The 46,615-nt window shown below is 44.0% G+C and carries 37 protein-coding genes and 3 pseudogenes; 33 read left to right on the top strand and 7 right to left on the bottom strand.

Going from position 1 to position 46,615, the window contains the following annotated elements; translation table 11 throughout:
• Positions 1–50: 50 nt before the first annotated feature.
• A complete protein-coding gene (locus HPT30_RS12365; RefSeq protein WP_175371689.1) occupies positions 51–287 on the bottom strand; it encodes a hypothetical protein in 237 nt (78 codons plus the stop codon).
• Positions 288–487: 200 nt separating this feature from the next.
• On the opposite strand from HPT30_RS12365, the gene purM reads away from it, so the two are divergent.
• From purM to ilvA, 6 genes are all read left to right on the top strand, one after another.
• Complete coding sequence (gene purM / locus HPT30_RS12360; protein WP_175371688.1) at positions 488–1,528, top strand: phosphoribosylformylglycinamidine cyclo-ligase; 1,041 nt, start codon at positions 488–490, stop codon at positions 1,526–1,528.
• Positions 1,528–2,145: a phosphoribosylglycinamide formyltransferase gene (gene purN, locus HPT30_RS12355; RefSeq protein ID WP_175371687.1), complete on the top strand. Its 618-nt coding sequence runs from the start codon at positions 1,528–1,530 to the stop codon at positions 2,143–2,145. Before purM ends, purN begins: the two co-directional genes overlap by 1 nt.
• A gap of 600 nt (positions 2,146–2,745) precedes the next feature.
• Positions 2,746–4,293 carry a bifunctional phosphoribosylaminoimidazolecarboxamide formyltransferase/IMP cyclohydrolase gene (purH, locus tag HPT30_RS12350; protein WP_175371686.1) on the top strand — a complete coding sequence of 516 codons (1,548 nt, stop codon included), beginning with the start codon at positions 2,746–2,748 and terminating at the stop codon, positions 4,291–4,293.
• 26 nt (positions 4,294–4,319) lie between these two features.
• Entirely contained in the window at positions 4,320–5,585 is a 1,266-nt protein-coding gene (gene purD, locus HPT30_RS12345; RefSeq protein ID WP_175371685.1) for a phosphoribosylamine--glycine ligase, read from the top strand.
• Positions 5,586–5,907: 322 nt separating this feature from the next.
• Positions 5,908–7,224: an SEC-C metal-binding domain-containing protein gene (locus HPT30_RS12340; protein WP_175371684.1), complete on the top strand. Its 1,317-nt coding sequence runs from the start codon at positions 5,908–5,910 to the stop codon at positions 7,222–7,224.
• A gap of 202 nt (positions 7,225–7,426) precedes the next feature.
• The gene (gene ilvA, locus HPT30_RS12335) at positions 7,427–8,689 is read left to right on the top strand and encodes a threonine ammonia-lyase IlvA (RefSeq protein WP_175371683.1); all 1,263 of its coding nucleotides are present in this window, start codon (positions 7,427–7,429) and stop codon (positions 8,687–8,689) included.
• 206 nt (positions 8,690–8,895) lie between these two features.
• Here ilvA and HPT30_RS12330 read toward each other — a convergent pair whose 3' ends face one another.
• Both HPT30_RS12330 and HPT30_RS12325 read right to left on the bottom strand, forming a co-directional pair.
• On the bottom strand, positions 8,896–9,846 hold the full coding sequence (locus HPT30_RS12330) for a hypothetical protein (protein ID WP_175371682.1): 951 nt from the start codon (positions 9,844–9,846) through the stop codon (positions 8,896–8,898).
• A gap of 48 nt (positions 9,847–9,894) precedes the next feature.
• Positions 9,895–10,557 (bottom strand): DUF1129 family protein, encoded by a 663-nt coding sequence (locus HPT30_RS12325; RefSeq protein ID WP_175371681.1) that lies wholly within the window; start codon positions 10,555–10,557, stop codon positions 9,895–9,897.
• Positions 10,558–10,740: 183 nt separating this feature from the next.
• Here HPT30_RS12325 and HPT30_RS12320 point away from each other — a divergent pair, with 183 nt between their 5' ends.
• From HPT30_RS12320 to HPT30_RS12310, 3 genes are all read left to right on the top strand, one after another.
• Positions 10,741–10,941, top strand: coding sequence for a hypothetical protein (locus HPT30_RS12320; RefSeq protein WP_175371680.1), 201 nt, complete (start codon positions 10,741–10,743; stop codon positions 10,939–10,941).
• Between the two features lie 173 nt (positions 10,942–11,114).
• Positions 11,115–11,945, top strand: a complete 831-nt coding sequence (locus HPT30_RS12315) for an alpha/beta hydrolase family protein (RefSeq protein WP_175371679.1) — start codon at positions 11,115–11,117, stop codon at positions 11,943–11,945.
• 92 nt (positions 11,946–12,037) lie between these two features.
• Positions 12,038–12,814: a DODA-type extradiol aromatic ring-opening family dioxygenase gene (locus HPT30_RS12310; RefSeq protein ID WP_175371678.1), complete on the top strand. Its 777-nt coding sequence runs from the start codon at positions 12,038–12,040 to the stop codon at positions 12,812–12,814.
• A 216-nt stretch (positions 12,815–13,030) separates the two neighbouring features.
• Here HPT30_RS12310 and HPT30_RS12305 read toward each other — a convergent pair whose 3' ends face one another.
• On the bottom strand, positions 13,031–14,419 hold the full coding sequence (locus HPT30_RS12305; RefSeq protein WP_175371677.1) for a helix-turn-helix domain-containing protein: 1,389 nt from the start codon (positions 14,417–14,419) through the stop codon (positions 13,031–13,033).
• A 177-nt stretch (positions 14,420–14,596) separates the two neighbouring features.
• Here HPT30_RS12305 and HPT30_RS12300 point away from each other — a divergent pair, with 177 nt between their 5' ends.
• The 4 genes from HPT30_RS12300 (at position 14,597) to corA (ending at position 18,730) form a co-directional block, all read left to right on the top strand.
• The gene (locus HPT30_RS12300) at positions 14,597–15,691 is read left to right on the top strand and encodes a DUF3048 domain-containing protein (protein ID WP_175371676.1); all 1,095 of its coding nucleotides are present in this window, start codon (positions 14,597–14,599) and stop codon (positions 15,689–15,691) included.
• A 317-nt stretch (positions 15,692–16,008) separates the two neighbouring features.
• Entirely contained in the window at positions 16,009–16,626 is a 618-nt protein-coding gene (locus HPT30_RS12295; protein ID WP_175371699.1) for a DUF47 domain-containing protein, read from the top strand.
• Positions 16,627–16,644: 18 nt separating this feature from the next.
• Positions 16,645–17,634, top strand: coding sequence for an inorganic phosphate transporter (locus HPT30_RS12290; protein WP_175371675.1), 990 nt, complete (start codon positions 16,645–16,647; stop codon positions 17,632–17,634).
• Positions 17,635–17,770: 136 nt separating this feature from the next.
• Positions 17,771–18,730, top strand: coding sequence for a magnesium/cobalt transporter CorA (gene corA / locus HPT30_RS12285; RefSeq protein ID WP_175371674.1), 960 nt, complete (start codon positions 17,771–17,773; stop codon positions 18,728–18,730).
• 318 nt (positions 18,731–19,048) lie between these two features.
• On the opposite strand, the gene HPT30_RS12280 is transcribed toward corA, so the two are convergent.
• Positions 19,049–19,597, bottom strand: a complete 549-nt coding sequence (locus HPT30_RS12280) for a tyrosine protein kinase (RefSeq protein ID WP_175371673.1) — start codon at positions 19,595–19,597, stop codon at positions 19,049–19,051.
• A 362-nt stretch (positions 19,598–19,959) separates the two neighbouring features.
• On the opposite strand from HPT30_RS12280, the gene HPT30_RS12275 reads away from it, so the two are divergent.
• The 6 genes from HPT30_RS12275 (at position 19,960) to HPT30_RS12250 (ending at position 26,139) form a co-directional block, all read left to right on the top strand.
• Positions 19,960–20,250, top strand: coding sequence for a YerC/YecD family TrpR-related protein (locus HPT30_RS12275; protein WP_066379478.1), 291 nt, complete (start codon positions 19,960–19,962; stop codon positions 20,248–20,250).
• A 21-nt stretch (positions 20,251–20,271) separates the two neighbouring features.
• The gene (locus HPT30_RS12270) at positions 20,272–21,030 is read left to right on the top strand and encodes a sirohydrochlorin chelatase (protein WP_175371698.1); all 759 of its coding nucleotides are present in this window, start codon (positions 20,272–20,274) and stop codon (positions 21,028–21,030) included.
• A gap of 359 nt (positions 21,031–21,389) precedes the next feature.
• Positions 21,390–22,280, top strand: coding sequence for a diacylglycerol kinase (locus HPT30_RS12265; protein ID WP_175371672.1), 891 nt, complete (start codon positions 21,390–21,392; stop codon positions 22,278–22,280).
• A 704-nt stretch (positions 22,281–22,984) separates the two neighbouring features.
• Entirely contained in the window at positions 22,985–24,520 is a 1,536-nt protein-coding gene (rlmD, locus tag HPT30_RS12260; protein ID WP_175371671.1) for a 23S rRNA (uracil(1939)-C(5))-methyltransferase RlmD, read from the top strand.
• Positions 24,521–25,070: 550 nt separating this feature from the next.
• On the top strand, positions 25,071–25,781 hold the full coding sequence (locus tag HPT30_RS12255) for a hypothetical protein (protein ID WP_246317047.1): 711 nt from the start codon (positions 25,071–25,073) through the stop codon (positions 25,779–25,781).
• Positions 25,782–25,836: 55 nt separating this feature from the next.
• Positions 25,837–26,139: a hypothetical protein gene (locus HPT30_RS12250; RefSeq protein WP_175371670.1), complete on the top strand. Its 303-nt coding sequence runs from the start codon at positions 25,837–25,839 to the stop codon at positions 26,137–26,139.
• Between the two features lie 859 nt (positions 26,140–26,998).
• Here HPT30_RS12250 and HPT30_RS12245 read toward each other — a convergent pair.
• Positions 26,999–28,116 (bottom strand): annotated as a pseudogene (locus HPT30_RS12245) (IS3 family transposase).
• A gap of 92 nt (positions 28,117–28,208) precedes the next feature.
• Here HPT30_RS12245 and HPT30_RS31340 point away from each other — a divergent pair.
• Complete coding sequence (locus HPT30_RS31340) at positions 28,209–28,409, top strand: hypothetical protein (protein ID WP_512699071.1); 201 nt, start codon at positions 28,209–28,211, stop codon at positions 28,407–28,409.
• A gap of 56 nt (positions 28,410–28,465) precedes the next feature.
• Here the strand turns inward: HPT30_RS31340 and HPT30_RS12240 are convergent, their stop codons facing one another.
• On the bottom strand, positions 28,466–29,149 hold the full coding sequence (locus HPT30_RS12240; protein ID WP_175371669.1) for a GIY-YIG nuclease family protein: 684 nt from the start codon (positions 29,147–29,149) through the stop codon (positions 28,466–28,468).
• Between the two features lie 608 nt (positions 29,150–29,757).
• On the opposite strand from HPT30_RS12240, the gene HPT30_RS12235 reads away from it, so the two are divergent.
• The 13 genes and pseudogenes from HPT30_RS12235 (at position 29,758) to HPT30_RS12175 (ending at position 45,847) form a co-directional block, all read left to right on the top strand.
• Positions 29,758–30,519, top strand: a complete 762-nt coding sequence (locus tag HPT30_RS12235) for a hypothetical protein (RefSeq protein WP_175371668.1) — start codon at positions 29,758–29,760, stop codon at positions 30,517–30,519.
• A 167-nt stretch (positions 30,520–30,686) separates the two neighbouring features.
• Positions 30,687–33,236 (top strand): DEAD/DEAH box helicase, encoded by a 2,550-nt coding sequence (locus HPT30_RS12230; RefSeq protein ID WP_175371667.1) that lies wholly within the window; start codon positions 30,687–30,689, stop codon positions 33,234–33,236.
• Positions 33,237–33,308: 72 nt separating this feature from the next.
• A complete protein-coding gene (locus HPT30_RS12225) occupies positions 33,309–34,028 on the top strand; it encodes a hypothetical protein (RefSeq protein ID WP_175371666.1) in 720 nt (239 codons plus the stop codon).
• A gap of 249 nt (positions 34,029–34,277) precedes the next feature.
• Positions 34,278–34,982: a hypothetical protein gene (locus HPT30_RS12220; RefSeq protein ID WP_175371665.1), complete on the top strand. Its 705-nt coding sequence runs from the start codon at positions 34,278–34,280 to the stop codon at positions 34,980–34,982.
• 15 nt (positions 34,983–34,997) lie between these two features.
• Positions 34,998–36,146 (top strand): helix-turn-helix domain-containing protein, encoded by a 1,149-nt coding sequence (locus HPT30_RS12215; RefSeq protein WP_175371664.1) that lies wholly within the window; start codon positions 34,998–35,000, stop codon positions 36,144–36,146.
• Positions 36,147–36,306: 160 nt separating this feature from the next.
• The gene (locus HPT30_RS12210) at positions 36,307–40,104 is read left to right on the top strand and encodes a hypothetical protein (protein WP_175371663.1); all 3,798 of its coding nucleotides are present in this window, start codon (positions 36,307–36,309) and stop codon (positions 40,102–40,104) included.
• Between the two features lie 709 nt (positions 40,105–40,813).
• Positions 40,814–41,380, top strand: a complete 567-nt coding sequence (locus HPT30_RS12205) for a hypothetical protein (protein WP_175371662.1) — start codon at positions 40,814–40,816, stop codon at positions 41,378–41,380.
• A gap of 4 nt (positions 41,381–41,384) precedes the next feature.
• A complete protein-coding gene (locus tag HPT30_RS12200; protein WP_175371661.1) occupies positions 41,385–41,885 on the top strand; it encodes a hypothetical protein in 501 nt (166 codons plus the stop codon).
• A gap of 39 nt (positions 41,886–41,924) precedes the next feature.
• Positions 41,925–42,515 (top strand): hypothetical protein, encoded by a 591-nt coding sequence (locus HPT30_RS12195; protein ID WP_175371660.1) that lies wholly within the window; start codon positions 41,925–41,927, stop codon positions 42,513–42,515.
• Positions 42,516–42,978: 463 nt separating this feature from the next.
• A pseudogene (locus HPT30_RS30955) lies at positions 42,979–43,077 on the top strand (HNH endonuclease); the annotation flags it as partial.
• A 502-nt stretch (positions 43,078–43,579) separates the two neighbouring features.
• Positions 43,580–43,828 (top strand): annotated as a pseudogene (locus tag HPT30_RS31185) (DUF7878 domain-containing protein); the annotation flags it as partial.
• A gap of 472 nt (positions 43,829–44,300) precedes the next feature.
• Entirely contained in the window at positions 44,301–44,801 is a 501-nt protein-coding gene (locus HPT30_RS12180; protein ID WP_175371659.1) for a DUF2691 family protein, read from the top strand.
• A 404-nt stretch (positions 44,802–45,205) separates the two neighbouring features.
• Positions 45,206–45,847 carry a DUF3885 domain-containing protein gene (locus HPT30_RS12175; RefSeq protein WP_175371658.1) on the top strand — a complete coding sequence of 214 codons (642 nt, stop codon included), beginning with the start codon at positions 45,206–45,208 and terminating at the stop codon, positions 45,845–45,847.
• Positions 45,848–46,615 lie beyond the last annotated feature (768 nt).

Genomic DNA, 46,615 nt, shown 5'->3' with positions numbered 1-46,615 from the left:
CCGTGCTTGGCAGGCGCTTGGCTTCGCATCAAGGGCGTGGGCTCGAAAAGCTAATTCCTGTTTGCTACGCAAATGCGGTGTGTGCTTTTCTCGCCCGTGCTTGGCAGGCGCTTGGCTTCGCTCCAAGCACCGAGGGCTTGAAAAGCTAGTTCCTGTTTGCTGCGCAAAAGCGGTGCGCTTTTCTCGCCTAGTGAGGTGCTCGGCTTCGCCAGAGCACCGAACCCTTGCTGTTGTGCAAGGTGCGAACTGCGGCTTGCGGCAGGGTTATCTGGTGGTTTGGAATTCATGGAGAGGAATTTTGGAGCTGTAGAAGCGTAGCGTTCGCCTTTATGATTGGATTTCTACCGCGAATAGCGGTTTAAATCAGGAAATACAATCATAACAGCGATCGGAAGTCCAACATTCATCGGAATGACGTCTGAAAACCACCTCCTTCCCTGCCGCCCCGTAAACGCACACTAAACTATATAAGATGAGGTGTCCAATAGTGTCGGAAGCTTACAAGAACGCCGGAGTGGATATTGCGGCTGGCAATGAAGCGGTAGAACGCATGAAAAAGCACGTAAAACGCACGTTCCGTCCCGAGGTCATGACTGAGCTGGGCGGATTTGGCGCGCTTTTCGGCCTCAATAAGGATAAGTATGAGGAGCCAGTTCTGGTATCGGGAACAGACGGCGTAGGTACGAAGCTGAAAATCGCGTTCGCGGCGGATCGCCATGACACCATTGGTATTGATGCAGTGGCCATGTGTGTGAACGATATCGTGGTACAAGGCGCGGAGCCACTGTTCTTCCTCGATTATCTGGCCTGCGACAAGGTAGTGCCGGAGAAGATTGAAGCTATCGTGGCAGGTATTGCCGAAGGTTGTCATCAAGCGGGTTGTGCCCTGATTGGCGGCGAAACAGCGGAAATGCCTGGTATGTATTCTGAGGGCGAGTATGACATCGCAGGCTTCACAGTTGGAATCGCCGACAAGGCCAAGCTGGTTACCGGAGCAACGATTGCCCCTGGAGATACAGTTATTGGACTGGCTTCGAGCGGTGTGCACAGCAACGGATTCTCGCTGGTACGTAAGCTTTTGCTGGAAGAAGACGGATATGCGCTGGATGAGACGGTTGATGAACTGGGAGCACCACTTGTAGATGTGCTGCTGGCACCGACCAAGATTTATGTGAAGCCTTTGCTGTCGCTGCTCGAACAGCTTCCGGTGAAGGGAATGGCGCATATTACTGGTGGTGGATTCATTGAGAACATTCCGCGTGTGCTGCCAGAAGGTGTGAATGTAGAGATTAACTACGGCTCGTGGCCGATTCTGCCGATCTTTAACCTGCTGCAAAGCAAAGGGGACGTAACCAACCGTGATATGTTCACCACATTTAACATGGGTGTTGGTTTGGTCTTGGTTGTTGACGCTGCGAATGGTGAGCAGGCGCTTGAGCTGCTCAAAGCAAGCGGCGAAGAAGCTTATATCATCGGTACTGTGACCGAAGGCGAGCGCATCGTTACCTTTACGGGAGCTGAAGTATAATGCAATTGAACCGCATCGCCGTGTTTGCTTCAGGTCAGGGCAGCAACTTTGCTGCGCTGGCTGAAGCGCAAAAGGCAGGCAAGCTTGGTAGCGGGAGCATTGAACTGCTTGTCTCCGACAAGCCGGAATCAGGTGCGGCACAACGGGCAGTGGAGGCGGGTATTCCGACCCTGCTCCTGCGCCCGAAGGATTTTGCCAGCCGGGAGCTGTACGAAGCAGAGATTGTGGCCGAACTTCAGCGCCGGGACATCGGGCTGATTGTGCTGGCCGGATATATGCGGCTTATTACACCTGTTCTGTTGACGCCATACGCAGAGCGGATTATCAATATTCATCCTTCGCTGTTGCCGGCATTTGCCGGAATAGACGCGATTGGTCAGGCACTGAATTATGGTGTGAAGCTGACGGGCGTGACGGTGCACTATGTGGATGGTGGCATGGATACCGGCCCGGTTATTGCCCAGCGAACGGTCGCTGTGGAGGATAACGATACGGCGGAGACACTCGCTGAGCGGATTCATCAGGTAGAGCATGGCTTGTATGCCGATGTGGTCGCTGCTTTTGCCGATGGGCGGATTGAACTGGTGGGCAGAAAGACGATCATTCGCGAAAAGTGAGTAGTTAAGGCGAATCGGTCGACTCCAAATGACATTTGAAGCTACTCTCCAGCGAGAGTGATATTTCTCGGGAAATATTGCACAAACTGCGAGTGATGTCGCATGGCAGGGGATACCGGTCGATGGTTTAACAGGAAATTCTCCCGTTAATGTGCCTCATTTCCGTGCTTTGGACGATTTAAATGGAAAAATTCCAGTTAATCGGCTCGTTTGTACAGCATTCGATGATATCGGACGAAATAACAGGAGATTTTCCCGGTAAGTTGTCAGAAAAGGTATGCATGGCTAAATTAACAGGAAGAAATCCTGTTAATTGGTAGGTGGTCGCGATTGAAGCTGTTATAACGACTGTTGTAGCTACTATTGAAGCTATGGTTATTGCGTGCGGTTAGCTGAGATCGTTCACCGTTGTAGCTACTGCTACTGGCCGCGACTACAATGCTTATGACAACTTAACAGCATTTCATTTTCCAGCAAGGACAGCTATTCTCACGTATTCAGATTCACCCCGTTTAGATTGTGGTCCCTTATTCTTTTCGTTTATCTTGGCTATTACGGCTTTATAAATTGCACGGAACATCCGGAGGAGGACTAATCAAAGTGAGTATCAAAAGAGCGCTGGTCAGCGTATCGGATAAACAGGGTATCGTGGATTTTTGCCGCGAGTTGTCTGCATTGGGCGTAGAAATCATCTCCACAGGCGGAACTAGCACACTTTTGGCTAAAGAAGGCGTGCCGGTCATCGGCATCTCCGATGTGACAGGGTTCCCCGAAATTATGGACGGACGTGTCAAAACACTTCATCCAGCCGTACACAGCGGCCTGTTAGCCGTTCGCGACAATGAAGAGCACACTCGTCAAATGACTGAGCTTGGCTTGGATTACATCGACCTCGTTGTCGTCAATTTGTATCCTTTCGCAGAGACGATTGCCAAGCCGGACGTAACGTATGAAGACGCCATTGAGAACATCGATATCGGCGGGCCGACGATGCTGCGTTCTGCGGCGAAGAACCATGCTTTTGTCAGTGTGGTAGTAGATGCCAGCGACTATGCAGCGGTGCTTGAAGAGGTTCGTGCAGGTGGAGATACGACACTCGAGACCCGCAAACGTCTTGCGGCAAAAGTGTTCCGCCATACGGCGGCTTATGATGCCCTGATTTCCGATTATTTGTCAAATGTAACCGGTGATCCGCTGCCGGAGCGCTATACGGTAACTTACGAGAAGATCCAGGATCTGCGCTATGGCGAGAACCCACACCAGAAGGCTGCTTTCTACCGCAAGCCATTGGCTTCGCTGGATACGCTGACAGCGGCAGAGCAATTGCACGGCAAAGAGCTGTCCTACAATAACATCAACGATGCCAACGCTGCCCTGCAAATCGTTAAGGAATTTGAAGAGCCGGCTGTCGTAGCGGTTAAGCATATGAATCCTTGCGGAGTGGGCGTAGGAGCAAGCGTGTATGAAGCTTACCAAAAAGCTTACAATGCCGATCCGACCTCCATCTTTGGCGGCATTGTGGCTGCTAACCGGATTATTGATGCGGATACAGCTAATCTGCTGAAGGATATTTTCTTGGAGATTATTTTAGCGCCAGGCTTCACGGATGAAGCGCTCGAAATTTTGACCAAGAAGAAGAATATCCGTCTGCTCAAAATCGGCAATCTCAGTGCGGCAGCTGCGCGTAAGAGCAGCTTTGTCGTGACCTCCATCGACGGTGGTATGGTAGTTCAGGAGAGCGATGTGCACTCCATTAACCCGGATGAGCTGCAGGTGGTAACTGACCGTAAGCCTACGGAAGAAGAACTGAAGCAATTGCTGTTCGGCTGGAAAGTTGTTAAGCATGTGAAATCCAACGCCATCGTGCTCGCAGCTGATGATATGACGGTCGGCGTAGGCGCAGGCCAAATGAACCGGGTCGGTGCGGCGAAGATCGCGATTGAGCAAGCCGGAGAGAAGTCCAAAGGAGCCATTCTGGCCTCCGATGCGTTTTTCCCAATGGGCGATACCTTAGAAATGGCTGCAAAAGCAGGAATTACGGCGGTTATTCAACCGGGTGGCTCCATCAAGGACGAAGAGTCCATCAAGGTCGCGAATGAGTATGGCATCGCTATGGTCTTCACTGGCGTCCGTCACTTCAAACACTAGAGCTGTCTTGGGAGGATTTCATTGTTATGGATATTTTAGTGGTTGGCGGCGGCGGCCGGGAGCATGCGATTATATGGAGCCTGTCCAAGAGCCCGCGCGCCGGTAAAATCTACTGCGCCCCCGGCAATGCCGGGATTGCGCAGCTGGCGGAATGCGTGCCGATTGGCGTATTCGAGTTCGACCGGTTGACCGCTTTTGCGAAGGAGCGGGAGGTTGGTCTGGTTGTCATCGGGCCGGATGACCCGCTGGCTGGAGGGATTGTCGATGCTTTTGAAGCAGAAGGTATTCCGGTCTTCGGTCCGCGCCGCAATGCGGCAGAGATCGAAGGCAGCAAGACCTTCATGAAGGATCTGCTGCACAAGTACAATATTCCGACAGCGGCGTATGAGAAATTTGACGATTATGAAGCAGCTGCGGCTTATCTGCAAGAGCAGCCACTGCCGATAGTGATCAAGGCGGACGGGCTGGCAGCAGGCAAAGGCGTGACTGTAGCCTACTCCAGAGAAGAAGCGGACAAGGCGCTGGCAGATATTATGGTCAGCAAAGTATTTGGTGAAGCGGGCGCTCAAGTTGTCATCGAGGAATTCCTGGCCGGGCAAGAGATGTCCATTCTGGCCTTTGTGGACGGGGAGACGGTGCGGCCGATGGCTGCCGCCCAGGATCACAAGCCGGTGTTCGACGGCGACAAGGGGCCTAACACTGGCGGTATGGGGACCTATTCTCCACTGCCGCATATCGACGAAGCCATTATCCGCGAAGCGGTGGAGAGTATCATTGAGCCTACGGCGAAAGCCATGGTAGCGGAAGGACGCCCGTTCAGCGGGGTGCTGTTCGCAGGGCTGATGATTTCGCCGGATGGCAAGCCGAAGACGATCGAGTTCAATGCCCGCTTCGGTGATCCGGAGACCCAGGTGGTTCTGCCAAGGCTCAAGAGTGATCTGCTCGAAATCTTCCTGGCAGTAGTGGAAGGGCGTCTGGCAGACATAGAGATCGAGTGGAGCGAGGAAGCCGCAGTATGCGTAGTGCTGGCTTCTGGCGGCTACCCGGGCTCTTATCCGAAGGGTGAACCGATTTCCGGTCTGGAAGAGGACGGAGAAGGGCTGGTCTTCCATGCGGGAACGGCCCGTGGTGAGGATGGAAGCTGGTTGACTAACGGCGGCCGTGTCCTGGGTGTCGTAGGACTGGGTGCGGATATCCGCGAGGCTCGCGAGGCGGCTTATGCCCGTGCCGAAAGGATCGCTTTTCCCGGAAAACAAAGCCGTAGTGACATCGCGATGAAGGCACTCGTCTAAGGAAAAAGGACTGTATCTAGCATTTTTTTACGCTATAAGTCCTAAAAAAGGACTGACAAGTGATAGAAAAAGTGCTATAATACAACACGTACGGGGGAAAATGTGCGGATATATACAGATAAAGGGGCCTTTCCGATCATGGAAAGGCCTTTTTTAAACATCAGCTTGTGCAAATTATGCTGTGCCGTTTTCTGGAGGTGCTTGAAATGTCATCTTACAGCACATATGATATAAAGGTTCCGTGCCGGAGATAACATACCAGGGCATGCAGCAGTGCGCTTGATGGCGTACATTCAGTCACAGATTTAAGGGGGAATTGGTTTTGAGTAAGGTTGGAAGAAATGACTTGTGCCCGTGCGGCAGCGGGAAGAAATATAAGAAGTGCTGTCTCGGCAAGGAGCAGAATGCAGTCGAATCCATACTGCGGCTCGTAACAACGGAAGAAGCCGCGGCACAGGAGATTTCGGCAGTTGCCCTGCAAACAGAACAACCGGCAGCAGCACAGCCCGCAGAACGCCCGGAGAACAAGCTTACCCTGGCCAAGCTTAGAAAAATGGTATCCCGTGACCTAAAATGGGAGCATCCGTCCCATGAGCAATTGGGGTTGCATCTCATAGAGAGCATGAGAAATAAATTCGACAAGGAGCTTATTCAAGAGGCGCTTGTCCTGTGGAACGGCTATTCTCGTCAAACCAAACCTGCGGTCAAGAAGATGGGTTCCTTCTGTGCAGCAATAGAGTATTTGCTGTCTGAAGAGTACGGCTTCCTGCTCACCCAGGCGGAACTGGCGATTAAATATGAGGTTACTGCGGCAACGATCTCACGTAAAGTGAAGGAAATGCTGAATTATATCGAAGAGTACGGTATGGGCGAAGCGCCTGACACATTGGCTGAACTGAGTAGCCTGGAGAGTCCAAAGGAGAAGGAACAAGCACTACTGGCAAAAGTGATGGAAACCCCATCGGCCAAACGCCGGGTACAGCTTGCACGTACGATTCTGGAAATTTACCCAGACAGTCCGGACGCTTATCTTGTTCTGGCTGAGGAATCTGAGGATGAGGAAGAGGCCCGTGCTTTTCTAAAAGCTGGGATGGACGCCGGAGCACGCGAGCTGGGCGAAGACTTTTTCAAGGAGAATAAAGGTTATTTCTGGGGGCTTGTAGAGACCCGGCCTTATATCCGTATCTGTAAGAGTTATGCTGATTCCTCTTGGTTCGGCGGAAATGCCGAAGAAGCGGTTAAGACGCTGGAGCACGTGCTGGAGCTGAATCCGGACGACAACACAGGTGCCCGTTATTTGTTGGTAGCAGCCTACCTCTACAACAATAAGCTGGGTAAGGCGGAGCAGATTCTTAAGCTATATGGTAAAAATGATGCCGCGGCTTCCTATGCCTATGGCCGTATGCTGCTGGAGTACAAGAAGAACGGGCTGACTGCCCAGCTAAAAATGCTGTACCGGGTTGCCCGTAATGTGAACAAGCATGTGCCTGAATATCTGCTTGGCACCAAGCGGCTGCCGCATAATCTCCCGGACTATGTTGGGCGAGGCGACGCCAATGAGGCGATCGAATATGTCATCGTGAATTCACGCCTTTGGACAAGCGTGCCGGATCTGCTGAAGTGGATGTTGAAGCAATAGTGGAAGAGTAATGTCTGAGGTGCCTATGCAGGCGTTCAGCAACGTATAAGAAGAGGTGTCACCGTAGTCATGGACAGATGACTGCGGGACACCTCTTATTGTGTTTTATACCTAAGAAAAACTGGCCTTGAAAAAAGTCTGAGGGAATAGTATGTTACAAGAAGCAAAACGATTAGACAGAGACAGTGAGGCGAGGAGAGTCATGAGAGAAGACGAAGACCGGATCTTGGGGATGGAAGATATTGTACGAGCACATCACGTGCTGCGCGAGGTCATTGTTCGTACGCCGTTGCAGCGTGATGCGGTACTGTCTGCCAAATATGAATGCGATGTGTACTTGAAGCGGGAGGATCTGCAAATTGTCCGCTCCTTCAAAATACGCGGGGCTTATAATATGATTCGTAGCCTGTCCCCAGAGGACAGAGAGAAAGGCATTGTCTGCGCCAGTGCAGGCAACCACGCCCAAGGCGTAGCTTACTCCTGCAAGGCGCTTGGAATTAAAGGCAAGGTCTATATGCCGAGCACCACACCAAGCCAGAAGGTGAAGCAGGTTCGGCGCTTTGGCGGGGAATTCGTAGAGGTGATTCTGAAGGGGGATACCTTTGATGATGCCTATGACGAAGCTTTGCAGGCCTGCATCGATTTCGGGATGACGCTGATCCATCCGTTCGATGAGCCGAGAATTATTGCCGGTAACGGAACGATTGGCATGGAGGTTATGGAAAGTCTGGACAACCCTGCCGACTTTATTTTCGTGACTATAGGCGGAGGCGGTTTGGCTGCAGGCGTCTCAACCTATGTCAAAACCGTTAGCCCTTCTACGAAGGTCATTGGTGTTGAGCCACTTGGTGCGGCTTCTATGAGTGAGGCCTTTAAGCAAGGAAAAGTAGTTACCTTGGATCACATCAACAAGTTCGTAGACGGTGCGGCTGTTAAGCGTGTGGGTGGATTGACGTACGATATTTGTTCACGTTCTCTGGATGATGTTGTTATGGTGCCTGAAGGTAAGGCTTGTACGACTATCCTGGAGTTATATAATGAAAATGCCATTGTTGTAGAGCCGGCGGGCTCCCTGCCTATCGCGGCCCTTGATCAGTACCGTGATCAAATCCGTGGCAAGACGGTGGTCTGCATCGTTAGCGGTGGCAATAATGATATTGACCGGATGCAGGAGATCAAGGAGCGGTCGCTGATCCATGAAGGTCTCAAGCATTATTTCATGGTGAATTTCCCGCAGCGTGCTGGTGCACTTCGCGAATTCCTGGCAGAGGTGCTGGGTCCGGAAGACGATATCACCCGTTTTGAGTATACGAAGAAGCATGACAAGGAGAACGGCCCTGCACTGGTTGGCATTGAGCTGTCCAGTAAGGAATCATATGCCCCGCTGATCGAACGGATGCAGCAGAAGGGCATGGATTACACGGAAATCAACAAGGATATGAATTTGTTCAATATGTTAATTTAATGGATACGGCTGAGAGAGCTGTATAGATCATAAAAAAGGCCCGTCCCACTTTTGATAGTGGGACGGGCTTTTGCTGTTTGATGCCGCGTTTTATTGTTTTCTGAAGGCTTGCATTGCCTTCTGAAGTTTTGTATTGCTTTCTAAAGGTTTGCATAGCAATCCTGGTTTGTGGAGTCTTCAAGGGTTATCTTCGCAACAGCTATGAGCTAAGTTAGAGGGACTTCCTTGGATCTGTACTGCTCTACCTTGTCGTCGAGCAGATAGCCGTTCTCTTTCAGCAGCTTCATGAAGCCTTCGAGCTTCTGCAAGAAGGGGCTATTATCAGGGTTCTTGGCCGATAACAGTCCGGCATAGGCCTTCTGTGCCTCCAGATCCATTTCGAGATTGTCGTAATGGAATAAGGGGGTATTGTTCAGGCCATAGAATGTGCTGGCGATGTACTTCGCGTACAGCTGCTTCGCGGCCGTGATCCGATTTGACTTCGGATAGCTCCGCGTGAACTGCTCTGCCGCCAGGGCGCGGGCGGCTACCTCGGTCCAGGCGATGACCAGCCCGTTGTCCTTGGCAGAGGGAAGATCAGACTCCGCAGCCATCATCGTTAGATAATCGCTGATGTCGTTCGTGACATATACTTTGTATTTGCGGTAGGCTGCATAATCAATTACAGGAAAGTAAGTACCTTCTGCCGTCTCCAGCTTATAACCGCTCTCTCCAGCCGTCTCCAGCAACGTTCGCAGGGCAGGGTCTTTAACACTTTCAGCCAGCTTGACCATACTAACCTGTGGTTTATATACGATAGCCAACTGGCGCTGCACATCACTTCTGCTGAATTTGTTCTCCCATGCCCCGAGAGCGGCCTTATGTAGGTTCTCAAGCTGCAAAGTCATCATTGTGGCCCGGTAAGAAGTCACGGCATACAAGTTGCTGTTCAAATATTTAATAGCCTGCGGAAGCTTGGACGACGACGAGAGCAGGGGCTGGGCAGCCTTGTATATAGCTTCCGAATGACTGTTGTCTGCGCTTGTTGTGGAAGTCTTGCCGGTGCTTTCCTGAGTGCTTGATCCGCTCCCCGCTGCATAAGTAGATGCGGTGGGGATGGCTTGTACACCGATGGTAATCGCAAGAACGGCTGCTAACAAATAGGGCTTCTTGTTCATATGTGCTTCCTCCTGTCTATTTGAAATGGAGTAAGAGAAGTATGTGACTTATCTTTTCATGAACAGCACTTTCAGGCCGATCGCTCCGACAGCGAAAATAATCAGGCTGATCCAAGGGGAAATCGAGAAGACGGGCAGCAACGTATCCAGGTACGTACCGACAAATATCACTACAGCGGCTATTGCAATATAGATGCTCAGTCCCTTGAGGTCAAAACCCTTTGTCTGCGGTGTGTCGCTGTCAGACAAGGCAGCCATCCACTTCATAAATAATTCAATGACGACAATGGAGCCAATACCTACGGCAATAAGGGTGAAGAGGCTGACCTGACTGAATATCCCCGATGAGCCGGTAGTCCATTGGAACAACAGGCCGAATGCGCCTAATACGCCGAACAGACACGTCAGGGCCGCCCATGGAATCATTAGGTAGTAGCTCAGCTTACTTCTGGCGGGAGCCGGCGGTACACTCTCCACGATCTCTCTGAAATAGTCTTCCGGATGCTCTCCAAAAATTTGTTTGGCGTTCCTGCCTTTGCCTTGTTCTTGAACCAGCAGCTTGGCCGCTTCCAGGAGCAGTTCCTCTGTACGAAGAGCATCAACCCGGCTGGCCCGCATCGCGAGAATCATATCCTCAAAATACGAGCGGTTGAACGGTGTCAGCTGCTCGCGAAGTGCGTTGTTTTCCTTAATCATATCTTTGACTTTCATGGGGCGGATATTACCTCCAATATCATAAATCATGAATACCTTAGCCTAAAGTATACGTTTGACAAGCAGGTCAGTGCAAGGAAATGCGTTTCGGCCTGTGATGCATAATCCTTATCAAAGCGTGAACACTGATAAGGTAATGGATTTGAACAAATACAGTACTTGGAAGGGCAGGGCGAGGTTATGGAACATGGTGATCAGAAGGAGCAGGACAGATTCATGGGCGATGGCTTCGAGCCTGAACCGACCCATGGCATGGTAGATTGGGGTGGCTCCGATGGCTTCAGTCTCTGGGATGCTGCCACGGAAACAACCGATAACTGGATGAAGGATTGGGAAGGCAGACAGGAAACGCATGACATGTTCCACGACAGTTACGACTGACGGGCCCTTTCAGCAACGGTGGCCTCTTTTGTTCCCGGTGAACAAGAGAGGTCTTTTCCTTTTCTATTGACAATAATGTTGGATACCGTATAATAAGAATATAATTCATACTAAATTTATCGGAATTACAAAATATATCAGACAGATATGTATTTTAGAAGGAGGACACGGCAATGGAACGCGCAATTGTAATCCGGCATAACCGGGAGGAACTAACCGCAAGCATTCATTATCCGACAAAAGAAAAAGGGACCACCGGGCGTTGCAAGGACCGGGTTCCTTTGGCGGTGATTTGCCATGGATTCGTAGGTAACCGGATCGGGGTGGACCGGATTTTTGTCAAAGCTGCCCGGGAATTGGCTCAGGACGGTTACATGGTTATTCGCTTTGACTATGCAGGTTGCGGCGAGAGCACCGGGAATTATGGCAGCGAGGATATGGAGTCCATGATCGCCCAGACTCGTGCTGTACTGGATTACGGGATTAGTTCCGCAGATGTGGACCCGCAGCGGGTAACGCTGATCGGACACAGTCTTGGCGGGGCCGTAGCTCTCTTAACAGGGATTCGTGATCGCCGGGTTAAGAACCTGGTTCTGTGGTCAGCGGTTGGTTACCCGTTCAATGACATTGTGAAGATCGTGGGCCGGGATGCGTACGATCAAGCGGTGAAGACTGGTTCGGCAGATCATGCCGGCTATTCCTTTACCCCTGTATACTTTAACTCCTTGGCGGCGTTCCAACCGTTCCAGGAAGCTGGCAAATTCAGCGGTGATGTGCTGGTTGTTCACGGGACTTCGGATGATGTTATTCCGGTAGACTATGCCTTTCTATACCAAAAGCTATTCTGGACCCGGCCGGAGGGCCGCTGCGATAAAGAAATTATTTTTCAGGGGGATCATACCTTCTCCACTGGCCCGGCGCAGGAGCAATTGCTTAAGCGGACTCGGGAATGGATGAACGAGCAGGAGCACCTGCAGGAGGAATGGCAGAACTGGATGATATAGAAAGCCGTTCTCTGTTCTGTACTCGCCAAACAGGGGAAGAAGGGGTAAAATAAAGATGCAGGCCATATACTGGGTTAGGAGGTTGGCATCCTATGAAATTACCCGCATTTTTTATCGCGCATGGTTCCCCGTTGCTTGCCCAGGAGGATAATGAATATACCCGGTTTCTGGAGCGACTCGGCCGTGATTTGGAAAAACCCCGCGCTATCGTTGTATTCACGGCGCATTGGGATAGTCCGGAGCAGCTATTGACCGTGGATGCTCAGCATGAGGCGAAGCACGACTTCTACGGATTTCCTGAGGAGATGTACTCGCTGACCTATCCGGCTCCAGGTGATCCTGAGCTGAGCCGCGAGATCTCGGAGTTGTTCAAGGCACAGAATCTGCCGCATCAGCCAGTGCTTGGCCGTGGACTGGATCATGGCGTATGGGTGATCTTGAAGAAGCTGTTTCCACAGGCTGACGTACCTGTAGTTGCGTTATCAGTAGACTCTTTGCGTTCCCCTAAGGAGCAATACAACATCGGACGCATGCTTGCTCCGCTGCGAGAGCAGGGGGTGCTCATTATCGGCAGTGGCGGATTGGTGCATAACCTGAGACTGCTGAGAGAAGATGATCAGCCTGAAGCATGGGCGCAGGAATTCGACAGCTGGGTGGCTAAAGGACTCGAGTCCTGGAATCTCCCTGAGCTGTTCGCCTATGAGAAGAAAGCCCCTCATGCCAGAGAAGCTGTCCCGACCTATGGAAAAGAGCATTTTGTACCTCTCTTCTATGTGATGGGAACCGCAGATGAGGGCAGACAGGCACAGCTAATGATCCAGGCTTACCAATACGGAACTCTTAGCCTGAATTGCTGGATGTTGGACTAGAATTGAATATAAGATCTTGAGATAAATGAATACAGGGTGCAGCCGGATTTTGCCGGCTGCACCCTTTTTGAGTCGTTTTTATGGATTAACACTGGTGGGGGAAAGAACTGTTAATTTCCAACGCCATGACTATTAATAGTGATAGTCGTTTTTACGGGTTTCTCTGAATCATTGGATGGATTGGGAAGACCAACAACAGCAACAGCGCTAAGAATACTACATGTAGCCAAGAGAAAAGCCAATTTTCTTTTCATTTAACTTTTGCACCTCTCTAATTAGAATAGTATATCTATTTTGAGATTCTGCAGGTGCATGATGCCTGAATTGTTCGTATAATCCCACACATCTCAGTATTGCACTATCACACTTTATTTTAATAGAAGATTCCAAACTTTCCAATACTAGTAATATGCCTTTTTGAAATTTTTTGTTGTTTAAATAATAAAGACCTAGTTCAGCCAGCAATCGCGTATGACGATCCATCGTGATTAAACTGTTCACTTCCCCAAAGAGTCCTTCTTGGTCTTTTAATCGAAGATGTGAATCAAAGCGTTCAAGAACAGGGTCTATATTGAAATGGTACGTATTCGAAGCCGCAACGATTCTGCATAATCCGACGAAAACCTCGTCTTGTCTGGTTGAGAGATAGTCAATGTATTCCGGCAAAACCTCAGCTTGCCCTCGCATTAATTTGTACATATAACGGTTTGCTTCAGACCATTCATGGAACTGATATATGATTTGCGCCTCTTCGTCAGAAGGGGAATCCACCCAATCTGCTGTGCCATATAAATCTGCATATTCCAAGGCCGTCTCATAATCCCCATGTTGACTGTAAACATTACCGAGCGATAAGTGAGCGTATAGGACGTAAAACACAAGGGGCTTGTTCGGTTCATTGTACGGATGACTTTGTCCACGGGATTGCTCGTATTGAATCATAGCTTTGTGTCCCATTTTTTGCGATAACAGCTCAACGGCCTGCCAACGATGGAGAGAGATATTCACATTGATCAATTCATTAAGCGCATCCAACTGGTACATTTCGTCCAGCCGGTCAATGTAGGGCTCAAATTGAATAGCAGCAAGCGTATTTAGATCCTGGTCTTCACATAAGTTAATGATGAACAAACGGTAATGACAAAGGGCCAGTCGTTCGGAATGTTGATACTTCTCAGTTTCGGCCAGACTTTCATAGAGAATCAACGCTGCCGCTCTCTTGCCATTCCTAAAGAATTCTTCAGCAGCCTCAAACAGCAAAGGTGCATAAGAGAGTCTGTCCAGCATCAAATGAACGGTCTGCCGAATATAATCCAATTTATTCAATTCTGCACAGCGATTAAGATACGGTCCTAACCTACGCCAATCTGGTGAAGAATGAAAGAAGCAGTCCTGAATGTACAGATCATAAAAATGTCCTTCTTCGAGCCGCATAGCTGACGTGATCTTGTCTAACTGTTGCATGGAGATTGTTTTTTTGTCGTTAAGAATATTGCTTAGTGTTCCAGTATGTAACCCGGCTGCTTCTGCAAACTGACTGACAGTTATCTTTTTCTCTTTTAAAAAGCTTTCTAATTGTGCGGTTATCGTGGTTGTCGGTTCCATATGAACACCACCCTCACTATAAACCAAAAATAGGAAACTTATGTATTCAATTTATATAATATTACTTATAAATACAGTGGTCAATCATAGAGATCACTAATCCTAGCGAAACCAAGACAAAATGGACAGGCTGTGATTAAATGGAAGAAACGCTTGAAAGAGAGGAACGACCACCTTATGATATTGAACCGTGCTTCTTCCCGTTTGCTGTGCAGTTTTCTTCTTGCCGGGGGGCTGTTGTCCGCTTGTGGAACCGAGGCTGCACTGAATCAGCCGGTAGCAACTACTGAGTCTATCCCCGAGCCGACGGTGTCCAGTGAGCCTTCGCCATCTCCGGTACCTGTCGGAGGGCCAATATCCGGTTTGACGGGACTGCAGGTCCCGGAGGAGACCGCGCTGCCGCGGCCATTATCCATAATGATCAACAATGCACCTGCCGCCCGCCCACAATCGGGGGTAAGCGAGGCGGATATTCTGTATGAGGTGCTGGCTGAGGGTGGGATTACACGTTTGATCGGTGTGTTCCAGAGTCATACCGGTGTTGTGAAAATAGGCCCGATCCGCAGCATCCGGCCATATCTTATTGATATTGGCGAGAGCCACGGCGGAGTGACCGTGCATGCGGGAGGCAGTCCTGACGCTTATGCCATTCTGCAGAGACAGAAGAAGGAAGACCTCGACGAAATCGGAAGGGCCGGGGCCTATTTCTGGCGGGACAAGGATCGTAAAGCCCCACATAATCTGTACAGCAACACAGCAAAGCTTAGGGAAGGGTCGGAAAAGCTAGGATATGCGCAGGATACGCCAGTGCCCGGTTATCTTTTCAACAATCCTGATGCCCAGCCAACCGGAGGACAAGCCGCGCTCGAATTCAACGTGAATTTTCTATTGAAGAGCTATGATGTCGGGTATAAATATAATGTCGAGCGGGCGACTTACCAGAGATGGGTGAACGGCAAGCCGCATCTGGATCTGAATAATGACCACCCCGTGGAAGCTGCGAATGTTGTCGTAATGGGGAGTGACCATAAGGTGCTGGATGATGTCGGCAGGCTCCAGGTCGATGTGGAACTTGGAGGAGAGGCGCTGCTGTTCCAGCGCGGAGAAGTCATTCAAGGCCGCTGGTCGCGTAAGCCTGGTGATATCATTCGTTTTGTGAAGGATGGTAAGGAGGCACTCATGTATCCAGGTGTCACGCATATCCTGATTGTGCCCAATGCACCGTCATTCAACAGTCACATTACTTATCCGGGGGCGGAGAAAACAACTTAGGGAATAAGTTCATTCGTACAGGCGAACAGTAAGGTATGCCCCCAGCCGCTTGGCAGAGAAGGCAAGTTACTTGAAAAAGCGCATAACATAGCCTTTTATTAATCCAGTATGTCCCATTATTTCCGTGAATGTAGAAATATTATTGCTATTCAACGAATTTGTTATCATACTGTAAAAAAGTTGTCGTTTTTTACTTCTATCCCTTCCACTGTTATGTTAAGATAACAGAGTTGTCATTCATTTTCATGCTTTTTCATTTGGATGACTTCGCGTTTAGACCGTTATTTTATGTAATTTATGTAAAGGGGTTTAAAATGATGAAGTTGAGAAAAAAGGACATATTCTTTGAAACGCTGGAAAACATGGCGGATACCATTGTCCAAGCTGCGGATTATTTTGCTCAAAATATTACTAATCTTCAGAATAACGTGGAGAGCTTTGCCGCAGAGATGAAGAAGTACGAATCGCAGTGTGATACTTACACGCACACCGTTATCAAAGAATTGAACAAAACGTTCATTACGCCTCTAGAACGCGACGACATTATGGATCTGATCACGAGCATGGACGATGTCATTGACGGTCTGGAAGCTTCAGCCTCACGTTTCTATATGTATAACTTGCTCGACGCGGATGAATATATTGTGCAATTTGCAGAAATTCTCCGTCAAAGTGCCTATGAAATTCAAAAAGCGGTTCACCTGCTGTCCCAGAAAAAGCTGCTGGCGATCCGTGAATATACCATTCGCCTGAACGATCTCGAGAACCAGGGCGATGAAGTATTGCGTACTTGCACAAAAGTCCTGTTCGAAAAAGTGAAGGACCCGATTGAGCTGATCAAGCGCAAAGAGCTGTACGAACGGTTGGAGACGACGACTGATAAATGCGAGGACGTCGCTAACAAGCTGGAATCGATCATCATGCGTAACTCATAATAAGGGGCCTTCAAATATATGGATACATCATTACTAGTGCTTGGCATCGTTGTATTTCTTGCGCTTGCGTTTGACTTTATCAACGGTTTTCACGATACGGCCAACGCAATTGCTACCTCTGTATCAACGCGGGCACTCCCGCCGCGTACAGCGATCATTTTGGCAGCGACCATGAACTTTGTCGGCGCCCTGATGTTTACCGGTGTCGCTAAGAAGATTGGTGGAAGCATCACAGACCCTACCCTGCTGGATAACGGGATTCAAGTCGTTATTGCAACGCTTGTCGCTGCGATCATCTGGAACCTGGTAACGTGGTGGTTCGGAATTCCTTCTTCCTCTTCACATGCGCTGATCGGTGCTTTGGCCGGTGCAGTATACGTGGGAGCTGGTTCCGATCACATCAAATGGAGCGGTTTTATTGAAATCGTGGAAGGTCTTATCTTCTCGCCACTGATTGCTTTTGTTATTGGTTATATTGTAATGATTATCCTCAAATGGATATTTGCCAAACGCAGTCCGCATACCGTCAACAAAGGCTTCCGGACGATGCAGATTATTACGGCTGCACTGCAATCCTTCACCCATGGTACGAATGATGCGCAGAAGGCAATGGGGATTATTACTTTTGCCCTAGTGACCTCGGGTCGTCTGGACACCATGGAAGTGCCACTCTGGGTTAAAATCGCTGCAGCAACTGCGATGGCGCTCGGAACCTCTGTGGGCGGCTGGAAGATTATCAAGACGATGGGCTCGAAGATTTTCAAAATCGAACCGATCAACGGTTTCGCGGCCGATATTTCGGCGGCTTCCGTTATTTTCTCAGCCACACTGTTGCATTTGCCTGTAAGTACGACTCACGCCATTACTTCGGCTATTCTCGGGGTTGGATCGGCCAAGCGTTTCTCCGCTGTAAAATGGGGTGTAGCTGGACGGATCGTAGTTACGTGGTTCATCACCATTCCTATCAGCGCAGTGCTGGCAGGACTAATCTTCAAAATTTTCTTCTAAAATCATAAGCAAGTGTTCAGATAAGAGCCTGGTCGACATTGGTCGATTAGGCTCTTCTTTTTTGTAGTTGGGAGGAAGGCCATCAATGCGGTACAATGAACAGAGAGGCTAAGGACAGAACGGAGGATTTCATCATATGATACGTACGATGGCGGTAACCCATCAGGGTGAGGTGCTGACAGGGCTGCTGCTTCAAGAAATCCAAATGGCGGATTACGCCTGGATCTGGGTTGATTTTGCAACACCTACAACAGAGGAGACTTCACTTCTGGATTCTTATTTTCACTTTCATCCGCTGGCGATTGAAGATTGCATGCATGTGCTGCAGCGTCCTAAGCTGGACTATTATGAGAATGCGCAGTTCTTCGTGCTGCATGCGTTAAATGAACGCACATTGGAAGCGGAAGAGATTGACCTGTTCCTCAGCAAAAGCTTTCTCGTCTCCTATCATCATCAGGAGAAGACGGAGATGAATGAAGCCTGGGAGCAGGTAAAGCAGGAAATTCATAGCCGCAAAGGCTGGTCAGGCGGACCCATGGCTGCGGCTTATACAGTGATGGACAAGCTGGTGGATAAATATTTTCCAAGTCTATATAGTATCGAGGACGAACTGGCGGATCTGGAGAGTATGGGCAGTAAGGAGTCGGTGGAGGAGTTAATGAGCCAGGTGTTCGATGTCCGTGGACGTCTGTTGAAGCTGCGCCGGACCATTGTGCCCATGCGTGACCTGATGTATCGGATACTCAATTCACAGCATGTGCAGAGCAATGGGGAGGAACGGATTTATTTTGGCGACATCTATGACCACCTGCTGAAGCTGACCGATATGATCGAGGTGGACCGTGAAATGACCGCTGATCTCCGGGATAGCTATATCTCGCTGAACTCCAACCGGATGAACTCTATTATGAAAACACTAACGGTCATCACCACCATCTTCATGCCGCTGACGCTGATCGCCGGGATCTATGGGATGAATTTCAAGATCATGCCCGAGCTGGAATGGAATTTCGGCTATTTCGCCGTCCTGTTGCTTATGGTAGTCCTCACTGTGGGGATGATCGCCTGGTTTAAGCGGAGCGGCTGGTTTAAATAGGCTGAGTGGAACAAATAGATGAGGCAGCAGCGCAAATGTTCTGGGACATTTACGCTGCTGCCTTTTTTGGATAAAGTGTCGGAACTTGGCGGAACGAGTGGTACCCAATAGGCAGGAGCTAAAGAGGCAGGGTTGTCGTAGAGATAGCACAGAAAGCATAGAGGGCCAGAGACCATAGAGACCAGCTATCACAGAGACCGCAGAAACCATAGAGACCATAGAAACCGTAGAGATACTGCAGAGATCGCAGCGACTGTAGAGATCCACGGTGGTTAATACTGCGCAGCGAGCTGCCTACTCTAGTCAACGATCAGATGTTTAATATTTACGACGGCGTTTGCGGGAGGAAGTGGTACGTTTGCTAGTGGAACGGGAAGATTTTTTGCGGCTCCCGGAGGCAGGCGACTTTTTTCTACGACGTTTGGGTCTGTACATAGCGGCATCCTCTTCAGCGGCTAGCGCTCCGGAGGACCCTTTTCCCTTGCCAAAAGTCCCCATGACCAGCTTCACCATTGGGGCCATCTGCTGAAAGCTCGACATCACCTTCTGGACCTTGCCCATCGAACTCACGATTCCTTCAATGCCACCCATCCGGTCGACAAAGCCTTTGATCTGCTCCATGTTGGCTAGATTCCCCAGATTCCCAAGTCCACCGAGAAGTCCCCCTGCTTTGGTAGTGACCTCCTCGGCTGCTGGGACCAGTGCCGCATCTGCAACCTCTGTTACATCCAAACTGGGTAAGAACCCGGTGTCTCCCAGCTCTGGTGTATGTCCGTAGGGACTGATTCCAGGATAGGGTGATGTATTCAGCGGATCAGCCAGCGAACGGTGACTCCGGCGGGAATGATTATAGTAATGCTCAGGCATAATATCACATTCCTTCGTTATTGGTTTGCTATAATGTATGTCATGGGCGAACATAAGGTATAGACAGATGCCCGGATTACCGGGATAGGAGCGGAAAAGGGCGTATGCCCATATCAGGGGTGTGGAAATGAAAAAACCGTGTCTGCGCTTGATTTTCGGCGCTTTTGTAGTACTATAGGGAAGGCGGTTTAAGATCAGGGATGAAAAGGAGAGAGGTCTAGTTCTAAAAAAAACATGTACACCTGGGGTGGACAAATGTCCGTCGATTTCATTCTTTACAGCGTGAAACCGTTAATGCTTGAAAAAAGCGCTCCAGTACAATATAGTTAGAGGCAGAAGTCACAATAGGGGATGATTAATTAATGCAGCTGAAGAAGCTAAACGATAAAAGTGTGGATCAATTATTCGAGGCTATTTTAACTTTAAAAAATATGGAAGAGTGCTACATATTCTTTGACGATCTATGCACGGTGAACGAGATTCAATCGCTGTCGCAGCGTCTTGAAGTAGCCCGCATGCTGGGCAAAGGCTCTACCTACAACCAGATTGAAGCAGAAACAGGAGCGAGCACAGCGACCATTTCGCGTGTCAAACGCTGCCTGAACTACGGCAATGATGGATATAAAATGACATTGGAACGTTTGGGACGCTAATTCGTGAGACCGGGCGTACTGATGATCAGTCACGGTTCACGCGACGATGCCTGGGTATCTATCGTGGATGAAGCCGTAAATGGCGTATCGCTGCGGGAAGACCTTCCCGTGGCGGTTTCTTTTTTGGAGCTGGTGGAAGGCCGTCTCATTCAGGACGGAATCAATGAACTGGAACAGGCAGGGGTCACGGATATCATGGTGGTACCCTTGTTTGTTTCGTCTGGAAGTACACATATTGATGAGATAGCGTATGCACTGGGAGCGAAGCCGGAGCCTGAACGAGAGACCGATCTGGAATGTTTTCAAGTGAGCGCCAAGGTTCACTTCGGCTATCCTGTAGATGATGACCCGGATATTGCCCTCATGATCTGGGACAAGATTCGCGAGCTCTCCAAGCAACCGGAGCAGGAGACAATCCTGCTGGTAGGGCATGGAAGTGTGCATGACGGCTTCCGGCAGCGCTGGGAGCGGGGGATTGCTTCCCTGGCTCAGCGTGTAGCCCAGGTCAGCGGCGTTGCGGCAGCGGATTATGCGCTGCTGAACCCGGACAGTGTGCGCAGCAAAGCAGAGTATTGGCAGCAACAAGGCCACGAGGTGTTGGTGGCGCCACTTTTTTTGAGTGAGGGTTACTTTACGAAGCGCGTGATTCCACAGCGGCTTGAGGGCGTAGGTTATCGCTACTCTGGGCGCACGCTGCTCCCACACCCCCTTTTTCCAAGATGGATTCAGCGGCAGGTAGAGGATTGGTTAGCGTCTGTGCGGGACTGTTCAGGGGAATAATGGGGCTGAGAGCTCTTGGTGATATGTGTAGAATAGCAGCCTAAGTGCTCGCCGAATTGTGGTGAAAAGACCTCTCGTTGCATACACATGTAAGATAGTTATATTGAAGCTAATAAAAGCTACAGCCTGTATATCCGCTTATTTCGCAGCTGTGCTGTGGCTTGCATTTATAATGGAACTTCAGTTTTTCGAAAAATGCGGCAAGTGTTTATGTATATAATAGGTTCTTCAGATGACGTGAGGTTTGTATTTGCCTTAGAGGAAATTTATGTTCGACAGTCGCCGACATTGATTGTAGGGCATTGAATTGGGTATAATCAGTTAGGTTATCTATTAAAAAAACAGGTGGCGTTCCGGTAATGAAAACTGCGAGATTGATTTATAATCCCACTTCTGGACGGGAAGAAATGAAAAAGCGACTCGCCGATATTCTGGACCGGCTGGATGTGGGCGGAATTGAAACCTCCTGCCATGCAACGACAGGAGAAGGCGATGCGACAGCAGCCGCTGCAGACGCGGTTGAACGCGGCTATGATCTGATTATTGCAGCCGGCGGCGATGGCACGCTGAATGAAGTGATTAACGGTATGGCAGAGAAGCCTAATCTTCCTCCGCTTGGCGTACTGCCACTAGGAACGACTAACGATTTTGCACGGGCGATGGGCATCCCGAAGAACTGGGAAGAATCTGTGGATATGATTATCCGCCAGCAGTCGCGGCTGATTGATCTCGGCAAAGCCAATGATCGTTATTTCATCAATATCGCCGGCGGCGGAAGCCTAACCGAGCTGACATACGAAGTACCCAGCAGGCTGAAGACGATGATGGGCCAGCTTGCTTACTATTTAAAAGGCATTGAGAAGATGGCGAGTCTGTCTCCACAGGAGCTGATCATCCGCGCCAATGGCCAGAGCGTCATTCATGACGAGTTCATGCTCTTCCTGATCGCCAATACCAACTCGGTAGGCGGCTTCGAGAAGCTTGCTCCCGATGCCCGGATCGACGACGGTTTGTTCGACGTTATTGCCGTGAAGAAATGCAATCTCGCCGAGTTCATTCGCTTGGTCAGCCTCACCATTCGTGGCGAGCACTTGCAAGACAAGAAGGTCGTATACTTCCGCACCGATGCCATGGAAGTGACCTCCCCGGGCCATGTTCAACTGAACCTGGACGGCGAGCTAGGCGGCAGCCTGCCGGGACACTTCCGTATCTTGCCGCAGCATCTGCGGATTTTTGCGCAGAATAACTGAGGTAGCTAAGTGGAGTGGGAGTGAGCTGTAGAGGGAATTAACTTTCTGTATCACTTAGCTCAAACTCGAAGCTCAAAACTCGAAGTTGAAAGCTCAAAGCACAAAGCATTTATCTCGTTGTTGCCATAAACTTCATTAATGCCCACTCTTTCGCAGCCTGAGGGTTGTTAATAAACTACGTGCATGTTGGTGGAATGAGCGTATGTTTATGGACTAAATGTGCGTTGGCAAACTGAATGTTGCTGATGGAATACGCGTATGCTGTCTAAATGAATGTATGCTAATGGATTACTGTATAGTGTCTAAACGATAGTACGCTAATGGTCTAATGTTTGATCGAACAAAACTAATATCTGATATCTGATATCTGCGTGCTCCATCGTCTAGATTAGGTGAATAACGGGATTTATTCCCGTTAAAACCCTGCAAACTACTGTTTTCTGAGAAATAGCTGGAATATCTCCAGTTATTTCTGTACACATACCCGATTTCACAAGTTATACTCAATAATAACTGGAGCTTTTCCTGTTGTTATCTTCTCATATAAAGTTTAACGGAGCATTAACTGGAGGAATTCCAGTTAAAATTAATTTTACATGGCAGTGTACGGCCTCAGCATGGGGTGTCTTGCTCTAATCCATTTTGTATAACAGATATTTAGCGTCATTAATAATGAAGAATATGAAAGAAGTGAATGTGAACTAATGAGTAGACACCGCAGCGGCCGCAATACAAGCCGCCGGGACGGCACGGCGCAAGTGGCCGGACTGCCTGTGAACAAGAATGACGAGGTTATGCTCGATATCATCGGCATGACCCATGAAGGTGAAGGGGTAGGCCGCGTAGAGGGCTTTACCCTTTTTGTGCAGGGCGCTTTGCCCGGGGAGAAAATTCGGGCAAAAGTGCTCAAAACCAAGAAGCAGTATGGCTATGCCAAACTGCTGAAGATTGAACAAGCGAGCGGCGATCGCATCGCCCCGCCGTGCGAGATCTATGACATGTGCGGCGGCTGTCAGCTGCAGCACATGGATTACGCCGCCCAGTTGGCCTGGAAGCGCCAACTGGTGGTGGACAACCTGGAGCGGATCGGAAAGCTGCAGGTGACTGGGGGGCGGAGCGCATCCGGAAGCAGCGTGGATAACGGAGCTGGCGTGGTGCCTAATGTAAGCAATGGTAATGACTCTGCGGATGGAACTACTGCACTTCCTACTAGCGGTATTATCGTTCGTCCTACCTTGGGAATGGACGAGCCTTGGCGCTACCGCAACAAAGCCCAAGTACCGATTGGCGACTCTGAGGGCGGCCTAGTTGGCGGCTTTTACGCACGTGGCAGTCACCGGATTATCGACATGGAGACTTGCCTGATTCAGCATGATGAGAATGACAATGTTGTCCGCCGGGTCAAAGAAATCGGCCGGCGACTAGGGATTACAGCCTACGATGAGGAGACTGGCAAAGGTCTGCTCCGGCATGTGGTCGTAAGAGTAGCCTTCGTCACCGGTGAAATGATGGTTGTTCTGGTCACTAACGGTGATCGCATTCCTCGCAAGGAGGAGTGGATTGCAGAAATTCGCCGTGAGCTGCCAGCAGTTACGAGCATCTGCCAGAACGTAAATACCCGGCAGACTAATGTGATTTTCGGAGACGTAACCCGCACCCTTTGGGGCAGTGACGTCATTTATGACTATATCGGGGACGTGAAATTTGCAATCTCGGCACGCTCTTTTTACCAGGTTAACCCAGCGCAGACAGAGGTTCTATACGGCAAAACCGTAGAATACGCCGGACTCACCGGCAACGAGACTGTCATCGACGCTTATTGCGGCATCGGCACCATCTCCCTGTTCCTGGCGCAGCACGCCAAGCAGGTCTACGGTGTAGAGATTGTTCCTGAAGCCATCGAAGACGCGCGGGCCAATGCCCGCCTGAATGATATGGACAATGTAGTCTTCGAGGTAGGTGCATCCGAGGATGTCATTCCGAACTGGAAAGAGCAAGGCATCACGCCAGACGTCATCGTGGTCGATCCACCGCGTAAAGGCTGCGACGCTCGGCTGCTGGAAACTATCCTTGCGATGAAGCCAGAGAAAGTGGTATATGTTTCGTGTAACCCTTCCACTTTGGCGCGGGATTTGCGTGTACTTGAGGATGGCGGGTATCGTACGGTGGAAGTGCAGCCGGTGGATATGTTTCCGCATACTGTACATGTGGAATCGGTGGCGTTGTTGGTACGGAAGTAGTGTGAACATCTCAAAAAGTTGACCTAAGAATTTTAAAGTTGTGTTAAAGCTTATAAAGTCGTATCAAAAAGCCGAGCGAAACTCAGGTATCCACTCCTGTTTTCCTCGGCTTCTTTTGTTTTTGGAGCGGGACAAACAATCCGCCAATCCCTTGATAAATCAAGCTTTTCTCCAATTTTCACTCAAACGCTATTCCCCTGCTTTTTAAACTCGACTTTATTTACTTTTTTATCACCGTTTTTCTCCAATTTGCCCCCGATTTTACTCCGATTTGTAGGACGACTTTATTTGCTCGTGTTGAAGCAAGGGGTTAAGGGGAAAAGGCTTAGAATGCTGGAGTAGCAAGGGTTTTCGGCGATTTGGTGGAAAAGAATTCGTGATACGACCAAGTGGGCACGATAGATTGCTAAGTCAAGGTGAATCTCATATGGCTCGTCGGTATTCGCAAGCAATCGTGTTCATAGAGGCTCCATGTCAAGTGGGCTCACAAAGGATTTTTTCTTTCTAGATACATTAGAAACTTCTCGTCCTAAAAAGAGGAATTTTTGTATTGGAAACTAATTTGTATTTAAGAAACGCATTAATGGGAGTTGATTCGATGCCGCCATATTTTTCTATTCAGTATTCTTTTCCGTTTTCAACATTTAAAGAGAGCTTTGTGAGTGATATTTACAACACGATATTTAGCCAATTTCCATTTAAGTCAGGTTATTGGATGTCAGAGAACAATTCGCTAGAAGAGATAATAAGTTGGAATACATCCAAGCTTTCCAAGAAGTTCAAGTTGGGATTTTCTCAACATGTAAAGCATGATTATAAACAAATTCTTCTTGAGTCTGAGTTATTCAGACATTTTCGATTATATTGGATGTACCAATCAAACGAAATTGTCTTGAATATGATTCTCCCTGAAGATGACCTATTTGTTGATGATGAATATATAAAGTACGACAGTACGAGGTTAGTGCTTCTTCTTAATATTTCCGTAAAGATATGGAACTCTTTTGAAATAAACACAATCCAGACCTATCATGAGCTAGGAGCCCCGACAAGATATAAGGACGTCCTGAACGGTGAGCAGCCATCGACAGAACCATACAGCATCTTATCACCTGAAGCTTATAGTCCAATTAAAAACGCCTTAAACGACAACTTTATTGTTAGGGAATTTAAAAATGGTGTTCTAGTAATTGAGAAGGACAATGATGTTGTGGTGCAGTGCTTGCACTGCACGGGTGGAACGGGCAGGATAGTCAAGTAAGTCAGACTGACTATTGATTTGATAGGTACCTTCCATAAGGAGAGTGGTGATTTTTTTGAAAACGTTCAGTAAAAGAGAAAAACAGATTATGATTTATGGTTATCGATTTCACATCGTTATTAATGAAATACCTAGTAATGAATTTGTCAGATTTAAGGTATATTCATCCAAAACCTCATATTTTGAAGTATTGTTTACATGGAAAAGCAGTTGGCACTTTAACCCTCATAGACCAAAGAATTGCGAACTTTTAATTAAATATGCAATTGCAAATGGGTGGGAATATAGTCTAGATAAGAAAACGTTGGAAATTGGACAAGGTGATTTTCTAATTGAACAATTAGGATTGGATGTTTGATTTTCTGCTAGCGGTCGGGTAACGATAGTTTAATGAACCGCGATTAAAGTAGCGGTTCATATTTTAACTAAAAACAACAATATTTGCGAAAACAGCGTAAGGTGAATACTGCTGCACCCGTTTAGTTGGTGTCAATAATGCTCAATCCACACATGTGGAGTGTTGTATGTTGTTAGTTGTCTTGCCAATTCTGATGTGCCCTGATGATTGCGATTTATGGTGTACTTTAATTATATCATTAAAGCAGATGGTTTTATCACCTGGAAGCATATCGGAATCGATAAGAGTACAAGGGAAGATCTGCTTCAGGGATATGAAGTTTGGGAACAAAAGTAGATTGGCTAGATAAAATACCTCCAATGATATTCGAGGAATCGCAATACGATGCTCAACTAAGCAAAGTTTACGATTTAGCTATCGGGTGACGAAGCAGAAGTGAGATGGTTGTTAACAAATGGATACTTAGTCCAAAAAGACTCCGTCGCAGCGATAGATAAGGTGAGAAGATATGAACTACCAATATTTCAATGTTCTTGTTGAACGATTTAAGAATAAGGAATTCGGTATTGAAGAACTTCAAAGTAGATTGAATACGGCGCTAATCCCCGATAAGCATGTACATGATTTCTCAACTAGGGTTCATAACTTGGATAATGAGTTAGAACTTATATTGTATACACAGTTAGAGTCGGAGCATTTTCGATTGGCGACAAAGGTATTGGATGATTTTCTTGTGTTTTTAAGTAAGAACTATTAAAGGGGTATATCCAGTGGTCTCAGAAAATATAGATTGCCTAGTGAACCTGATTTTCGGGCAGTCTACGAATGACGTAACAATAACTGGATTGTCAACAGTAAATCAAACAACTTTTTTAAGGGCTGCATAGCGATACTGAATAGGTGTCATATAGCCTAAAGTTCCATGAATCCGATGCTTGTTGAACCAGTTAACATAATCGGATAATTCCAGTTCTAACTGTCTTAGACTCTGGAAATTCATCTGGTTCACGAACTCTGTTTTCATGATTTTGTAAGTGGCTTCGGCTACGGCGTTATCATACGGGCAGCCTTTCATACTGAGAGATCGACCGATCTCGAAGGTTTCAAGAAGCTCATCCATCTTTTGGTTTTTAAACTCACTGCCACGATCAGTATGGAAAAATTGAATTTGACGTAGATCGCCCTTTACGGTCGCAAAGGCGCGTGAAATCAGAGCAGCGTCCTTGTTCGGACCTGCACTATGTCCAATAATTTCTCGATTAAACAGATCGACCAGTACACAAATGTAATGCCATCGGTTCTGGACTTTTACATACGTTAGATCGCTGACAACGAAGCGTTTAACCTCCGATTGCTCAAACTCACGATTCAGGACATTTGCAGTCGTTGCTTCGTTACATGCCGTTTTGTGGGGCTTGTATTGAGCTACCGTGTACGTCGAAACCAAGCCATTCTCTTTCATAATCCGACCGATTTGGCGTCTGGAGACAACGAGCCCACGCTCATGGAGTTTAACTTTAATCTTTCGTGTACCGTAGGCTTTGCGATTCTTATGGAAAATCTCCACAATAGCTTGGGTTACATCGTCTTCTTTCGTTTCTGCTTTGACTTCATAGTAAAACGTGCTTCTTGCGATTTCTAGGACGTCGCACATTGCTGATACTGAGTATTTATCACGGTTGCTGCGGATGATAGCTACTTTCGTCCCATGATCAGCGCGGCTTGCTTTAAAATGTCGACCTCCATTTGGAGACGTTGATTTTCTTTCCGTAGAGCCGCCAATTCATTTTCTTAGGATGAACGATTGTCTTTTTCTTTGAAGGAACCCGTTGTCTGGGCTTGCTTAATCCAGCGATCTAGAGCCGAGGCTGTAAGGCCGTATTCCTCCACCAAATCTGCTCTGGGTTTTCCATTCTCATAAAGTTGCACCATTTGCTTCTTAAACTCTGCTGTAAAAGTACGTCGTTGTTTCGGCATTGTAGAGATCCGCTCCTTAAGGTGATAGGTTTATTCTACAAGCCCTTATTTTTATTGTCCAACTAAGTGTAGACGATCCATTCGAAAGGTCAATGATTATTGAGAGAACTCAGGCTGGTAAAGCAATAGCTAGGCAAAAGGAGGGGTTCCGTGAAGGAAGACCCCCTAAATTCACAAAAAGACAAATAGAACATGCTATTGAATTGTTACAAACACGTACAATGAGGGAAGTTGTGGATTTAACTAGGATTAGTGAAAGTACAATTAAAAGAGAACTACGTAAAAGACGATAGACTTTGTAAAAGTTCTGAATTATTGTAACATAGAGAGCAGGAGGTTTTCTTAAATTTTATAAGGAGCCTTTTTTACTGCCTTCTTTCTTCTTTATTTTCTTTAATTCTGCTGTTTGTATCTTTTGCAATTCCTTTTCCTTCCGTTTACGGTCCTTTTCTTTCCACTTATTTATCCTTGCTTGATTACGTGGAAACTTATTCTCAAACCAATTTCTTTGCTCCACTGTTACATCAGACCAATTATCTCTAGTTAATGATTCGCTCAATCTTTTGCAAAAATGTTCTTTATCTTCGAACAATCCCAGTGTCATCAAGTTATACAATGGTTTCTGGTCAAAAATAATCATCTGCTCTAACAACTTTCGATGAGCAGATTCTTCTATAGATAAATCATAAATTCTCAAATATCGAAAGCGAAGAAAGAGCTCATATGCTACGGTATTTGTATCACCTTTAAGATGCTCGATAATGGTACGTGCATATAATCGATTAGTCTCACCTACATACAAGGGCTTACGATTGCTATCATAAAAACAATACACTGCTGGAATAACATCATATTTAGGTTGAGCTGGGTCTATCCATTCGTCATTAATAAAATTTTCCCAACCATTCACCAAATCATAGCAGTGATTATCACTTTTAATAGCTAACCGAGCGCTGTATGTAACTTTATTTTTACCATCCTCCTCCCCAATTGATTTTCGGGAAATTTGGACCAGTGTATAGCAATCTGACATTCAATATATCCTCCTAAGATTATTTTCTGTACAGATAATAACTACGACCTTTGTTATTGTTTACCTTCTGATTATCTATTTTTGCATTGCAAAATGTTCTACAATAATCTATATTCTTATAAATAGAATCTGGCTAGGCGGAAGAACCGTAAACTAACCTATATAAGGTGAAGTCTGCGGTTTTTTTTGCGTCAGTACAATTGGAGGTATGATCTAATGTTTTGTTGCTCATTATGTTTAAATGCAGTAGATATGCTTTTTTCTCATTCGGTTAACAATTTGGGGACGTTATGTATAAAATGCTATATGAAAATACATGCATCTTGCGGGGTGTGTCAAGTAAGTTTTTTACCTGATAGTACTTTACCTGAAGTGAATTTCGACTTGAGAGCTAAATTTATTGGTAATGGGAAGAAACATTTTTTAGTTTGTGACCAATGTGACGATCATATACGTCAGAAGCTACAGCACCTTTAAGTTGCAGCTAATGACACTAATTAAATAGATAAAACATAAATTATTGTAGCGTGGAAGTGAAGCAGCTTAAAATTATAAGTAGAAACGAATAGAGCCACATTCTACTTTTATGACAGAGGAGACAATAGCTGATGATAGAATTTAGGACGGAACATGTAAGACTATCTGTGTCGGATATCAAGTATAGGGGCTACAGAACTACATATCAATATGACCCTGATGAAGATGGATTGGAGCTTTATAAATACCTAATACAATGCGAAGATAATGGAAAGCTTTATGAAATCGAATTTATCTCTGAGACTAAATATGGAAATGTAGTCCTGCAATGGTGGAATCATCAGTTAAGCCAAGAAAAAATTAAGTCTTTAGATTTACCTACATACACTAAATTAGATGCACTAACAAGTCAAATTGAAGAAAATATGCTAAAGAATTGCTATAGATTAAAAGATTTAGTGCAGCAGGACACTTTTTTTGGAATTAATGCATTGATTCTTGATTTTCCAGGAGATGAGCGTTCAGGTCACATTCAAATTCTCAATTATAAGGAATATGAAAGAGGACAATTGATTTATCACAAGGGTGGGGTAATAAGCTACAATGAACAGCCCATGAAAATTTCTGAGTATAGAAATCTAATTGAATGGAATCCAGTTCAAATGACTGTGCGACTTATAAATTTAGGAATCAAACAGGGTCAAGAGTATGCTGGAAAATCTCGAGTAGTCTTTGAACTTAGTTATAACAATGAGAACTCTTACTTGAAGTATGTCAATCCTGAATGGGAACCTAATAAAAAGACTATATCTAAATGGATGGAATATATACGTTGTATAATCAATGATCCTGATGTATTGAACGGAGTGAAGTTACAAATTATTGCAGTTTAGCACTCCTAATGATCTTCAGTTTTTTTTTGGATAGACTCATAGTAGGTCCCAAAACTCTTTATAAAAGTAGAATGTCCTAAATCGACGGCGAAAACTAACAGCTTTCGACAGAAGGGTTAAGTTATAATATTAGACAATAATCTACAAAATAGGAATGGAGAATCACTATGAGTCTATTTAGGAATAGGATTAGAGGTGGGGGCGGCGGCGGTCCGCAAAAGCCCATAGACCCAATTGAAATATTTAAGACGTTAATTCACCAAGAGGGGTATGACTATCTCCGTGATATCCAAAGTGATTTTTTGAAATTGTGGCATAGTAAGCGTGTAGACAGGGACGTAGTTGGAATATTAAATACAGGTGCAGGAAAGACCTTGATTGGTCAGTTGATGCTTCTGTCTAAAATGAACGAGGGAGTTGGAACAGTCGTTTATCTTTGTCCTGATACTCAACTGGTAGATCAAGCTGTTGAACAAGCTGCAATTCATAATATCCCTGTAGTTACAATCGATTCAGAACCGGGACAAGCTGCTGAGTTCCCGGTAGATTTTTTAAATAAAAAAGCAATTCTTATAACAACATTTGAAAGAATGTTTAATGGCCGCTCAATTTTCGGTGTTGACGGATATGGTTCTCGTCCCATACAAGAAATAGGTGCATTGGTCATCGATGATGCTCATAGTTGTATTAAAAAAGCTCGTCAACAAAGTACAATATTAATTGAAAAAAAACATCCTGCTTATTCCCAACTATTCAAATTATTTGAGGCTTCTATTCGTGAGCAGGGTGAAGGGGCACTTACATCCATAAAGTCTGGCAGCTCTACAGTTTCTCGGCTTGTCCCTTATTGGGTTTGGAGACAGCACAAAGATGCGATACTTAATATTCTTCAAAAGCTACATCAAGATGATGACGCGACAGTTTTTTTTAATTGGGGCATTGTTGGAGATGAGCTATCTAAGAGTCAATGTTATATAAGTGGTACGCAGATTGAAATTACACCATTACAAATTCCTGTGCAAAGAATTCCTTCCTTTTTCAATGCAAAACACCGTTTTATAATGTCAGCGACGTTTAATAATAATACTGACTTAATAACTGAACTTGGAATTGAGAAAAGTTCAGTTGTAACTCCTTTAGAGGTTGATAACCAGGGAGATGCAGGTGAGCGGCTAATTATTGCTCCAAAGAGATATTATGCTGATTTGACTGACGAGATTATGCGGCCAGTAATAGCAAAATATGCTGAAAAGCATAATGTTGTGGTGATTGTGCCGAACAGTCAAAAGGCAAAGGTGTGGAAAAAATATAATCCGACAATTGTGGACAAAGATAACATCTTAACAGCAACTAGGACTTTGCGAGAATCTAAAGGGAATTTAATGGTATTTTTGAATCGATATGATGGTGTTGATTTAGCCGGTGATTCTTGTAGGATTTTAGTCCTAGATGGTAAACCAAGTACAGCTACAACCAGAGAACGTTACATTTCAATTGTTCGCGAAGGATCACCGTTTTTACTTGCTCAAACAGCTCAAACTATTGAACAGGGGTTGGGAAGAGCTGTCAGATCAGGTAGTGATCATTGCGCTGTGTTTATTTTAGATAATTCACTTCTAAGCTTTATTGGTATCGATGCAAATCAGGCATTCTTTAATCCTTCTACAAGAGCACAGATTGATTTTGGCCTTAACCTGTTCGGTGACCATAAACCGAATTCCTCTGAAGAGGCGTTAAATGAAATTTCTGCAGCAGTAGAGGATTGCTTAAAAGGAGATCCAGAATGGCGTCAATTTCACAAGGATATGATATTAAATGCTGAACCTGACGATAAGAGTGCGACATCTTACCTTCTTGATATTGCAGAAACTGAGCGTGTAGCGCTTGTAAAGTATCACGATGAAGATTATGAAGAAGCTTGCGGTACTATAAGCGATATTATAAATACGCACAAAGCTGCTATGAGTATAATTGACGAGGCATATTATCTACAAATGGGAGCGACTTTATTAGATTCGATAAATCCTGTAGGTGCTTCTGATATGCAGGTGAAGGCCAGAAAGCTTTCATCGAAAGTACTAAAAACACAGGCACATACTTATTCTAAGTTAACCAAGGTAAAGGGAAAACAAGCAGATATTATTGTAAAATGGCTATCGCAATACTCTAATGCAACAGATGTAATTATTGCCATTGAGCACTTATATGCAGATTTAATTTACTCTCCAGATGTTGATTCACATGCGTTTGAAAGGGCAGTTCATCAGATTGGAGATTTCCTCGGTTTCACCTCACAGATGCCGGAAGAAGATGAAGGTGATGGGCCAGATAACCTTTGGAGATTAGAGGACGGTGTCAACCTTATCATTGAAGCAAAGAACAATAGTATCAATGATAAAATTTCTAGAAAGGAAGTAGAACAGTTACTACATTCGATACAATGGCATAATGATAAGTATGGTACTGAACAAAAGTTCATTCCTATCATGTTGCATCGGGCCACAAAGTCTTTAGATAATACCCATCCTTCGGACGATAGTAGAGTTATGAATGAAGCATTGCTAAAACAATTTAAGGATGCTCTGTTGAATTTCGCTAAGGCTCTTTCCCAAAAACCCCCATTGTATTGGAAAGTAGCTGAAGTCCATAACCTACTTTCTACCTATAATCTTTTATATAACCAAATTGTGGATAAATTCACAGTTCCATTACGATAAAGTTAAGAGTCGCCGCAAAAGGGCGACTCTTAACTTTAAGCTAAAAGTATAGAATGAAAAGGTGATAGATTGATGAATGATGAGACGCATCGAATTTTGGAAATTACAAGTTCATTAGTAATTAAGAAGGAGTTGTCCTCAGATTATATACAAAAAAAAATAGATAGCGAACAGGGAATGGCATGCAAGAGGTTAGCTTTTAGTGAATCTTTGTATGAAGGAATACTAAGAAGTTCATCACAAATAATCAATGCTCTTCTTCAAAATGAGCCTGATCTATACTCAATTAAGAGATACTATTTAAAACCCTTACTTGAGGATTTTGTGAATATATACAATATTAATAAATTTGGCAAAGAATATGCACGTGCGATGCAAGTTCATTTTATGTCAGAGGATTATGATATTGATTCGAAGTATAGAAATGACTATGATCAGTTAGGCGTAAGTTTTAACAAAAGTGAAGAGGAAAGTAAGGAACATGTCGCCCAAAAGATGAATGATCACTTTAAAAAGCTCCCATCAAACCTTAGTCGAGAGTTTAAGGGGCGGGGTAGTAGGAGGATGCTTCCTATTAGTGCTCGTATCTCTCTTGCGAATTTACCGAATTATAACAATATTTCTTTGAAGGCTCTATATGACTATGCAAACGTACATCATCACTTTGATCTTCGATTTGACTGGCTTGTCGAAGAAAATGATATAAAATTCACTAATTCACTTTTGTTAGAAATAGAAGATATCGTAAAGAAAAGTAGTGAGATTTTCCATGAATTATTTAAAATTAATTGATATAACTAATGTTAATCAAATCTGTTCTTGCACTCCATGTAAGAACGGATTTTTTTTGTTATGGTGTGTTATCCCTGGGCATCAAAGACTTATGGAAAATTGAAAATTTGAAAATGATTTTTGTTGACATTCGTATACATAAACACCTTATAACTTTACGAGTGTTAATAAAATAACTTTAAACTAGACAAAAAAGGTTAATTGGTATAAGTTAGTATTAAGGGCATAGACAAACGGGAGGGATATAATATGAGTACAGATATATATCAGAAATGCATGCTTCTCTTGGAGCAGAGAACAGTTATACGTGAAGGTATACGAAAAGGGTTTAAGCGGCATCAGTTATACCTAGAACTATTCTCTGATATAGTAACAGATACTTCAATTCCTAAAAACCGTTATGACCTTGTTAATACAGAGGTAACAAAATCTATTGAGAATAATCCACATCTGCAAATAGAGTTTGAGAAGAAAAAATCGGGATTCCATCCCTATATAGTATTAAGGGAGAAGCTAAGAAATATATCTATCCTTGTCTTACCGTTAGCTACTAAAAAAGACATGTTTGACAGTGCGAGTACGTATAGAAAGAACTTTTCTGTCTCAAACATCCCAAGGTTAATTGAGGAAGGGTTACCTGAGGACTCTCCAGATATTGATATTCAATACCAAAGGGCAATGCATCCGTTAGGCACGGATAATTACCCTTTTGGTTTAATTGTTGCATATGATCCTTATGATGGTTCGATTAGAGAAGGTGCATTAATGCCGGATCATACAGATTGGATATTCCTAGAGAATACTACAAGTATGGTATTAGATGATATCGTAGACAATGTAAGGACAATTAATGTGTATGAAGACAGTGAAGATATTAAGATATCGTTTAAGGAGACAGCGCATCAAACTGACGAGGATATTCCTCTGAAACTCAAATCTGATCCGTCAGTATGAAAGTAGGAAAGTATTATGTTCAAAGAAGATCAGGGTATCATTCCGGCTAGACTTAAGGAGGCTCGTTTAGTAAGAGGCCTAAGTATTAATGAGCTAGCGTCGAGAGTAGGCCTTTCTAAACAAGCTATTTCTCAATATGAACTGGGAGAAAATGAACCAAAGCCAAGCACAATGATGGGGATTATTCGTGAGTTGGATTTCCCCAAGAGTTTTTTTTATAAGAATTATGAAGAACATATCATAGGTAATACTTTCTTTAGGGCATCTGCAGCAGCAACGAAAAAGAATAAGGAAATTCAATATAATAAATCAAAGCTTGCAGGATATATATATGATTATCTGCAAAAGTACATTGAATTCCCCGAATTGAACTTGCCTGATCTTTCTTCATTTGACCAGGAAGAATGGGATAATGATGCTATAGAATTACTTTCAGAGCATGTCAGACAGTTTTGGGGACTTGGAGAAAATCCTATCAATAATATTGTTAATCTTATGGAAAGAAACGGCATCGTTGTTTTTTCTATTGATATGGAGAGCTTGAAAGTAGATGCGTTCTGTCAATCCAGAAAAGGGCGCCCTTATATTTTCTTAGGGAATGATAAGGAGTCTGCTGCAAGAAGACAATTTGATGCGGCGCATGAAATTGGCCATCGCTTGATGCACAATCATATTCACAATCAGGATATCCTCTCAAGAGAGGAATTCAAGATCATTGAGAATCAGGCAAATCGCTTTGCATCAGCATTGCTATTACCTGCAAAGGCATTTGCAAAGACAGTTACTTCTACAAAGTTGATTCACTTCATAGAGTTGAAAAAATATTGGAAAGTATCAATCGCAGCTATGTTATACCGAGCTCAAGAATTAGGAATAATTGATCAGAGCAGATATACTTCTTTATTGAAGCAAATGTCCATTCACAAGATGAGATCAAAAGAACCGTTAGATGATGTGATTCCGGTTCCTAAACCTATTCTGTTGAATAAAGGGATAAAAATGCTACTACAGGATAATTTCAAAAATGAGCTACAAATTATCAATGAGTCTGGCGTACCGCGAGAGTTTATAGAAATGCTTTGTACCATGGAAAAAGGATCACTTAAACTTAAGGAAATTGAGCCTACGCTTAGACTAATCGTTAATAATCAACAAGATGTGTGAGTGCAGTAAGAATCAAAAGTATTATGTATAACTTAGTGATAACATTAGAGAGAATCTATCTTAAGTAGGACTATATGTAAAATTAATTGATATAGATTAAAACACTTTTTGGTATTATTTTTGAAAATTTCGTGAAAATCAATTCCAGGAGGGGTTTGTAATGACGACAGGCTGGGAAGTGTCTGCACAAAATATAACAAACTGGGCTGATAATAATCGTAGGCAGGCTCAAGATACGCTTCCATTATTGGTAAAAAAGCTAATAACTGCCAGTTCTAAGCCCGAAAGTTTGAGCTTCCCTTCAGGTGATAGTGTTTTAGTAGGAGGATGGGATGGCTTTCTAGAAGTAGAAAATGGGAATCAATACATCCCCAAAGGAACTTCAGTTTGGGAATTTGGTACAACCTCAGGTGTCGGGACAAAGGCTAATGATGATTATAATAAACGGACGGCAGACTCCTTGGGGTTAGAAAAAAGTGAAACCACATTCTTGTTTGTTACTACTAGAGTGTGGCGTGATCGTGACGATTGGGTCAGTCAAAAACAACAACAAGGTCAGTGGAAACAGGTCATCGGCTTGAATGCAGATGATTTGGCTTCTTGGCTTGAATTATGTCCTGCAGTACATCGTTGGTTTGCACGTTTCATAGGCAAAAGACCATCGGGTACTTGGGACATTGATCAGGCTTGGAATAATTGGAGTTGTGCAACGGAAATAAATACAAATTCTGAGCTTGTAATTGCAGGAAGAAGTAAAGAGTGTCAAAAACTTATAAATACTCTTGCAGAACCTCCATCAGTTATACGTATCACATCGGACTCACGAGATGAATCGTATGCATTTGCTTTAGCTACCTTAAAGGAAAATGAGGACTATAAATCTCGATTCGTAGTCGTTCTTGAGCCTAATGCTTGGGATATACTAGTTGAAAACGACTCACCACTGATTCTGCTGCCCTTTTTCAAAGAAACACGTACTTTTGCCGCAGCAATAACACAAGGTCATTATGTTATACTACCAGAGGCCAGTGTTCAGAATAGCCGATCTAAGATAGTGGTCCCTCTAAATAAGGTTGATCGCAATGTTCAAAAAGATGCGCTTATTAAAATGGGGTTAGATAATGAAACAGCCGCAAGGGTAGTTGAAACTTGCCGAGGAAATCTCAAGGCCATCAGAAGACACGAAGCATTGATTCCCTTGGAGATGCAAACACCATCTTGGGCGAGACAAGGTGAATTAATTCAACCGGTGTTAGCAATTTTATTGGCCGGAACTTGGAGAGCTAATAATGCGGCTGACTGTAATAAACTATCCGAACTTGCAGGTATGCCTTATAGCGAATTCGAGCAATACTGCAACTCACTTGCCTTAGCTGAAGACCCACCTATAAGACGTATAGGAAATACTTGGACCTGTTTGTCAAGACAAGACGCGTGGACCTTACTTTCACAAAATATAAATGAAGCGGTGATCGCGCGTTTTTCTCAGGTAACTAAGGATGTACTATCTGAGATAGACCCTAGGTTTGAAGCTTCTCCAGAGGACACTTGGATTGCTGCTATAGAAGGAGAAAAGCTTCAATTCTCTGAAGAGTTGAGACTTGGACTATCAGAAATGATCAATTTTCTTGCAGTTTTCGGGGACACTGATTGTAGAAACATTGGTGTGACTACAGTTCAGGATAAAATGGCTTATTTAGTACGCCAGCTACTGATTGACGACAAGTCAAGTACTCGCTGGTATTCATTGCGAGAAGTTCTTACGTTTCTCGCTGAAGCAGCGCCAATAACATTTTTAGAAGCTATTGAGGTTGACCTTAGGAATGGTGATCCAGCTATTAAAAGTTTGTTTAGAGAAAATTTTATGATTGGTGCATCACAGGCAAACTTATTATGGGCTTTAGAAATAGTTAGTTGGAATTTGGAGTGTTTTTCTAGAACTGTAAGATTGTTAGCGAAATTAGACGTGTTAGATCCGGGTGGGAAATATAATAATCGTCCAATTAGTAGTTTACGGGAAATATTTTTAGGATGGTTACCACAGACAACAGCATCATTGGATATCCGCCTTCAGGTCATTGATATGTTAATTCGACTTGAGCCGATAACAGCTTGGAAGTTGCTTCTACTTCTTTTGCCAAATCCGGGGGAAATTTCATCTTCGATCGCACGTCCTAAAAAGAGACAATGGGATGCTGGCTGGCTCAAAAGGGCAACAATAGCTGATAGAGAGCGTCACGTGGAAGAGATAACTAAAAGAATTTTAGCAAACGCCAATATTGATAACAATTTAAGGTGGAAGCAAGTTATCGAAGTACTTCCCAAATTGCCTCCTTTGTGTATTGAAATGACAGTTTCGGAACTGGAAAAATTAAAACCTATAGATTTTATATCGGATGCACTGCTCGAAATCTCGGATAAACTGCGCGAAATGATCAGTCGACATCGTAAGTTTACTGAAGCACTATGGGCACTTCCTGAAACCATTTTAGCTAGATTGCAAACGGTTTACGAAAGATTCGCATCTAATGACATAGTATCAATTAATATGTACTTATTTAACGAATATTATCCTCTATTAATTAATTCTGAACCGATGAAGGACTATGAGAAGTCTAGGCAGAAAATTGAAGAGTTTAGAATTCAAGCTCTTGAACAGATTTGGGCTTCCGAAGGCTGGGTAGGTATCGAACGTCTATTAACTGAAGCTTCACTGCCTTCCATAGTCGGTTCTGTTTTGGCTAAAACGATATATTCTGATGTTGTTGAAGATCAGGTGCTTGAACTGCTAAGTACATCGGATGATAAGTTTGGAAAATTCGCTTATTCATTCTCAGCACATAAAAGTTACGTTATTGAAGGATGGGTAGGGAAAATACAGTTAAATAAGAAAGAAAGCTGGGATATTGAAAAATGGACGGCATTCTCTTTGACACTGGAGTTTGGAGCTGAAGTTTTCGCGTTATTGGATGAACTCGGGGAAGCGATTTCAAATAGATATTGGAATCTTATATCAAATTTTCATTTAGACGAAAAAGACTTTGAGTACGGTGAATGGATTATAAGAAAACTAATTGAGTGTAATCGTCCTTTAGCAGCACTTGATGCAATTCATCGTTTCATGAGAACAATTGGCACCAAAATTACTATTTCTTCTGAACTAATAGCAGAAGCCCTTGAATTGACTGCGACAGATAAGGGAACGGCAGAAAACACAGCATATTTTAATCAAATCTCTTATGAGATTGCGCAATTGTTTGTGAACCTTCAAAACAGTGGCGATCTTCAAGAAGGACGAATGGCTAAGCTAGAGTGGATGTATATGCCACTATTCGAACATCGTGAAATCAGACCACAAACTCTGATAAAAGCTGCTTTAAATGAACCAGGTGCATTTGTTCAACTTATGCGAATGTTATATCGCTCTGAGCCGGAGATTGAAGATGAGAATGAAGGCTTATCAAGTGAAACAGTAACACAAATGGCGAAGTCTGCTTATATGTTGTTAAACATGATAACCACGGTGCCTGGACAAAAGGACAATGAAATCGATTCAGTTATGTTGAGAGACTGGGGCGAGCAGGTCCGTCGTTTGGCAAATATATATAATCGTAGTGCGGTTGTCGACAGCAGAATAGGTGGAGTTCTTGTTCATTCACCGATTGGTTCCGATGGAATATGGCCACATGAGTCAGTGAGAGATTTGTTTGAGTACTTTGAAAGTGATGTTATTGAACGAGGATTTATTATTGGGCAGTTTAATCAACGTGGTTTTACATCTCGTTCGATTGGAGAGGGTGGGCAACAAGAGAGAGAACTTGCTGCCAACTATGAAGGTCAGGCTGCTGCTTTGCAATTTGTTTGGCCAAGAACCGCAGCGGTACTAAGACAAATATCTCAAGGTTATGTACGAGATGCTGCTTGGGAGGATGTAGAGGCTGAACTTAGAAATTTTTAATTTTTAAGGTAGGCGCTCTGGTAAATTCAACAATGAAATTGAAGGTGCTGACAATATCAGCATCTTTCTTCATGCCATATGATAACTTCCCGCTCACCAAAGCACTGAACCTGTTTTTTTAACAATCTCAGCAGTCACCGAACAAGATGATTTATAGGAAGGGTAAGAAACTTGAATCAAACATTGACTTCATAGCGGTATTTGACCAAAGCATTCTCTTCGAATGGAACGCAACGGTGAACCTTTCTCAGTATTAAATATTTTGGAACAAGGATATATAGTGGAGTAGTGCTCTTCTTGATGGGGCGCGATATTGCACTCCTACCCCAGATTGGGAGTTCCTCTACTTTGTAGAACATAGGATAGACCCTGATTATTCACTAAAGTATTTTACGAAGGATAGCCCTTCTTATAAGCTAAACAAGTTTCTCTATGATGATAACGACCATGAGGCATCTTTCGCTCGAAGGAGCTTCTTAGAAGTTGTTCTGTTATTTGAAAACGATTTTGAAAAGAATGCATTCCTTACACATGTTGAACATGAAAAGAATGTCTTTCTCGATAAATTTAACAGCCATGCTAGAGAATTTTCATGGGTAGATGCAGATACAGAGAAGCATCGAGAATATATCATATCATGCTTGAAGACAGGCGAAGTATTGAATCAAATGCTTTCTGATTTTCGATCCATTCATTGATGGGGGCTACTATGGATACGGTGGACTATTTAGCGCAATACGATCAAGAAGGTTATGTATTTAACTTAGTTCAGAAGCGTTTCGTAAGTCAGGGATTTTTAAACGCATATGATTTCTTTTGTATTATCATCTGGAAAGCTAATCGAGCGAAGTCAAAGATAGCTCAACGATTAACTAAAAACAGTCAGTTTGACAATCTTGAAGACGCAGTTAAGGAGCTTACCGATAAGATTTATAAAGCTCCTGATAATAATAAGAAATTACGCTTATTGATTGTTGATTGGGGGTTCCAACTCCCTATGGCTTCGGCGATATTGACTGCTTTGTATCCAAACGACTTTACGGTATATGACATACGGGTTTGCGACGAGTTGAATGAATTTCATGGCCTAAAGCACATAATTAATTTCGAAAACATTTGGACTGGCTATCAGGCTTATAAACAAAAGGTAGAATTAATCGGACCATCAGGTCTTTCGCTTCGAGATAAGGATCGTTACATTTGGAGTAGGTCGTTTTCAAAGCAACTTGAAGAGGATCTCAAGAATTGCTTTGGAAAGGGAGAAGAAGGAGTTTGAATTTATGAACCTTGATCTTATTAAGAGTCTAAAACCAATTGGTGATGGCTCTTTTGATAAAGAACCTTTCGAGGAGTATAAGAAGCGCGCCGCTCCGTTACTTCCAAATTTCCCTGAATGTCCATTGGAGAATTGGATCTACAGACATTATGCGGATATCGATGATTACGCATTTCTCGGTTTCGAAAAGATGTTCTTTAAAGAAGAACTTTGGTCAAAGGATTATATCTACGACAATATAAAATCATATTATCCTGACCTTATCGATTCTTTGGGATATCAAATTTACGAACGACATGATAAAACCTGGTTGCAGAGGTACATGTTAAAACATAAGACATGGAATGCACCTATTATTGTATTTCAAAACACCATTCACTCTGATATGGGAAAACCATATCACCTGTTAGAAGGTCATCTGCGTCTTAACTACTTCAGGACAATTTACCGTAAAGAAAAAGAAATCCTGCAGGATAAGCATAGGGTTTGGTTAGTCACGATTTAGATGGCTTCTTGATTTGCTTAGAAAACGGCAGCTATTACTTTGTTATTGTTGTTTCTTCAGCTGTCGATTTCTTCGACAGCTTTTTCATATTGTAATGTAGTCATGTTTAGCCGCGGCTCGGCAAACAGCATGCTGTTTGCCCTTCAAAATCATCTGCAGGCTGCAAAACCATATATTATGATGTGGAAAAATACGGCATACGGAGGTTTTGAAATGTCTGTTCCTGACAAGGAAATCGTCGTTAACAAGTTGAATCAAAAGTACGGGTGTTCCCTCTCTACCATCAGCAGAAAACAAATTATGTATCAGGGAGAGAGCGGTGAAAAGCGGATTGTCGTTTGCACACCGTACTCCAAAATCCACACAATCGGTAAGGGTTGGTTCGACCTGAAGATAACACAGGTAGAGCTTTTGGATGATGCTGACATATCACTTTTAGTGGTTCGATTGGAAGATGGAAGATTCTATTATGTAGATTTCAAAGAACTACGTAAAATGATAACTCTCGAAAATCAGATTGTGAACTCTAGAGAAGGTAAGCATTGGAAGTTCTATATTTGGGGAAATATCATTCAGGTGAGGGGGTGTTCGGATAAGTTTCTATCAGTATCTGAAATATTGATATCATAACGACTTGAGGTAAATGGTTTGACTAAACTATCTTTACATAGTAGAGAAATGAAAGTGTATTTCACCTCTTGGTAGAGCATGAGAACGATATAAGCTGCAGTGTTCCGAGGGCTTTTGCTACGACATCTCAAGATGTAACTTACCGGACGAAGAGAAAGGAATTCATCTATGAGTTGATACCAGTACAGCAACTTGACACTTACCTTTATATCAATAATTTTCCAGAGGATCGTTAAAAGAAAAGGAGGGCGCAGCTAATTAAGTTGAGTCTATGCCGTTATCTGCTACCGAGAAGGAGCAGTTGATTAAAGCCTGAATCGGTCATGGTAAGTTCAAGGGAAATCTATTGAAGCTAAGCAATAAATGCCGACTATGTAGTATTGCCGATGAGCGGTTTCTGATTAGAAGGCACAACTAGTCTTGGAGTAAGTGTGATCTATCGGACGATAGGGTAAACCTCCATAACGGATTCCTGCTTTGTCCCAATCACGACGCCTTATTCGATAAGGGGTTGATCTCCTTCCAAGATTCAGGTGAGATAATAAGTAGAATAAAACGTTAAGAAGAGTTTTTAAAGTTATTCAGTGATTGGTTAGTGGCAAAAAGAGAACAAGTATTACTCTGATTCCTCGTAGGGTTATACTTGCTCTGGAATAGGGTTTAGGCATCCCCGTTATTTGTTATTAAATGTGTTGACTCTGCTTACTCCACACATGTGGAGTGCTGTGCGTTGATAGTTAGGAGTAAAGAATAAGCAGAGGGGGAGCGAGAATCTATAGAAGATTCTCGGACTCCCATCTGCTTTTATTTCAATACGGTCAATAAGTTTATGAAGCAATTCTGGAGTAAGTTTCTTGAATGACATGAAGTTTTCAAGGTCCTTTTTTAGTTCTTTGAAGGCTAAAGTGTTATCACTTACTTGAAGTGATTTTTCGAGTTGATACTTCTTTTGTAAGATTTCATCGGTTTCTTCGTTTATGGAAGTCGCGTATTCGTCATATATTCATTTTTTGGCATCTCACCGTCAAATAACTTGTCATTAGCAAGCCTCTTACGTTTGGGACCAAAAGGTTGTAAATGCCGATCATTTTGACATGAAATTAGAGACAATTGACCATGGTGAGGTCGTTATTCACTTCTTATTTCAGCAAGACAACAACTGGAGGATTTACTCAATTTGGCAGAAGTTTGTAGCCCTAGAATACGTTTCGACATCGTCATTACTAAATGCTTTAATAAAGTTTTTTCATGAGCTGAATAATGAACTTCATAAAACCAATTATGTAATTACTTTAAACGAATATCTCCAGTAATTCGACGGGTTATGCTAACAGATGAGAGATTAGGTGTATGGAAAATGGATGCGTTAGTCCAAAAAGACTCCGTCGCAGCGGTAGATAAGGTGAGAAAATATGAGCTACCAACATTTCAAAGTTCTTGTTGAACGATTTAAGAATAAAGAATTCGGTATTGAAGAACTTCAAAGTAGATTGAATACGGTACTAATCCCCGATAAGCATATACATGATTTTTCAACTAGGGTTCACAACTTGGATAATGAGTTAGAACTTATATTGTATACACAGTTAGAGTCGGAGCATTTTCGATTGGCGACAAAGGCATTGGATGATTTTCTTGTGTTTTTAAGTAAGAACCATTAAAGGAGTATATCCAGTGGTCTCAGAAAATATAGATTGCCTAGTGAACCTGATCTTCGGTCAGTCTACGAATGATGTAACAATAACTCGGATCGCCTGAAATAGCCGATATACGAGCATAATCTTTATGGGGTGGAATGGGGCGATTAATATGGGGCAAAGAATGAGAGGGATAAGTTTCGAGATCCCCAATGAGTACGGAAAATGGCTTTCTCACATTCTGAAGCCCTTTAATTGTAAGAATTATTATTGGTTAGTTGGAGCTGGAGAAGAATACAAGTGGCAAGATAACGACTTAAAGCCGTTATTTCCAGATGACGTAAATATTTTAAAGGGTGAGGATCTGCTTCAATTCCTTGACTCAGAGGAACCTCAATATATAGTTTTTGCTGACCTGAAGGCTTTTCCAACAGGAACGAATATACTGAACATTGATAAATACGAAGATTTTATAAATAGTGACTGCGAACTGATATTGCTGATTGTTGATTCTAGCTATACATCAATTTACTGTAAAGATGTCGAAACCCTGAATCAATTACACGCTAATGCGAAGATGATTAACGTCGACTCATTAGCATATATTACAGATGATAATGACTTCAGAAAGACATTAAAAGCTAGATAAACTCCACAAAGGAATGTGTGATCGCAAACCACTGCACTCACAGGCAGGGAGTTTACAAGCGTTAAGTTAAATTTGCAGGTGGAGGTGAATTGTTTATGGAAGCCTGGGTTCCATTTGAGAAAGTTCGAAAATCACCTCCTGATTTTAGAGTAAGGTATAGATTATATTCCGAAGAAGAGGGCGGAAGAAAAAATCCCACGTTTTAGGGCTTACGTTGTGATTTTCATATGACGGAGACGAAATTCAAAAGGCATGCATGTGCATCGAATTGTAATAGGAGTAATCGGTTATTTCATGGCGGGGTCAAGAAGATTGGGCCAAGTCGAAGTGATTGAAATTCTTGGCTTGTATACGAACGCTGAGACGTTAACTTAAAACGATTATGAACCAATGAAGGTGATGGAATGAGTTTTCAAGATTATTTGCTATCGCACCTACAAGGAATATCATTAGAGCCTCCTCTTTTTTATAACTCAAATATAGGAATTCGCTTTGAATTGGGTGTCCCATATAGAGGAATAGAGGATCCGCTATATTTTGAAACGGTTAAAAAGCGTTCAGAAACTTTATTTGAGTCGGTATTTTCGGAAAGTAGTGAATTGTATATAGTTAGGAAGACGTATGAACCGCAAGCCCCGTATGAGGTTTTTAATCCAGGGGTGGATGTGTTTGCAGAGTACGTTGATTCGGCTATCATAAACAAAGTTGTTTGTTTCGAGAACAAACCAGATTATGATGAAGACACAAACCAGTTAACGGGATATTCAAAAAGTTTTAGTTTATTATGTTGTTTAGAGCACATTGATTACAAAGGCATCTTGAAAGCGATAAGTTATTCAGAATTCCCGAGTAAAGGCAATTACATTTTTGATCGAATTTACTTCATACATACAAAGAAGAATATTGTGTTTCACATGTACGATGACCGTGGATTGGATATAGTTGCGATTCGCTCTGAGAATCTAATGAATTTGTTTAATGAATTTAATGACTGGATTTTAGATTATGACAGGGAAAAGATCGAACGAACATTTGGTAAGGGATGAAACGATTGAGAGCCAACGGAGAATAGTCGCATCTATAGAATGATGGTGAGTAAGATGCTTGGTGTTCGGTGAACACTATAACATCTCAATTATTCATTTTCTACCGTCAGCACTCATCCCATGTGGAGTCGGTGGCGCTGTTGGTACGGAAGTAGTTGTGAACATCTCAAAAAGTTGACCTAAGAATTACAAAGTCGCATCAAAGCTTATAAAGTCGTCTCACCAGCCGAGCGAAACTCAGGTATCCACTCCTGTTTTCCTCGGCTTCTTTTGTTTTTGGAGAGGGGCGTATGAACCACCAATGCTTTGATAAATCAAGCTTTTCTCCTATTTCACTCCAAAGCGCTTCCTCTAACTCCATTCATTTCCCTTGTTATTCCCCTGCTTTTTCAACTCGACTTTATTTGCTCGTGTTGAAACAGGGGGGTGGGGTGAGAGGCGTTCAAGCCAAGTGGGAGAAGGCTTTGCGGCAATTTGATGGGAGGGGGGCGTAAGAAGACTATTTGGAAATTGCACAGTAATAATGTAAAGCACATTTACCTGCAGAACCCAAGCTTTATCGGCTTGGGTTCTTAATTTTTGTATCATTGGTAGTAGTAAGGAAGAAAATTGAACTAAGTGTTGGAGCAGCTATGCTACTAAAGAATCATATCCGATAAAAGCATTTAAAAAACGACATCGATAACCGATACAAGTAAGAACAAAGCACTTTCGAAAAGTGTTCTGTTCTTTACTATGATCATAGAAGGGAGAGACCTCAAATGAATA

The organism is Paenibacillus agri, from assembly GCF_013359945.1.
GTDB lineage: Bacteria > Bacillota > Bacilli > Paenibacillales > Paenibacillaceae > Paenibacillus_AQ > Paenibacillus_AQ agri.
This window is presented reverse-complemented; position numbering and strand designations above follow the sequence as displayed.

Coding starts and splice junctions, on each gene's coding strand:
- HPT30_RS12365 (WP_175371689.1), bottom strand. CDS start 287: ATGAATTCCAAACCACCAGATAACCCTGCCGCAAGCCGCAGTTCGCAC.
- purN (WP_175371687.1), top strand. CDS start 1,528: ATGCAATTGAACCGCATCGCCGTGTTTGCTTCAGGTCAGGGCAGCAAC.
- purD (WP_175371685.1), top strand. CDS start 4,320: ATGGATATTTTAGTGGTTGGCGGCGGCGGCCGGGAGCATGCGATTATA.
- ilvA (WP_175371683.1), top strand. CDS start 7,427: ATGAGAGAAGACGAAGACCGGATCTTGGGGATGGAAGATATTGTACGA.
- HPT30_RS12330 (WP_175371682.1), bottom strand. CDS start 9,846: ATGAACAAGAAGCCCTATTTGTTAGCAGCCGTTCTTGCGATTACCATC.
- HPT30_RS12325 (WP_175371681.1), bottom strand. CDS start 10,557: ATGAAAGTCAAAGATATGATTAAGGAAAACAACGCACTTCGCGAGCAG.
- HPT30_RS12320 (WP_175371680.1), top strand. CDS start 10,741: ATGGAACATGGTGATCAGAAGGAGCAGGACAGATTCATGGGCGATGGC.
- HPT30_RS12315 (WP_175371679.1), top strand. CDS start 11,115: ATGGAACGCGCAATTGTAATCCGGCATAACCGGGAGGAACTAACCGCA.
- HPT30_RS12310 (WP_175371678.1), top strand. CDS start 12,038: ATGAAATTACCCGCATTTTTTATCGCGCATGGTTCCCCGTTGCTTGCC.
- HPT30_RS12305 (WP_175371677.1), bottom strand. CDS start 14,419: ATGGAACCGACAACCACGATAACCGCACAATTAGAAAGCTTTTTAAAA.
- HPT30_RS12300 (WP_175371676.1), top strand. CDS start 14,597: ATGATATTGAACCGTGCTTCTTCCCGTTTGCTGTGCAGTTTTCTTCTT.
- HPT30_RS12295 (WP_175371699.1), top strand. CDS start 16,009: ATGAAGTTGAGAAAAAAGGACATATTCTTTGAAACGCTGGAAAACATG.
- HPT30_RS12290 (WP_175371675.1), top strand. CDS start 16,645: ATGGATACATCATTACTAGTGCTTGGCATCGTTGTATTTCTTGCGCTT.
- corA (WP_175371674.1), top strand. CDS start 17,771: ATGATACGTACGATGGCGGTAACCCATCAGGGTGAGGTGCTGACAGGG.
- HPT30_RS12280 (WP_175371673.1), bottom strand. CDS start 19,597: ATGCCTGAGCATTACTATAATCATTCCCGCCGGAGTCACCGTTCGCTG.
- HPT30_RS12275 (WP_066379478.1), top strand. CDS start 19,960: ATGCAGCTGAAGAAGCTAAACGATAAAAGTGTGGATCAATTATTCGAG.
- HPT30_RS12270 (WP_175371698.1), top strand. CDS start 20,272: ATGATCAGTCACGGTTCACGCGACGATGCCTGGGTATCTATCGTGGAT.
- HPT30_RS12265 (WP_175371672.1), top strand. CDS start 21,390: ATGAAAACTGCGAGATTGATTTATAATCCCACTTCTGGACGGGAAGAA.
- rlmD (WP_175371671.1), top strand. CDS start 22,985: ATGAGTAGACACCGCAGCGGCCGCAATACAAGCCGCCGGGACGGCACG.
- HPT30_RS31340 (WP_512699071.1), top strand. CDS start 28,209: ATGATTATTGAGAGAACTCAGGCTGGTAAAGCAATAGCTAGGCAAAAG.
- HPT30_RS12240 (WP_175371669.1), bottom strand. CDS start 29,149: ATGTCAGATTGCTATACACTGGTCCAAATTTCCCGAAAATCAATTGGG.
- HPT30_RS12235 (WP_175371668.1), top strand. CDS start 29,758: ATGATAGAATTTAGGACGGAACATGTAAGACTATCTGTGTCGGATATC.
- HPT30_RS12230 (WP_175371667.1), top strand. CDS start 30,687: ATGAGTCTATTTAGGAATAGGATTAGAGGTGGGGGCGGCGGCGGTCCG.
- HPT30_RS12225 (WP_175371666.1), top strand. CDS start 33,309: ATGAATGATGAGACGCATCGAATTTTGGAAATTACAAGTTCATTAGTA.
- HPT30_RS12220 (WP_175371665.1), top strand. CDS start 34,278: ATGAGTACAGATATATATCAGAAATGCATGCTTCTCTTGGAGCAGAGA.
- HPT30_RS12215 (WP_175371664.1), top strand. CDS start 34,998: ATGTTCAAAGAAGATCAGGGTATCATTCCGGCTAGACTTAAGGAGGCT.
- HPT30_RS12210 (WP_175371663.1), top strand. CDS start 36,307: ATGACGACAGGCTGGGAAGTGTCTGCACAAAATATAACAAACTGGGCT.
- HPT30_RS12205 (WP_175371662.1), top strand. CDS start 40,814: ATGGATACGGTGGACTATTTAGCGCAATACGATCAAGAAGGTTATGTA.
- HPT30_RS12200 (WP_175371661.1), top strand. CDS start 41,385: ATGAACCTTGATCTTATTAAGAGTCTAAAACCAATTGGTGATGGCTCT.
- HPT30_RS12180 (WP_175371659.1), top strand. CDS start 44,301: ATGGGGTGGAATGGGGCGATTAATATGGGGCAAAGAATGAGAGGGATA.
- HPT30_RS12175 (WP_175371658.1), top strand. CDS start 45,206: ATGAGTTTTCAAGATTATTTGCTATCGCACCTACAAGGAATATCATTA.